This window comes from Aminobacter sp. J41 (assembly GCF_000526635.1).
In the GTDB taxonomy this organism is placed as follows: domain Bacteria; phylum Pseudomonadota; class Alphaproteobacteria; order Rhizobiales; family Rhizobiaceae; genus Aerobium.
In genome coordinates, this window is sequence record NZ_JAGL01000002.1 from 229,411 (window position 1) to 284,281 (window position 54,871).

The 54,871-nt window shown below is 63.0% G+C and carries 55 protein-coding genes and 2 tRNA genes (1 of these 57 cut by a window edge); 20 read left to right on the forward strand and 37 right to left on the reverse strand.

The window, feature by feature from the left end; all coding sequences use genetic code 11:
- From L630_RS0102555 to ehuB, 12 genes are all read right to left on the reverse strand, one after another.
- Window positions 1-740, reverse strand: the 5' portion of a protein-coding gene (locus tag L630_RS0102555) for an aspartate aminotransferase family protein (protein ID WP_024846722.1). Its footprint begins 586 nt before the window's first position; the window shows 740 of its 1,326 coding nt (coding positions 1-740); its start codon is at window positions 738-740; its stop codon lies beyond the left edge, outside the window.
- Window positions 737-1,636, reverse strand: coding sequence for a MurR/RpiR family transcriptional regulator (locus L630_RS0102560; RefSeq protein WP_024846723.1), 900 nt, complete (start codon window positions 1,634-1,636; stop codon window positions 737-739). The genes L630_RS0102555 and L630_RS0102560 overlap by 4 nt, the downstream gene beginning before the upstream one ends.
- Before the next feature lie 122 nt (window positions 1,637-1,758).
- The gene (gene nhaA / locus L630_RS0102565) at window positions 1,759-2,958 is read right to left on the reverse strand and encodes a Na+/H+ antiporter NhaA (RefSeq protein ID WP_024846724.1); all 1,200 of its coding nucleotides are present in this window, start codon (window positions 2,956-2,958) and stop codon (window positions 1,759-1,761) included.
- Between the two features lie 292 nt (window positions 2,959-3,250).
- Window positions 3,251-4,621, reverse strand: a complete 1,371-nt coding sequence (locus tag L630_RS0102570) for an aspartate aminotransferase family protein (RefSeq protein WP_024846725.1) — start codon at window positions 4,619-4,621, stop codon at window positions 3,251-3,253.
- A gap of 23 nt (window positions 4,622-4,644) precedes the next feature.
- A complete protein-coding gene (locus L630_RS0102575) occupies window positions 4,645-6,129 on the reverse strand; it encodes an NAD-dependent succinate-semialdehyde dehydrogenase (protein WP_024846726.1) in 1,485 nt (494 codons plus the stop codon).
- Window positions 6,130-6,242: 113 nt separating this feature from the next.
- Complete coding sequence (locus tag L630_RS0102580) at window positions 6,243-6,731, reverse strand: Lrp/AsnC family transcriptional regulator (RefSeq protein ID WP_024846727.1); 489 nt, start codon at window positions 6,729-6,731, stop codon at window positions 6,243-6,245.
- A gap of 7 nt (window positions 6,732-6,738) precedes the next feature.
- Window positions 6,739-7,731: a cyclodeaminase gene (locus tag L630_RS0102585; protein ID WP_024846728.1), complete on the reverse strand. Its 993-nt coding sequence runs from the start codon at window positions 7,729-7,731 to the stop codon at window positions 6,739-6,741.
- Window positions 7,721-8,728 (reverse strand): hydroxyectoine utilization dehydratase EutB, encoded by a 1,008-nt coding sequence (gene eutB / locus L630_RS0102590; RefSeq protein WP_024846729.1) that lies wholly within the window; start codon window positions 8,726-8,728, stop codon window positions 7,721-7,723. Before eutB ends, L630_RS0102585 begins: the two co-directional genes overlap by 11 nt.
- Window positions 8,725-9,546: an ectoine/hydroxyectoine ABC transporter ATP-binding protein EhuA gene (gene ehuA, locus L630_RS0102595; protein WP_024846730.1), complete on the reverse strand. Its 822-nt coding sequence runs from the start codon at window positions 9,544-9,546 to the stop codon at window positions 8,725-8,727. Before ehuA ends, eutB begins: the two co-directional genes overlap by 4 nt.
- Window positions 9,546-10,214 carry an ectoine/hydroxyectoine ABC transporter permease subunit EhuD gene (gene ehuD / locus L630_RS0102600; RefSeq protein WP_024846731.1) on the reverse strand — a complete coding sequence of 223 codons (669 nt, stop codon included), beginning with the start codon at window positions 10,212-10,214 and terminating at the stop codon, window positions 9,546-9,548. Before ehuD ends, ehuA begins: the two co-directional genes overlap by 1 nt.
- Before the next feature lies 1 nt (window position 10,215).
- Complete coding sequence (gene ehuC, locus L630_RS0102605; RefSeq protein WP_024846732.1) at window positions 10,216-10,881, reverse strand: ectoine/hydroxyectoine ABC transporter permease subunit EhuC; 666 nt, start codon at window positions 10,879-10,881, stop codon at window positions 10,216-10,218.
- A 105-nt stretch (window positions 10,882-10,986) separates the two neighbouring features.
- Window positions 10,987-11,841: an ectoine/hydroxyectoine ABC transporter substrate-binding protein EhuB gene (gene ehuB, locus L630_RS0102610; RefSeq protein ID WP_024846733.1), complete on the reverse strand. Its 855-nt coding sequence runs from the start codon at window positions 11,839-11,841 to the stop codon at window positions 10,987-10,989.
- A gap of 183 nt (window positions 11,842-12,024) precedes the next feature.
- Here ehuB and doeA point away from each other — a divergent pair, with 183 nt between their 5' ends.
- Genes doeA through L630_RS0102625 form a run of 3 tightly spaced genes read left to right on the forward strand, consistent with a single transcriptional unit; the run spans window position 12,025 to window position 15,131 of the window.
- Entirely contained in the window at window positions 12,025-13,209 is a 1,185-nt protein-coding gene (doeA, locus tag L630_RS0102615; RefSeq protein WP_024846734.1) for an ectoine hydrolase DoeA, read from the forward strand.
- 6 nt (window positions 13,210-13,215) lie between these two features.
- Window positions 13,216-14,391, forward strand: a complete 1,176-nt coding sequence (gene argE / locus L630_RS0102620) for an acetylornithine deacetylase (RefSeq protein ID WP_024846735.1) — start codon at window positions 13,216-13,218, stop codon at window positions 14,389-14,391.
- On the forward strand, window positions 14,388-15,131 hold the full coding sequence (locus L630_RS0102625; RefSeq protein ID WP_024846736.1) for a GntR family transcriptional regulator: 744 nt from the start codon (window positions 14,388-14,390) through the stop codon (window positions 15,129-15,131). Before argE ends, L630_RS0102625 begins: the two co-directional genes overlap by 4 nt.
- A 27-nt stretch (window positions 15,132-15,158) precedes the next feature.
- Here L630_RS0102625 and L630_RS0102630 read toward each other — a convergent pair whose 3' ends face one another.
- The 7 genes from L630_RS0102630 to L630_RS0102660 all read right to left on the reverse strand — a co-directional run bounded on the left by L630_RS0102630 (window position 15,159) and on the right by L630_RS0102660 (window position 21,178).
- The gene (locus L630_RS0102630) at window positions 15,159-15,770 is read right to left on the reverse strand and encodes a glutathione S-transferase family protein (RefSeq protein ID WP_024846737.1); all 612 of its coding nucleotides are present in this window, start codon (window positions 15,768-15,770) and stop codon (window positions 15,159-15,161) included.
- Window positions 15,771-15,797: 27 nt separating this feature from the next.
- Window positions 15,798-16,217 (reverse strand): carboxymuconolactone decarboxylase family protein, encoded by a 420-nt coding sequence (locus L630_RS0102635; RefSeq protein WP_024846738.1) that lies wholly within the window; start codon window positions 16,215-16,217, stop codon window positions 15,798-15,800.
- A 117-nt stretch (window positions 16,218-16,334) separates the two neighbouring features.
- Complete coding sequence (locus tag L630_RS22745; RefSeq protein ID WP_156941749.1) at window positions 16,335-16,508, reverse strand: hypothetical protein; 174 nt, start codon at window positions 16,506-16,508, stop codon at window positions 16,335-16,337.
- Window positions 16,505-17,860, reverse strand: coding sequence for an amidase (locus tag L630_RS0102645; protein ID WP_024846739.1), 1,356 nt, complete (start codon window positions 17,858-17,860; stop codon window positions 16,505-16,507). The genes L630_RS22745 and L630_RS0102645 overlap by 4 nt, the downstream gene beginning before the upstream one ends.
- Window positions 17,850-19,271 (reverse strand): TRAP transporter large permease subunit, encoded by a 1,422-nt coding sequence (locus L630_RS0102650; RefSeq protein ID WP_024846740.1) that lies wholly within the window; start codon window positions 19,269-19,271, stop codon window positions 17,850-17,852. Before L630_RS0102650 ends, L630_RS0102645 begins: the two co-directional genes overlap by 11 nt.
- Window positions 19,271-19,882 (reverse strand): TRAP transporter small permease subunit, encoded by a 612-nt coding sequence (locus L630_RS0102655; RefSeq protein WP_024846741.1) that lies wholly within the window; start codon window positions 19,880-19,882, stop codon window positions 19,271-19,273. The genes L630_RS0102650 and L630_RS0102655 overlap by 1 nt, the downstream gene beginning before the upstream one ends.
- A 150-nt stretch (window positions 19,883-20,032) precedes the next feature.
- A complete protein-coding gene (locus L630_RS0102660) occupies window positions 20,033-21,178 on the reverse strand; it encodes a twin-arginine translocation signal domain-containing protein (protein WP_024846742.1) in 1,146 nt (381 codons plus the stop codon).
- A gap of 475 nt (window positions 21,179-21,653) precedes the next feature.
- On the opposite strand from L630_RS0102660, the gene L630_RS0102665 reads away from it, so the two are divergent.
- The 6 genes from L630_RS0102665 to L630_RS0102690 all read left to right on the forward strand — a co-directional run bounded on the left by L630_RS0102665 (window position 21,654) and on the right by L630_RS0102690 (window position 27,687).
- On the forward strand, window positions 21,654-22,655 hold the full coding sequence (locus L630_RS0102665) for a Tim44 domain-containing protein (protein WP_024846743.1): 1,002 nt from the start codon (window positions 21,654-21,656) through the stop codon (window positions 22,653-22,655).
- Between the two features lie 520 nt (window positions 22,656-23,175).
- The gene (locus tag L630_RS0102670) at window positions 23,176-24,003 is read left to right on the forward strand and encodes a cytochrome c oxidase subunit II (RefSeq protein WP_024846744.1); all 828 of its coding nucleotides are present in this window, start codon (window positions 23,176-23,178) and stop codon (window positions 24,001-24,003) included.
- An 85-nt stretch (window positions 24,004-24,088) separates the two neighbouring features.
- A complete protein-coding gene (gene ctaD / locus L630_RS0102675) occupies window positions 24,089-25,861 on the forward strand; it encodes a cytochrome c oxidase subunit I (protein WP_024846745.1) in 1,773 nt (590 codons plus the stop codon).
- Window positions 25,858-26,559 carry a cytochrome c oxidase subunit 3 gene (locus L630_RS0102680; RefSeq protein WP_024846746.1) on the forward strand — a complete coding sequence of 234 codons (702 nt, stop codon included), beginning with the start codon at window positions 25,858-25,860 and terminating at the stop codon, window positions 26,557-26,559. Before ctaD ends, L630_RS0102680 begins: the two co-directional genes overlap by 4 nt.
- Before the next feature lie 12 nt (window positions 26,560-26,571).
- On the forward strand, window positions 26,572-27,291 hold the full coding sequence (locus L630_RS0102685; protein WP_024846747.1) for a heme-copper oxidase subunit III family protein: 720 nt from the start codon (window positions 26,572-26,574) through the stop codon (window positions 27,289-27,291).
- Between the two features lie 33 nt (window positions 27,292-27,324).
- On the forward strand, window positions 27,325-27,687 hold the full coding sequence (locus tag L630_RS0102690; protein ID WP_034329150.1) for a cytochrome C oxidase subunit IV family protein: 363 nt from the start codon (window positions 27,325-27,327) through the stop codon (window positions 27,685-27,687).
- A gap of 74 nt (window positions 27,688-27,761) precedes the next feature.
- Here the strand turns inward: L630_RS0102690 and L630_RS0102695 are convergent, their stop codons facing one another.
- Window positions 27,762-28,568, reverse strand: coding sequence for a DUF2189 domain-containing protein (locus tag L630_RS0102695; RefSeq protein ID WP_024846749.1), 807 nt, complete (start codon window positions 28,566-28,568; stop codon window positions 27,762-27,764).
- Between the two features lie 286 nt (window positions 28,569-28,854).
- Here L630_RS0102695 and L630_RS0102700 point away from each other — a divergent pair, with 286 nt between their 5' ends.
- Window positions 28,855-29,253, forward strand: coding sequence for a cytochrome c family protein (locus L630_RS0102700; protein WP_024846750.1), 399 nt, complete (start codon window positions 28,855-28,857; stop codon window positions 29,251-29,253).
- A 67-nt stretch (window positions 29,254-29,320) separates the two neighbouring features.
- On the opposite strand, the gene L630_RS0102705 is transcribed toward L630_RS0102700, so the two are convergent.
- Entirely contained in the window at window positions 29,321-30,511 is a 1,191-nt protein-coding gene (locus tag L630_RS0102705) for a PLP-dependent aminotransferase family protein (protein ID WP_034329206.1), read from the reverse strand.
- A gap of 467 nt (window positions 30,512-30,978) precedes the next feature.
- Here L630_RS0102705 and L630_RS0102710 point away from each other — a divergent pair, with 467 nt between their 5' ends.
- The gene (locus tag L630_RS0102710) at window positions 30,979-31,905 is read left to right on the forward strand and encodes a manganese catalase family protein (protein ID WP_024846752.1); all 927 of its coding nucleotides are present in this window, start codon (window positions 30,979-30,981) and stop codon (window positions 31,903-31,905) included.
- Window positions 31,906-31,970: 65 nt separating this feature from the next.
- Here the strand turns inward: L630_RS0102710 and L630_RS0102715 are convergent, their stop codons facing one another.
- Together L630_RS0102715 and L630_RS0102720 are read right to left on the reverse strand one after the other, a co-directional pair.
- The gene (locus tag L630_RS0102715) at window positions 31,971-32,168 is read right to left on the reverse strand and encodes a hypothetical protein (protein WP_024846753.1); all 198 of its coding nucleotides are present in this window, start codon (window positions 32,166-32,168) and stop codon (window positions 31,971-31,973) included.
- A 74-nt stretch (window positions 32,169-32,242) separates the two neighbouring features.
- On the reverse strand, window positions 32,243-33,892 hold the full coding sequence (locus tag L630_RS0102720) for a thiamine pyrophosphate-binding protein (RefSeq protein ID WP_034329152.1): 1,650 nt from the start codon (window positions 33,890-33,892) through the stop codon (window positions 32,243-32,245).
- A 221-nt stretch (window positions 33,893-34,113) separates the two neighbouring features.
- On the opposite strand from L630_RS0102720, the gene L630_RS0102725 reads away from it, so the two are divergent.
- The 3 genes from L630_RS0102725 to L630_RS0102735 all read left to right on the forward strand — a co-directional run bounded on the left by L630_RS0102725 (window position 34,114) and on the right by L630_RS0102735 (window position 36,508).
- The gene (locus L630_RS0102725; RefSeq protein WP_024846755.1) at window positions 34,114-34,995 is read left to right on the forward strand and encodes an MBL fold metallo-hydrolase; all 882 of its coding nucleotides are present in this window, start codon (window positions 34,114-34,116) and stop codon (window positions 34,993-34,995) included.
- Window positions 34,996-34,997: 2 nt separating this feature from the next.
- Window positions 34,998-35,309 carry a metalloregulator ArsR/SmtB family transcription factor gene (locus L630_RS20930; RefSeq protein ID WP_034329155.1) on the forward strand — a complete coding sequence of 104 codons (312 nt, stop codon included), beginning with the start codon at window positions 34,998-35,000 and terminating at the stop codon, window positions 35,307-35,309.
- Between the two features lie 68 nt (window positions 35,310-35,377).
- Window positions 35,378-36,508, forward strand: coding sequence for a DUF2793 domain-containing protein (locus tag L630_RS0102735; protein WP_024846756.1), 1,131 nt, complete (start codon window positions 35,378-35,380; stop codon window positions 36,506-36,508).
- Here L630_RS0102735 and L630_RS0102740 read toward each other — a convergent pair.
- From L630_RS0102740 to galE, 4 genes are all read right to left on the reverse strand, one after another.
- Entirely contained in the window at window positions 36,505-38,448 is a 1,944-nt protein-coding gene (locus tag L630_RS0102740; protein WP_245263639.1) for a nucleoside-diphosphate sugar epimerase/dehydratase, read from the reverse strand. The two genes, L630_RS0102735 and L630_RS0102740, sit on opposite strands and share 4 nt — an antisense overlap.
- 262 nt (window positions 38,449-38,710) lie before the next feature.
- Window positions 38,711-39,973 (reverse strand): multidrug effflux MFS transporter, encoded by a 1,263-nt coding sequence (locus L630_RS0102745; RefSeq protein WP_024846758.1) that lies wholly within the window; start codon window positions 39,971-39,973, stop codon window positions 38,711-38,713.
- Complete coding sequence (locus tag L630_RS0102750; protein ID WP_024846759.1) at window positions 39,970-40,440, reverse strand: MarR family winged helix-turn-helix transcriptional regulator; 471 nt, start codon at window positions 40,438-40,440, stop codon at window positions 39,970-39,972. The genes L630_RS0102745 and L630_RS0102750 overlap by 4 nt, the downstream gene beginning before the upstream one ends.
- A gap of 61 nt (window positions 40,441-40,501) precedes the next feature.
- The gene (galE, locus tag L630_RS0102755; RefSeq protein ID WP_024846760.1) at window positions 40,502-41,548 is read right to left on the reverse strand and encodes a UDP-glucose 4-epimerase GalE; all 1,047 of its coding nucleotides are present in this window, start codon (window positions 41,546-41,548) and stop codon (window positions 40,502-40,504) included.
- Window positions 41,549-41,716: 168 nt separating this feature from the next.
- Between galE and L630_RS0102760 the strand changes: the two genes are divergently transcribed.
- Together L630_RS0102760 and L630_RS0102765 are read left to right on the forward strand one after the other, a co-directional pair.
- Window positions 41,717-43,264: a VOC family protein gene (locus L630_RS0102760; RefSeq protein ID WP_024846761.1), complete on the forward strand. Its 1,548-nt coding sequence runs from the start codon at window positions 41,717-41,719 to the stop codon at window positions 43,262-43,264.
- A 168-nt stretch (window positions 43,265-43,432) separates the two neighbouring features.
- Window positions 43,433-44,734 carry an NCS2 family permease gene (locus tag L630_RS0102765; RefSeq protein ID WP_024846762.1) on the forward strand — a complete coding sequence of 434 codons (1,302 nt, stop codon included), beginning with the start codon at window positions 43,433-43,435 and terminating at the stop codon, window positions 44,732-44,734.
- 126 nt (window positions 44,735-44,860) lie between these two features.
- On the opposite strand, the gene L630_RS0102770 is transcribed toward L630_RS0102765, so the two are convergent.
- Window positions 44,861-44,934 (reverse strand) — tRNA-Gly (locus tag L630_RS0102770).
- 267 nt (window positions 44,935-45,201) lie between these two features.
- Here L630_RS0102770 and L630_RS20935 point away from each other — a divergent pair.
- Window positions 45,202-45,651 carry a TIGR00645 family protein gene (locus L630_RS20935; RefSeq protein WP_245263642.1) on the forward strand — a complete coding sequence of 150 codons (450 nt, stop codon included), beginning with the start codon at window positions 45,202-45,204 and terminating at the stop codon, window positions 45,649-45,651.
- A gap of 179 nt (window positions 45,652-45,830) precedes the next feature.
- Here L630_RS20935 and L630_RS0102780 read toward each other — a convergent pair.
- Window positions 45,831-45,915 (reverse strand) — tRNA-Tyr (locus L630_RS0102780).
- A 170-nt stretch (window positions 45,916-46,085) separates the two neighbouring features.
- On the opposite strand from L630_RS0102780, the gene L630_RS0102785 reads away from it, so the two are divergent.
- Window positions 46,086-46,898: an RNA methyltransferase gene (locus L630_RS0102785; protein WP_024846763.1), complete on the forward strand. Its 813-nt coding sequence runs from the start codon at window positions 46,086-46,088 to the stop codon at window positions 46,896-46,898.
- A 293-nt stretch (window positions 46,899-47,191) separates the two neighbouring features.
- On the opposite strand, the gene L630_RS22750 is transcribed toward L630_RS0102785, so the two are convergent.
- The 8 genes from L630_RS22750 to modA all read right to left on the reverse strand — a co-directional run bounded on the left by L630_RS22750 (window position 47,192) and on the right by modA (window position 52,942).
- A complete protein-coding gene (locus tag L630_RS22750; protein ID WP_024846764.1) occupies window positions 47,192-47,371 on the reverse strand; it encodes a hypothetical protein in 180 nt (59 codons plus the stop codon).
- Between the two features lie 60 nt (window positions 47,372-47,431).
- Window positions 47,432-48,085, reverse strand: a complete 654-nt coding sequence (gene mobA / locus L630_RS0102795; protein WP_051473074.1) for a molybdenum cofactor guanylyltransferase MobA — start codon at window positions 48,083-48,085, stop codon at window positions 47,432-47,434.
- 143 nt (window positions 48,086-48,228) lie between these two features.
- Window positions 48,229-48,744, reverse strand: coding sequence for a hypothetical protein (locus tag L630_RS0102800; protein ID WP_024846766.1), 516 nt, complete (start codon window positions 48,742-48,744; stop codon window positions 48,229-48,231).
- 11 nt (window positions 48,745-48,755) lie between these two features.
- A complete protein-coding gene (locus L630_RS0102805) occupies window positions 48,756-49,190 on the reverse strand; it encodes a hypothetical protein (RefSeq protein WP_034329157.1) in 435 nt (144 codons plus the stop codon).
- A gap of 256 nt (window positions 49,191-49,446) precedes the next feature.
- Complete coding sequence (locus L630_RS0102810; RefSeq protein ID WP_024846768.1) at window positions 49,447-50,379, reverse strand: DUF5996 family protein; 933 nt, start codon at window positions 50,377-50,379, stop codon at window positions 49,447-49,449.
- Window positions 50,380-50,421: 42 nt separating this feature from the next.
- Window positions 50,422-51,516 carry a molybdenum ABC transporter ATP-binding protein gene (gene modC, locus L630_RS0102815; RefSeq protein WP_024846769.1) on the reverse strand — a complete coding sequence of 365 codons (1,095 nt, stop codon included), beginning with the start codon at window positions 51,514-51,516 and terminating at the stop codon, window positions 50,422-50,424.
- Window positions 51,513-52,190 carry a molybdate ABC transporter permease subunit gene (modB, locus tag L630_RS0102820; protein ID WP_024846770.1) on the reverse strand — a complete coding sequence of 226 codons (678 nt, stop codon included), beginning with the start codon at window positions 52,188-52,190 and terminating at the stop codon, window positions 51,513-51,515. Before modB ends, modC begins: the two co-directional genes overlap by 4 nt.
- A gap of 32 nt (window positions 52,191-52,222) precedes the next feature.
- Window positions 52,223-52,942, reverse strand: a complete 720-nt coding sequence (gene modA / locus L630_RS0102825) for a molybdate ABC transporter substrate-binding protein (RefSeq protein WP_034329216.1) — start codon at window positions 52,940-52,942, stop codon at window positions 52,223-52,225.
- Between the two features lie 438 nt (window positions 52,943-53,380).
- Between modA and L630_RS22355 the strand changes: the two genes are divergently transcribed.
- Window positions 53,381-54,562, forward strand: a complete 1,182-nt coding sequence (locus L630_RS22355; protein ID WP_084465715.1) for a metallophosphoesterase — start codon at window positions 53,381-53,383, stop codon at window positions 54,560-54,562.
- Between the two features lie 114 nt (window positions 54,563-54,676).
- On the forward strand, window positions 54,677-54,871 hold a 195-nt coding region (locus L630_RS0102835), incomplete at its 3' end, for a transposase (protein ID WP_024846773.1).

Here is a 54,871-nt window from a genome sequence, read left to right on the forward strand (position 1 = left end):
CCCATGCCGCACATCACCTCGTCGAGGATCAGCAGCACGCCGTAGCGGTCGCAGATCTCGCGAATGCGGCGGAAGTAGTCGGCCACCGGCGGCACGGCGCCGGCGGTTGCGCCCACAACGGTTTCGGCGACGAACGCGATCACCGTATCCGGGCCGAGCTCAAGCAGCTTTTCCTCAAGCGCTGCGGCCGCACGCGCTGCGTACTCCTGATCGCTCTCGCCCTCGCGCTGGAAGCGGTAGGCAAAGCAGGGATCGATATGGTGGGTTTCGATCAGCAGCGGACGAAACTGGCGGCGGCGCCATTCGTTGCCGCCGGTGGCCAGTGCGCCCAGCGTATTGCCGTGATAGCTCTGGCGGCGGGCGATGATGTGGCGGCGCTGCGGCTGGCCGGTTTCAACGAAATACTGGCGCGCCATCTTCAGCGCGGCCTCTACTGCCTCTGATCCCCCGGAGACGAGGTAGACGTGTTCGATCCCTTCCGGGGCATCCTCGATCAGCCGCTCGCCAAGACGCTCGGCTGCCTCGGTCGTGAAGAAGCCGGTATGGGCGTAAGCGATCCGGTCGAGCTGTGCATGCAGCGCCTCCAGGACGGCAGGATGGCCATGTCCGAGGCACGAGACAGCGGCACCGCCAGACGCATCGATGTAAGCCTTGCCGTCGGCATCGAAAATCTCGATTCCGCGCGCGGCGACGGCCACTGGCGGCTTGGCGAGGAGGGAGCGATGCATAAGGCGGGTCATGACTTTGCTGGCTTTCGTTTGCGGGACGATTGAAGGTGGATGCCCAGCTCTTCGGCCTGGGCGTCGAAACGCCGGAGTGACGCGAGCGCGCCCTCTCCGAGATGGCCCGCGATGAGTGTTCCAAGGATCTCGGCGACAGCAAAAGCGGGCGCCATCGTGTGCATGAAGGATGCGGTATCCGTTGGCACCAGCACAACATCGCGCGCGATGCGGGCAAGCGGCGACACTTCGCTGTCGGTGACCGCGACAATGACGGCTCTGCGAGCTGCCGCGAGACGGGCAAGTTCGACCGTCGCCTTGGTGTACGGTGCAACGCTCACCGCAAGCAAAACGTCGCCCGCCGCGATCCGCCCCATCGCGTCGGTTCCGGTTCCTCCGGGCCCATCCACCAGGACCGAGCGATCGCCCAGCATCGTGAGGATGTAGTGAAACTGCCACGCAATCGCGTGGCTCGAGCGCATGCCGACGCAATAGATCCGCCGCGCGGAGCTCAGCGTGAGGGCGGCCCTCTCCAGGCGCTCGAGGCCTTCCGGGCTGCTAAGTTCCGCCATCTGCAGGGACAGTCGCTGCAGCATGGCTTGCGCCAGCGCTCGATCGCCGTCCATCTTCTGGCGGCGCACCTGCGCGCCAGCCTTGTCCGTGAATGTTTGCGGTTCGGCTTCGCGCAGCGCGGTCGCATAGAGGTCGCGGATGGCGTCATAGCCTTCGAAGCCGATCCGCTTCGCCAGCCGGGTCATCGTAGCTGGCTGAACGCCTGCCTCGCGCGCCTGCTTGCGCATGGAAAGCAGGGCAACATCGCGCGGGTGGTCGAGCACGTAGCGGGCAGCCTGCCGCAGCTGCTTCGGCAGCGCTTCGAAATCGGCAACCAGTCTTTCCCTGAGGATGCCCTGCTCCATATGCGGAGGTTAGCGTTGCTCTCCAGTCACTGCAACAGTTGAATCATTGGTACACAGGATGCACCAATTGGATCATCGCGAAGCCGGGCGACGAGTCCCGTGCCGAGGGAACAACCCGCGACCTAGAAGGCGCGGGCTTCCTCGCCGCCTGGTCGGGGGCTGAGCACCAGGATGATGGAACCGAGGATCGCGGCGATGCCTGAACCCAGCAGGATGCCGATCTTGACGCCGTCCTGCAGCGACTGGTTCTCCGGAAACGCGAGGAGACCGATAAAGAGGCTCATGGTGAAGCCGATGCCGCAGAGCACCGCGACGCCCAGCACGTGCAGCGGCGCAGCGTTTCTCGGCGCATCCGCCCAACCGAGCTTGATCACCAGCAGAGCGGTGCCGTAGACGCCGATCACCTTGCCTGCGACCAGCCCCCCGGCAACGCCGAGCGTCAGTGGCTCGATGAGCGCGGATGCATCAAAGCCGGCAAGCGAGACGCCTGCATTCGCGAAGCCGAATACCGGAATGATGACGAAGGGAACGACCTTCGACAGCGCATGCTCCAGACGATGCAGCGGAGATTCGACGGTGTGTTCGCTCTCGCCGCCCTTCGGCCGCACGATCGGAATGGTCATGGCAAGCGCGACGCCCGCAACAGTCGCGTGCACGCCGGAAAGCAGCACCAGCACCCACAGCCCCGCTCCCAGCACGAGGTACGGTAGAAGCGTCCGCACACCCGCCCGGTTGAGGCCAAAGAGAACAGCGAGGATCGCCGCCGCCCCGCCGAGCGCCCAGACCTGCAGATCGCCGGTATAGAAGATCGCGATGATGAGGACGGCGCCGAGATCATCGATGATCGCGAGCGCCGTCAGGAACACCTTCATCGACGCCGGGATGCGGTTGCCGAACAACGAAAGGACGCCGAGGGCAAAAGCGATGTCTGTGGCGGTCGGGATCGCCCAGCCGCGGATGACGGCGCCATTACTCCAGTTGATCGAGGCAAAGATCAGCGCGGGAACCGCCATGCCGCCGGCTGCGCACACACCCGGCAATATCCGGCGTGACCAGGTCGACAGCTGGCCGTCGACGAACTCGCGCTTGATCTCGAGCCCTACCAGCAGAAAGAACACCGCCATCAGCGCGTCGTTGATCCAGTGGCTGACGCTGAGCGGACCGAGATAGCTGTGAAGTGCCGCGAAATAGGTCTCAGCCAGAGGCGAGTTTGCGACGATCAGCGCAAGTGCCGCGGCGGCCATCAGGACGATGCCACCGGAGGATTCGCTGTCGATGAAGCGGCGGAACGCGGAAGGACGTGCGTGCAGATTTCGGGCCATCGGGTGCCTTTACAGGTTCGGGCGCGCTGGCGGCCCGACCAGCGCTACAACCTGCCCGTGCCTCTTCGCACGAACACCCGACGTGCTGAATGCAAAATTAATCGCGAGATATCAACCCGCAACCCGGCATAAACACCAATTCTAGACAATGGGTTCACTCCGGATTCGCCAGCGGGTGAGGAAGACCGCTGGTGGTGAGGCAGTATCGCGATTAAATTCTGCGCTTCCCATCCTCCAAATGACAAGGCGCGGCCAAGAAGCACGAGAGCCAATTGGCCACGCCCATACTGCCCTACCCCAGCACCTCTCGTACCGCTTCTACCGTCTTGCCCACGACCTCATCGACCTCGGCCCGGGTGAGGCAGAGTGGCGGGGCGAAGCCGAGGATGTCGCCCTGCGGCATCGCCCGGCCGATCACGCCCCGCTTGAGAAGAGCGGCTACGACGGACGGTCCGACCTTGCGCGACGGGTCGAAAAAACGGCGCTGGTCGCGATCCTCAACGAACTCGACGGCGCAGAGCATGCCCTCGCCGCGTACGTCGCCGACATGCGGGTGATCCGCCAGCGCCTTCTTCATTTCGGTGTTGAAGTAGGCGCCCGTCTCTGCCGCGTTTTTCACGAGGCCGAGTGAATCGACGAGCTTCAGATTGGCGATGCCGGCGGCGGCACCAATCGGGTGCGCCGAATAGGTCCAGCCGTGACCGATCGCGCCGTTCTCGTCGGTGCCGCGTTCGAGCACGCTCCACACGCGTTTCGAGATGATGGAGCCGGAGAGCGGCGCATAGGCGGACGTAAGGCCCTTGGCGATGGTGATGATGTCCGGCTCGATACCGTAGTGGTCGGAGCCGAACATCGAACCCAGCCGGCCGAAGCCCGTCACGACCTCATCAGCGATCAGGAGGATATCGTGCTTCTTCAGGACCTCCTGGATCGCCGCCCAGTAGCCGGCAGGCGGCGGGACGATGCCGCCGGTGCCGAGCACCGGTTCACCGATGAAGGCGGCAATGGTGTCGGCGCCTTCGCGCGCGATCAGCTTTTCGAGTTCACTGACACAATGGGCGACGAAATCCGCCTCGCTCATCGCCGGGTCGGGGCGGCGGAAGTAGTAAGGCGCTTCCGTGTGGAGGATCCGGTCGAGTGGCAAGTCGAACTTGTCGTGGAACAGCTTCAGACCCGTCAGCGAGCCGGTGACCAGGCCCGAGCCGTGATAGCCGCGCCAGCGGGAGATGATCTTTTTCTTCTGCGGCCGGCCGAGAATATTGTTGTAGTACCAGACCAGCTTGATGTTGGTCTCATTGGCGTCCGAGCCGCCGAGGCCGAAATAGACCTTCGACATGTTCTTCGGCGCTCGCTCGAGAACCATCTTCGCGAGCGTGATCGAGGCTTCGGTGCCGTGGCCGACATAGGCGTGATAGTAGGCAAGCTCCTTCGCCTGCGCGGCGATAGCCTCGGCGATCTCCTCGCGGCCATAGCCGACGTTGACGCAGTAGAGACCGGCAAAGGCATCAAGCAGCCGGTTGCCGTCGCGGTCCTCGATGTAGACGCCTTTGCCGCCGCTGACGATGCGCGAGGGACTTTCGCCCCGCGCATGCTGGGCAAGGTGGGTCGAAGGATGGAAGAAGTTTTCGCGATCCCACTGGTCGAGAACGTCGTTGGTCAGCATTGGCAGTCCTCCTGAATTTGGTCTCACGCGCTCTCGCGGCAGACATATTTGAGATCGGTATAGGCCTCGATGCCGTGTCGCGAGCCTTCACGGCCAAGCCCGGCCTGTTTGACGCCGCCGAACGGCACCGGTGCGCCGGTGATCTTCGTGCGATTGACAGCAACCATTCCAAATTCGAGGCGGCGTGTCATGCGGGCAATCCGCGCAGCATCAGCGGTGTGCAGATAGGCGACAAGGCCGGTTTCGGTGCGGTTGGCGCTGGCGAGCACGGCCTGTTCGTCATCGAAGGGTGCGAAAGCGGCAATCGGGCCAAAGGTTTCTTCCCGGAAGATGAGCGCATCCTCGGGCACGTCCGCCAGCACGGTCGGCTCGAAGAAGAGCGGGCCGGCAGGATTAACGTTGCCCCCGCAGACGAGGTGCGCACCACGTCCAAGCGCGTCGTCCACGTGCTGCTTCTGCTTCTCGACCGCGCGGGCGTTGATCAGCGGGCCGATGTCCGGGTCAGTGAGGCCGGGACCGACGCGCATCGCGCGCGCGCGTTCCGCAAAGGCTTCGACGAAGCGCTCGTAAATCGGCCGCTCGATATAGAAGCGGTTGGCGGCGAGACAGTCCTGGCCGGAGGTCGCGAACTTCGCGGCAATGGCATGATCGACGGTGCGCTGGAAATCACAGTCGGCGAACGCGATGAACGGCGCGTGTCCGCCCAGCTCCATGACGAGGCGCTTGATCGTCGGTGCAGACTGACCATAGAGCAGCCGGCCTATTTCGGTCGAGCCGGTGAACGAGAGTATCCGTATTTCGGGTGCCGCGGTCATGGCGCCGACGACCTCGGCGGCGTTTCCCGTCACGACATTGAAGACGCCGGCCGGAAGGCCCGCCCGTTCGGCAAGTTCCGCGACTGCCAGTGCCGAGAACGGCGTTTCCGACGACGGATGTGCAACGACCGTGCAGCCGGCGGCAAGCGCAGCCGCGGCCTTGCGGGTTAGCATGGCCGACGGGAAATTCCATGGCGTCACCAGCCCGGCAACGCCCACCGGCTCGCGGATGAGCTGCATCTCGGCGTCCGGAAGATGCGAGGTGATGCTCTCGACGTTGAGGCGTTTGGCTTCCTCCGAGTAGAACTCGACGAAGGAAGCGGCGTAGTCGATCTCGCCGAGCGCTTCCGATATCGGCTTTCCCTGTTCCTGCACCATGAGGCGAGCAAGATCGTCTCGCGCGACAATGATGAGCTCGTACCAGCGGCGCAGCAGGCGTGACCGCGTCAGGGGACTTTCCTGCGACCAGCAGGCAAAAGCGCGATGGGCAATTTCGACCGCTTCGGCCGTATCAGCTGCGGTCAGCGCCGGAACGGAGCCGACGCGGGAGCCGTCAGCCGGATCGGTGACGTCGATCGTCCGCCCGCCGCTTCCGCGCGTCCAGGCCCCGCCGACATAGGCGAACTCGCGAAAAAGGCGCGGATCCCGAAGGGTCGAAAGGTCGGCTTTCTGAAAAATGGCCAGCGATGTCATGGCAGGTTCTCCCGGGAATGCTCTGCCTGCATCTTCGCCTGATCGGCGCCAAAGATGGCCCTGTTTGCTGCCTGTTGCGCCGAAGCTTCGTTCGAAATTCGTGCCAGCGGCCACTATTCCTTCTCCGCGCTGGAGAGGAGCTTGTCGAGCGGCAGCGGCGCCATCTTGACCGGCTTGGTGACCACATAGGTGAAGTAGCGCGCAAGGCCGACACGCGCTTCAAGGAGATGGTCGACAAGGCGCTGGTAGGAATCGATGTCGCGGGTGACGATCTGCAGGATGTAGTCGAATCCGCCGCCGACGGCCCAGCAGGCAACGACCTCATCCAGAGGTGCGATGGCGCGCTCGAACGTCTGAAAATCCTGCACGCGGTGGCTTTCGAGTTCGGCGGCCATGAACACTGTCACATGCGCGGAAATTGTCCGCAGCTGGATTTCGGCGCGGTAGCCGGCGATGACACCGGCGTCTTCCAACCTCTTCAGACGCTCCCATGCGGGTGCTGCGGAGAGGTTGACGCGCTTGGCCAGTTCCGCCTTCGAAATCCGGCCCTCGCGGCTGAGAATGGACAGGATCTTGAGGTCGCGATCGTCGAGTTTCAGCATTCCCGCCTCAAGTCATGAAGGCGGCGCCAGTTCCGCGCTGCCGCGCCCGCTCCATGGCGAAGGTGGCGATGGCGGTGTCCTGCGCGCCGGTGCCGGTCAGGTCACAGATTGTGATCTGGGCGTCGGACGTGCGGCCGGGATGCCGCCCGCAGAGAAGGTCGCCGAGTTCAGGCGGCGGGCCCTTTTTCCAGACGCCAGCCCCGATCGCGCTGCGCAATTCGCCGAGCTTCTCGCACTGGCTGAGACGGTCGCAGACATAGAGGTCTGCCGCTGACAGCGCGGCCGGGTCAATCTCGTTCTTGCCGGCTTGGTCCGCCCCCATGGCAGTGATGTGGAGCCCCGGATGGAGCCAACGTGCCTGAAGAAGAGGTTCTTCTGCCGGAGTCGTGGTCACGACAAGCTGGCTCTGCGCGACAACGTCGCGCGCATCCGCGACGGCCTCGGCCGTTACGCCGAGGCGTTCGGCGAGATCGGCGGCGCATTTTTCAGCCTTTTCGCCGTCGCGGCCCCATACGACCACATTTGTGAAAGGCCGCACGAGATGCGCCGCTTCGATCTGCAGCCGTGCCTGCCCGCCGGTGCCGATCACGCCCGCAGTCTGGACGTCGCCCGGCGCGAGGTGCTTCGCCGCGACTGCCCCTGCAGCGGCTGTGCGGACATCGGTAAGATATCCGTTGTCGAGAAGCAGAGCTTCGACTAGCCCCGTTCGCGCTGAAAACAGGATCATCAGCCCGTTGAGGCTCGGCAGGCCGATCTTGGGATTGTCGAAGAAGCCGGGGCTGACCTTGATGGCGAAGCTGTCGAAGCCGGGAATGTAGGCGGTCTTGACGTCCACCTCCCCATTCGCCTGCGGGATCGCCATCGACATGATCGGCGGCATGATCACCTTGCCGGTGCCAAGCGCGAGGAAGGCGCGTTCGACCACGTCGACGGCTTCAAAGTCGAGCTTTACCAGGCCGCGCAGATCGGACTCGGTCAGGATCTTCACCTCATGCGGCATAGGCGCGTCCTTCGATTGTCTTGTCACCGAGCGTCACGCTGCGACCCGAAACAACCTCGGTGAACATGGCCATGTCGAGGTTGCGGCCGGTCAGGATGGTGGCGATTGGGCCTCGCACCGGGCCGATCTTACCTGCCTTGGTGGCAGCGATGCCGACGACGCTCGCACCTTCCGCGACCATGCGATCCTCATAGTAGAGCGTCTGCATGGCGTCGTAGATATCTTCTTCGCTGACGAGCACGCAGTCATCAAGAAGATCACGGCACATGGCGAAGGTGAGCTGGTTCTCTGTGCCGATCCCTCCGCCGAGCGAGTCCGCGAGGCTGGGCACCTCCTCGACCTCCACGGGTACGCGCGCCTTGAGGGACTGGTACATCGCCGCGCCCCGGTCCATCGTCACGCCGATCACCCTGATCCAGGGCTTGATCTCCTTTGCCGCGCGGGCAACGCCGGCTGCTAGCCCGCCACCCGAGAGCGGTACGAGGATGGTGGAAAGGTCTGGACAGTCCTCGAGAAGTTCAAGCCCGATCGTGCCCTGCCCTGCAATGACCAGGGGATGATCGAAAGGCGGAACCTCGACGAGACCTTCTTCAAGCGCGAGCCTGCTGCTCTCGGCCTGTGCATCGTCCTGGCTCGCACCGACGATCCGCACGTCGGCGCCGAGTGCCCTGATGCCATCCACCTTCGCCTGCGGGACCAGTGACGACATGCAGATCACTGCCCGCAGGCCCAGAGCCTTTGCTGCGTAGGCAATGGCGCGGCCGTGGTTGCCGGTGGAACAGCAGGTGACGCCAGTGGTCCCCTCCGGAAGGTTGATGAGCGCGTTGGTCGCGCCGCGTATCTTGAAGGCGCCCGTCGGCTGGGTCATTTCCAGCTTCAGCAGGAAGTCGTGGCCGACAAGGCGGCTCATGTAGGGCGAAGGCACCAGTGGCGTGCGGGCTGCGCCTTTGGTGATGTTGGAGCGAGCCGCCCAGATGTCGGAAATGGCGACAGTCACACCGCCTCCTTCACGGCTCGCAGGAACTGCTGGGTCCGTTCCTTCTGCGGATGGTTGAACAGTTCGTCCGGAGTGCCCTGTTCCTCGATCCGGCCGCCGTAGAAGAAACAGATGCGGTCGGAGATATCACGGGCAAAGCCCATCTGGTGGGTCACCATCAGCATGGTGAGGTTGTGTTCGGAAACGAGCTTGCGAATGACATTGGTCACCTCGCCGATGACTTCCGGATCAAGCGCGGACGTGACCTCGTCGAACAGCATCACCTTGGGCCGCATCGCCAGCGCGCGAGCAATCGCTACGCGCTGCTGCTGTCCGCCCGACAGGCGCGAGGGGTGCTGGTCGCGCTTGTCGGCCATTCCGACCATGGCAAGCAGCTCTTCGGCGCGTTCCTGCGCATCCTTCTTCGGCATGCCGAGGACGTGCACCGGTCCTTCCATGCAGTTCTCCAGCGCCGTCATGTGCGGGAACAGGTTGAACTGCTGGAAGCACATGCCGATTTTCGAGCGGATCTGCCGGACATGCCGCCGGTTTGCCGGCACCAGCCGGTCGCCCTGCGGCATGTGCGTGAGGGGATCACCGTCGACGTAGATGACGCCGCCATTGATGGTCTCAAGCGTCATCAGCATGCGCAGCACGGTCGTCTTGCCGGAGCCCGACGGGCCGATGATGGTAACCATCTCCCCCTCTGCAACATCGAGATCGAGCGAATCCAGCACCGTCAGGCTGCCATAGCTCTTTGTGACATTCGCGAACCGCACCATCGGGCGGTCAGGGCCTTCGAGCTTGGGTGGGTAGCCGGTCAGGTCGTTCTCGCGCATCAGATCATTCCCAGTTTCCGGCGCAGCCACGCCTCGAAGAGACGTATGGCGGCGGCGGTTGGCAGCGACAGGGCCAGGAAGATGACCCCGACCATCGTATATGGTTCAAGGAATCGGTAGGTTTCAGAGCCAATCGCATTGGCGGTGTGCATCAGCTCGGCAACGCCGATGACCGAGAGCATGGGCGTGTCCTTGAGGATGCCGACAAGGTAGTTTCCCATGCCGGCCAGCGACGGCGGCATCGCCTGTGGGATGATGACGCGAAAATAGGTGCGCGCCGTCGAAAGGTTGAGCGATGTCGCAGCTTCCCACTGCCCCTTCGGCACGCTGTCGAGCCCACCGCGATAAACCTCCGACAGATACGCCGCATAGTGCAGGCCGATGGCGATCATGCCGGCGGTCCAGGGCGACAGCCGGATGCCGAACTGCGGCGCGACGTAGAAGACGAAGAAGATCTGCAGCACCAGCGGCGTCGAGCGGATGAATTCGACCATCTCGCGCACGATCATTGTGAAGGCCCGCGAAGGCGTGCGCTGTGCGAGCGCAAGGACGAGGCCGAGTACTATGGCGATCGCATAGCCGAGGCCCGCGGCCAGCAACGTGTTCCCAGTCGCCACCAACAGGCGGGGCAGGATGTCGAGGGTAAAATCCCAGCGCCAGTCGAGCATTTCACGCCCTCCCGAGCTTGCGCTGCATGAACCGTTCAAGCCAGCGCATGAATGGCGTGATCATGAAGCGCGCGAGGATGTAGTAGATGACCAGCGCCGTGCCAAAGGACTCGGCCGACATGAAGGTCGTGCCGTTGATCTGCTTGACCTGGAACATCAGGTCGGCAACGGCGATGAGCGCAACGAGCGCCGTCCCCTTCAGTAGCTCGATCAGCAGGTTGCCCCACGATGGCAGCATGATCAGCAGCGCCTGCGGCAGGATGATCCGCAGCATGCGCTTCGTGGGCGTCATGTTGATCGCCTGTGCGGCCTCCCACTGGCCTTTTGGTACAGACAGGATCGCGCCGCGCACGAGCTCCGCGCCGTACGCGCCGAGGTTCATGCCAACAGCGACGAAGCCAGCGGTGAACTTCTCGAGCGTGATGCCGAAGAGCGGCAGGACGAAGAAGATCCAGTAGAGCTGTACGAGAAGCGAGGTTCCGCGGAATATCTCGATGTAGACGGTAGCACCCGCACGGACGAAAAAATTTCTCGACATCCGCATCAACCCAGCCGCCAGGGCGATCGCCATGGCGAGCAAAGCAGAGAGGATGGTGAGGACGATCGTGACAAGCGTTCCGCTGAGGATGCGGTCGCCGTACTGGCTGAGAAATTCGAGGTAGGACATCCGCTCGGCCTTTCCCGTCAGCGCCTTGAAGGCGGGAGGCTGTAACCGTCCGGCAGGGCGCCGGAGGAGCAGCGGGCCGGTGATCCGGCCCGCGCAGCTACGAGATCAGCGGTTTGCGCACACCCATTCCGTGGTCTGGTCGCCCGGCAACGAGGCCTCGCCGTAGCCGTATTCGGCTACGGCCGACATCATTGCCTCGGAGCCAATGTACTCCTTCAGCGCAGCGTTGAACTTGTCGAGGAAGTCCTGGTCGGCCTTGCGGAAGCCGATGCCTGCCCAGTTGAACGACTCTTCCGGCATTGCTGTGGGATCGCTCGCTTCCACTGCCCCGTTCGAGCTGTCAGCAAGCTGCTTCATCGTGAAGTAGGTGCCTGCACCTGCATCGGCTCGGCCAGCCCGCACGGCAGCCAGAATTTCCGTCGGACCCGGAACCTGCATGATATTCGCTTCCGGCACCCCCGCGGCCTTGGCTGCCTCGATGTTCGAGTAACCGGCGCCCGTCACCATGATGGCTTCGGCGCTCTTCAGGCTCTCATAGTTTGAGATGTTCTTCGGGTTGCCCGGCGCGAGGATGAAGCCGTCGCCAACGGTGGCTATTGGCTCGGAAAAGGCGATGTTTTCGCAGCGGCTGGCAAGGATGTTCATGCCGCCGGTTACGATGTCGAACCGGTTGGCGTTGAGGCCGGGGATCAGCCCGCCCCATTCGGTTTGCACCGGCTCGATCTTCTCGTAGCCCATGTTCTTGAGCACGGCGATCGTCATCACGTTGACGAAGCCCTTGGGGCTGCCGTCGTCGCCCGGATAGGCGAAGGGAATTTCGTTGGCGAAGCCGATGCGGATCGGCTCGCCGCTTTCGGCGCGTTCGAGCAGCGACTGTGCGATGGCCGAGCCGGCGAATGATCCGACGGCAAGGGCAGCCATGCCCAGAGCGGCGATATGCCTGAGAAGCGTGCCTTTCATTGGTTGTCTCTCCTGTGTTCCACCGGCTTCATTTTCTATTGTTGTGCACAACATCTCGCAGGGTGCAGGATGTGTCAACGGTTTTTCTGGTTCAAACGCTGCGGCAACTCTGGGCTTATTGCTTTCCATCTTCATAGATGTACACATTCGTCAGCCGACGCACCCAGAGCTACGGGAGGGGCCATGCCCGCCGCACACCTGCCATTCTCAAGAAATGAATATTCCCGCCGCCTGACGAAAGTGCGCCGCTCTATGGAAGAACGTGGAGTAGACGTGCTGTTTGTCGAGGACCCGTCAAACATGGCGTGGCTTACAGGCTACGACGGCTGGTCGTTCTACGTGCACCAGGGTGTGATCGTCTTCCACGACGCAGACCCTATCTGGTGGGGTCGTGGCCAGGATGCGAACGGCGCGATCCGCACCGTCTGGATGAGCGATGACCGGGTCATCGGCTATGCCGATAATTTCGTGCAGTCGACGGTGCGCCACCCGATGCAGGACCTCGCCTCGATCCTGCGCGAAAAGGGATATGCGAACAAGCGCATCGGGCTGGAGCTTGAGAACTACTACTTCTCCGCGAAAGCCTATCTCGTCCTCAAGGAAGAGCTTCCCCAGGCTGAGTTCATCGATGCCACGGCGCTTGTGAACTGGCAGCGCGGCGTGAAGTCGGACGAGGAAATCGCCTTCATGCGCAAGGCGGCGCGCATCGTGGAGAACATGATCGACGGCGTCATGGAGCGCGTCGAGCCTGGCCGGCCGAAGAACGAGGTCGTCGCGGAAATTTATGGAGATGCAATACGGGGCGTTGATGGCGCGTGGGGGGATTACGCGGCGATCGTGCCGCTGCTTCCATCTGGCACGGATGCTGCCGCGCCGCATCTGACCTGGGACGGACGCCCGTTCCAAAAGGGTGAAGCAACCTTTTTCGAAATCGCAGGCTGCTACCGGCGCTACCACGTCCCCTTCTGCCGCACGCTCTATCTCGGCAAGCCGCCGCAGGAGATGCTCGATGCGGAGAAGGCGCTGGTCGAGGGTCTGGAGGCAGGCCTTGAGGCGGCGCGGCCGGGCCGGCCCGCGGGCGAGGTCGCGAAAGCGCTGTTTGGCGCGCTCGAACGCGCCGGCATCAAGAAGGACAGTCGCTGCGGCTATCCGATCGGAATTTCCTATCCGCCCGACTGGGGCGAGCGCACGATCTCGTTCCGCAAGGAGGAGGAGACGATCCTCGAAGCCGGCATGACCTTCCACTTCATGCCTGGACTGTGGATGGAGAACTGGGGTCTCGAAATCACTGAAAGCATCCTGATCCGCGAGAGCGGCCCCGCCGAGTGCCTCTGCGACCGCCCGCGCAAGCTTTACGTCAAGGATTGACGCAGCATGGACGTGCTTCAGCGCACCCGGGAGGTGCTGGCCGATCTCGTTGCCTTTCCGACCGTCTCATCAGAGAGCAACCTTGAGCTGATCACCTATGCGGCGGAGCTTCTGTCGGACACAGGAGCGTCGATCTCGTTGTCGCGCGATGAGACGGGCACCAAGGCAAACCTCTTCGCGACATTGGGGCCAGAAGGCGACGGTGGGATCGTTCTGTCTGGTCATACCGATGTCGTACCGGTCGATCCCGAAGAATGGACAAGCGATCCGTTCAGGCTCGCCGCGCGCGGTGACCGTCTCTATGGCCGCGGCACCTGTGACATGAAGGGATTCATCGCCGCCGCAATCGCGATGGCGCCGCGCTTTGCCGCGGCCCCGCTCAAGCGTCCGCTGCATTTCGCCTTCACCTATGACGAGGAGGTCGGCTGCTTCGGCGCCCGTGCGTTGGTGCAGGAACTCGAACGCGCCGGCATTCGTCCGGCCGTCGCCATCATCGGCGAGCCGACGTCGATGGGTGTCATCGAGGGCCACAAGGGCTGCTACGAATACACGACCGAGTTCACCGGCCTCGAGGGCCATGGCTCCCAGCCGGACAGGGGCGTCAACGCGGTTGAATATGCGGCCCGCTACATCTCGCGGATGCTCGACCTTGGTGAGGAGATGAAGGCGCGCGCGCCGTCCGCCAGCCGTTTCGACCCACCCTGGACGACACTGCAGGTCGGCCGCATTGAGGGCGGCAAGGCGCGCAACGTCATTGCCGGCAGTTGTGCGATCGAATGGGAGATGCGTCCCATCAGCAGTGCCGACGCCACCTACGTCAAAGGCCAGCTTTCCGACTATGTCGGCAGCGTCCTCCTGCCGTCGATGCGTACCGTCTGTCCCCATTGCGACATCGTCACCCGCACCATCGGCGAGGTCGAGGGGCTGCAGGTCGTTGAGGATTCGGAAGCGCGCCGGATCGTCATGGAACTGACCGGGGCGGAGCACGCCGAGGTGGTCCCCTTCGGCACCGAGGCTGGCCTGTTCCAGTCCGCCGGTATCTCCTCGATCATTTGCGGGCCGGGCTCGATCGAACAAGCTCATAAACCTGACGAGTTCATATCAATCGACCAGCTTGCCGCCTGCCTCGAAATGCTCGACAAGCTTTCGCTAAAGCTGTCGAACCAGGGGGCGGACGGTTGAACCAGGATACGATCGTTTTGGAAGCACCAGCCGACGATCACGGAATACCAGAGGAAGGCGCGAGGGCGCGGTTCGCACGCATCTATGAGACGCTGCGAACGCGCATCTGCCTGCTCGACTATCGGCCAGGCAGCCGGCTACGCGAGGAGGATCTTGCCGAGGAATTCGGTGTCTCGCGCACCCCGGTACGCCGGGTTCTCGTCAAGCTCGAGGCCGAAGGTCTGCTGCGCTCGGTCCATGGCGTCGGCACCATCGTCACCGACATCGACGTCGATGCGCTCGCGCAGGTTTACGAGATGCGGGTCGAGCTTGCCGAGCTGATTGGCAAGCTGTCTCCGGTCAGGGTTGACGATGCACTGGTGACACGCTTCCGCGACATCCGGGAGCGCTGCGACCGGTTGGTGCGCGCCGGCGACATCCGGGAGTTCTCCCGGCTCAACATGGAATTCTTCCATCTCTTCACGAGCCTGACCCGCAATGAGCCGCTGCGCGAGATCAGCGAGCGGCTCTACTACCAGACCGCGCGCATCTGGATGAAGACGGCGCTGCAGTTGCGCAGCTCGAAGGAACTGCTCGAAAACGAGTTCCTGACCTTCCAGCGCGAGGTGGCGGACATTACCGAGGCCGTGGAACACGGCGACCTCGCCGCCGCCGGTCACGTCCGCCGCGTCCATATCGCCCTTTCGTACGCCCGCATCAAGAAAGCGGCCCGGGAAAACTCGGGAGGGGGATCGACTTAGTCCCTCAGGCGAAAGCGCCGCAACCCCTCAGGGCAACCACTCCATCGGAACGTGGCCGTTGTCGGTGGCGACGCGTTCGAGCCAGGTCGTTACCTGCGGGAAGCGGGTAATCTCGTAGCCCGCGAAGGCAGCGTCCTGGGTGTAGGCGTAGAGCGCGATGTCGGCGACGGTGTAGTCGTCGCCGGCGATGAATCGCGTCTTGGACAGCTGCGTCTCCATCACCGCAAGTGCCTTGTGTCCGCCATCCAGCAATTGCGCGACGCGTTCAGGCGTCGCCTGATGCGCGCGTTCCGGATATTTTTTCAGCGCCCGCAGCACGGCGATGTAAGGTTCGTGGCTGTACTGCTCGAAGAACAGCCACTGGTAGACCAAGGCCCGCTCAAACCCTGCGTCCGGCAGATAGGATGTGCCCTCCGCAAGATAGAGCAGCATGGCATTCGATTCCGCCAGGATCCGTCCATCCTCGAGTTGCAGCAGCGGCACCTTGCCGTTCGGGTTGAGCGCCAGAAACTCGGTCGAGTGCGTCGACCCGTCCATCGCGTTGACTTCGACATGACGGAACGGCCGCCCGAGCTTGGCCAGAAGCAGCCGCGGCTTGTAGCAATTGCCACTGGAACTCATTCCATAAAGCGTCAGCATCGGCCCCTCCCTGAATCCGTAGCGCGGTTACCGGTCTTGTCTGACGAGATCGAACTCGGGATCGACCGGAATTTGCATGGCATTTGCCAGATGATTGGTCTGGGCGGCGAGGCCGATCACCGCCAGCAACTCGCCATATTGCTGGTCGGTCATACCCTTGGCGCGGGCCGCGGCTGTGTGCGAATGGACGCAATAGGAACAGCCGTTGGCGGTCGAGACGGCGATGTACAGCATCTCCTTCGTCAGCGGGTCGAGCGAACCTTCCGCGACCATCACCTCCTTGAGCTGTTGCCATATCGCCTTCAGTCTGACCGGGTCATTTGCGAGCCCGCGCCAGAAATTGTTGACGAAATCGGACTTCCGCGTCTTTCGGATGTCGTCAAAGACCTCCCTGACCGCGGGAATGGTCTCGGCTTCCTCGTCGCTGATCAATCGGACGGTAGACATCAGATCTCCTAAACTCTCTCCCTGCGGACAGCAGCAGGGTGCCGGCTGCGTCCGCCGGCAACGAATAAGGCATTGCTGGCGCCCGAAAGGCAATCGTGTCTTGAGAGGGTGCGCCGACTACCTCCCGCCACCGCCCGCCCGGAACAGCTCGCGCCAGAAGTCGAAGGCGGCTAGCAGGAAGCACAAGACGGCGAGCACGATCAGGTCGGGGCTCGGCACCCAGATCGGCACCACGCAGAGGAACAGCGCGAGGCCAATCAGCGAAATCAGCGCGAGAAGCCTGTCGGTCATGCGGGAACCTCCTCGTTTAGCAGGCGCACCAGCCAGCGGGCTGTGCGCAACAGCCGTGCATCCTGGCCGGGAGCGCCGACGAGCTGTACTCCGAGCGGCAGGCCGTTCGGCCCGGTGAGCAGCGGCAGGCTGAGCGCCGGGAGCCCCAGATAGGTCCAAAGCGTGCAGAAGACCGGATCGCCCGTCGACTCCAGCCCTTCCGGCGCTTCACCCGGCGCGGCCGGTGTGACGATCGCGTCAAAGCGGTCGAAAAGTGCTTCAAGCGATGAGCGCAGGACAGGCGCCATATCACGCGCCCCCAGATAGTCGGGGGCGGAAACGCCGCGGCCCTCGGCCACCAGATCGCGGATCTTGTCGGAACATTGCTCGGGCGCGCGGTCGACATAGTGCCCGAGATTGCGGGCCATCTCGGCCGCCATGATCGCGCGATGCCAGCCATAGGCACGGGCGAAGGGCTCCGGCAGCTCCACGTCCTCAAGCCGGTCTCCCAGCGCCGCGACCAGTTCGGCAAAGGCGGCCACTGTCCCCTCCTCGGCGCGGCTCCACGCCGGCGTCCGGATAAAGGCGAGCGCGGGAGCCACGGGCGGTTCCGAGAGAGCCGTTGCCATGAGCGGTCCCGGGCTAGCCCCTGCCCCGGTATCGCGGCCGTCCGGCCCCATGAGGGCTTCGGCCAGCGCCATGTCCTCAAGGTTCCGAGCGAACAGGCCGACATGGTCGAGGCTTTGAGAGGCAGTGAGCATGCCCGTGCGCGGGATCGCGCCGAAGGACGGCTTGAAGCCGACTGTGCCGCAGAAGGAAGCCGGCCTGATCACCGACCCATTGGTTTGGCTGCCGAAAGCAAGCGGCACCATCCCGCACGCCACCGCCGCTGCCGAGCCGCTCGATGAGCCGCCCGGTGTGCGGGAGGGATCGTGCGGGTTGCGTGTCTTGCCGGGATGGAAGTAGGCGAATTCGGTCGTGACTGTCTTGCCAAGGATGATGGCACCTGCCGCATGCAGGCGCCGGATCAGCGCTGCGTCCTCCAGCGGCATCCTTCCCGCGTCGATCGGCGAGCCGTTACCGGTGGGCATGCCCTTCACGTCGATGATGTCCTTGATGCCGACCGGCACGCCGTGGAGCGGCCCAAGTGGCATGCCCAGCTTCCGGCGGCGGTCCCTATCCTCGGCTTCGGCCATCGCCATGTCGCGGTCGAGGAACACCCACGCCTGCACCCGCTCCTCCTCGGCATCAATGCGTGCGAGGCAGGCGGCAACCAGTTCCGCGGATGACATCGCGCCCTCGGCAATGCGCCATGCCGCCTCGCGGGCACCGAGCGCTGCGGGATCGGCAGCAGGAATGCGCTTAGCGGCCATAGACCAGCTCCGGCAGAGCGAAGACGATGGACGGGAACAGGTAGATCAGCAACATCGAGAGGAACACCATGGCGAGATAAGGCATGCATCCGGCAAAAATCTGCGTCAGCCGCACATGCGGTGGCGCGATGCCCTTGAGGTAATAGGCTGACATCGCCATCGGCGGGGTCAGGAACGACGTCTGCAGATTCAGCGCCACGAGGACGCCGAAGAACAGCGGATCCACGCCGAAGTGCGACAGGAGCGGCAGGAAGATCGGCACGAAGATGATGATGATCTCCGACCACTCCAGCGGCCAGCCCAGCAGGAAGATGATGAGCTGGGCCATGATCAGGAACGTGATCGGCGAGATGTCGAGGCCGGTCACGAACTCGCTGATCAGCCGCTCGCCGCCGAGATAGGAGAAGACCGAGGCGAACACCCACGAGCCGACGAACAGCCAGCACACCATCGCCGTCGTTTTCAGCGTCAGATAAACGGACTCGCGCAGCCGCTGCCAGGTGAGCGCGCGATAGAGCACCGCAAGCAGCAGGCCGCCGATCGCTCCGGCAGACGCGGCCTCCGAGGGTGTGGCAAGTCCGAACAGGATCGAGCCCAGAACGGCGAGGATCAGGAAGGCCAGCGGAACGAACGATGTCAGGATCATGAGGATCAGCTGGCCGAGCGGCGTGTCTCCGACGTCCTCGTCGCGCGGCTTCGGTGCGATGTTCGGCTGCAAGATCGCGCGGATGATCACATAGACGAGGTAGAGCCCCGCCAGCAGGAACCCCGGCAGCAGCGCACCGGCATAGAGGCGCACGATCGAGACGCCGGATGCAGCGGCATAGACGATCAGCATGATCGACGGCGGGATCAGGATGCCGAGCGTGCCGCCGGCGCAGATGACGCCGGAGGCAAAGCTCGTATCGTAGCGCGCCTTAAGCATCGCCGGAAATGCGAGGAGGCCCATCAGCGTCACCACCGCGCCGACGATGCCGGTTGCCGTCGCAAACAGCGCGCAGGTGATCAGCGCCGCCACGGCCATGGAACCCGGCACGCGGCGCGCTGCGACGTATAGGGTCGAAAACAGCCGGTCAACGATATTGGCGCGCTCGACGATATAGCCCATGAACAGGAAGAGCGGCACGGCCGTCAGCACCTCGTTCGCCATCACCGAATAGGTCTGGTTCACGAAGAGGTCGAAGATCCGGTTGTTGAAGAACCCCTCGATCCAGCTTTGCCACTGCGTCCAGGTATCGGCGCCATCCGCGACCGCGCGTTCGTAGGCGCGCCACATCCGGCGACCGTCGAAATAGGCGTAGTAGCCGAAGCCCACCCCCAGCGCCATGAGCGTGAAGGCGATCGGAAAGCCGAGGAAAATGACGAGGATGAAGATCCCCAGCATCATGATCGCAATTTGCGGGTCGGTCATCATTCCCCCCTTATCCGCCCGGCCATCAGGGCGGCGTCTTCGCCGTGACCGGCGGCAACCTGCTTGACCAGTTGATCTTCGAGTTCCTCGACGTCCTCCTCATGCGGCAGCCAGGCACCGTTGCGGATGCACAGGATGCAGCGGCAGACCTGGGCAATTCCCTGCATGAACAGGAGAACCCCGGCCGCGACGAGAACCGTCTTGAAATGGAAGATCGGGATGCCGGCCGGCGAGTTCGTGCTGACTTCGAGATAGCGCCAGCTGCGCCCGGCATATTTCCAGCCCGCGAAGATGAGGGCGAGGATTCCGGGAAAGAAGAACAGGAAGTAGAGAACCAGCTCGATCGATGCCTGCGCCCTCGGCGACCACAGCCGATAGAGGAAGTCGCCTCGCACGTGCCCGTTGCGCGAGAGCGTGTAGGCGCCGCCCATCATGAAGAGCGTGCCGTAGAGAATGTAGGACATGTCGAAGGCCCAGCTTGTGGGCGCAAGGAAGAGGTAACGTACCATTACCTCGTAGCCCATCCCGAAGGCCATCATCAGGATCAGCCAGGCGAAAGCCCGGCCGACCCAGCCCGAGATGCGGTCGATGAAGAAGATGAGGCGCGTCATCGCAGCGGTTCACCTGGCGAAGGAGACGGGGAAGCACCGCCGGCCGAAAAGACGGCGGCGCTGACGTGACGCGAAGGCGGGGGCAAGCCCCACCCTCGCCCGCGGCGGGAGCCGGCGGAACGCGACCTGCGCTCCCGACTCCGAACATTGTCAGGTCTTGAGCTTGCCCGGGAAGTAGTGCTCGTAGGCAAGGGCGTAGTCGGGCGCGTTCATCAGCTCATAGAAGACCGTGCGCTCGACCCACTGGCGCTGGCTTTCCATGCATCGCTTCATGAACTCGTCCTCCTCGAGCTCCTTGATAAGCTCGTCCCAGGCCTTGAGCTGGGCATCGAGGATTTCCTGCGAGGTCCGGTGCACGGTGACGCCGTGCTCATCCTGCAAGGTCTGCAGATCCTTGGAGTAGAAGTCGAGGGCAAGCGCCGTGTTCGCCATGGTGATCGCCTCGACGCCGTACTTCAGGATAGCCTGCAGGTCCGGCTCCAGATCGTCGAAGAAGTCCTTGTTGAACAGGAACTCGAACGATTCCGATGCCTGGTGATAGGACGCCAGGAAGTAGTTCTTGGCGACGTCCTGCGCACCGAAGCGAAGGTCTGAAGATGGATTGTTGAACTCGAAGGCGTCGATCACGCCGCGTTCCATGGCCGGCACGATTTCGCCGCCCGGGATCTGGGCGATGCTCATGCCGAGCTTCTGCAGAAGGTCGGCGGCGAGACCCACGGTGCGGTATTTGTAGCCCTGCAGATCCTGGATCGTCGCGACCGGGTTCTTGAACCAGCCGAACGGCTGTGCAGGCATCGGGAAGCCGTAGAAGCCGTAGAGGTTCAGGCCCATGATCTCCTGGGTAAGCTCGGCATACAGCTCCTTGCCGCCACCCTGGTAGAACCAGCCGAGCATGTTGAGCGCGGTGCCGCCCCAAACCGGGCCGGTGCCGAAAAGAGAGGCAGCCTTGTGCTTGCCGTACCAGTAGACAGGCACTGTATGCGCGGCGTCGAGCACGCCGTCATTGACGGCGTCGAGCACCTGGAAGGCGCCGACCACCGCCCCAGCGGGCAGAAGATCGATCTGGATACGGCCGCCCGACATTTCCTGTACGCGCTCGACATACTGGCGGGCAAAATCCATCCAGATGTCGCCCGACGGCCAGGACGTCTGCATTTTCACGACGACGGGACTTTGGGCCAGTACGGCCGGAGCGGCGAGACTGCTTGCTGCGGTACCACCAGCGGCCAGCAAGCTTCCCTTCAAAAATTGCCTGCGAGACGCTGGAGCGGATGCGTGTTTAACTGCTACCGACATTCTATCCTCCCGTTTCATGTCGACAGTTTCAGTCCGGGGCCGGCTCCCCTTGGTATTTATGCCCGGTGATTCCTCCAATTCCGTCACATAACCTTCGCATCAACTGCGATGGATCACCAGCCGTAAATCATTGCAGCTGACGAAGTCTAGTACAAAAGGATGAGAAAGGATGAGAATGGGGAGAGATACTGCCTCATCCTTTCCACCCATTGTACGCTTTCGCACCTAGTGGACCTCGAAGCGGCTGGTGCTGGCTCAGGGCGATGGTCGAATGAGCAGATCACAGCCAATAGCTTGCATCGACATATTGTCCGAAGCCTTGATCCATCGCCTGCCTGTCCTTGCAACCACGGCAGCAGATTGCCATATCCGGCGCAGCGGATCGGCCGATCGGGCGCGCGTGGCAAGAGCGCCTTCGGCCCGTCCTGAACGACGCATGCCGTCTTCGCGGCGACCACGGGGAGAATACGTTTCAATGATGCGTTTCGGGCGCTTTCGAATTCTTGCACTTTTGGCGGCGGTCTTTGCCGGGGTGATGCTTGTCTCGACCGACTTCGCCGAGGCGCGACGCGGTGGCAGCTTTGGCAGTCGCGGCTTCCGCACCCAGCAGGTCGTTCCGCCCACCCGGACAGCCCCGAACGCGACCGCGCCGGTCGAGCGCAGCATGACGCCTGCGCCCAGCGCAACGAGCCGCCAGCAGCAGACTCTGGGCCAGCAGCGCCCGGGCCTGTTCGGCGGTCTCGGCGGCGGGCTGATGCGGGGCATTCTGATCGGCGGCCTGCTCGGCATGCTGTTCGGCTACGGCTTTGGCGGCATGGCGGGCGCCGTCGGCTTCCTCGTCCAACTGCTGCTGATCGGTGGCCTCATCTGGTTGGCCATGGCCTTTTTCCGCTCGCGCAGCCAGCCGGCAACCGCCGGCGGCCCGCGCGCTTCTGCCAATGTGCATGAATCAGACTTTGGGCAGTCCTACCGGCGCGATGCGGCACCTCAGTCCGGCCGCACCCCGTCCGGCTTCACCTTGCCACGCATCGGCGGTGGCGCTGCCCTGGCTTCCGCACCGCAGATGACCGACATTTCGCTCGATCAGTCCGATCTCGACACGTTCGAGAAGAGGCTCGCCGAGGTGCAGCAGGCCTTCGCCGATGAGGACCACGCAGCGCTTCGCCGCCTCTCAACTCCCGAGATGGTGTCGTTCTTCTCGGAGGAACTGGCGGATAACGCCAAGCGCGGGGTGCGCAACGAGGTCACCGGCGTAAAGCTCCTGCAGGCGGACATTGCTGAAGCGTGGAACGAAGGAGCGGACGATTATGCCACCGCCGCCTTCTGCTACGAGTCGATCGACGTCCTGCGCGATCGCGCCACCGGCGCGCTGGTCAGCGGTGTTGAGGAGCCGACCGAGACGGTGGAACTCTGGACCTTCGTGCGCAGGAACGGCGGCGATTGGAAGCTGTCGGCGATCCAGGAGGCAACGGCCTGAACGGGACAAGTCCGGCCGCTGGCACACTTCGTCCGCGGCCGGTCGGTCTTTTTCGGCCGCGAACTTGGTTCGAACACAATGGTCTCCTATATGTCGATCATCAGCCGATGCAGGCATGAACGTCCCGCGAGATGCGCGGTGAGGTTCTTGAAGCAAAAGGCTGAATTTGATCCGATTGACCCGCGCTGACCATGAATGTACCGGCAGCGTGACGAATGTCTCGGAGACCAGAGGAAAGCGGGACCCAGCCCGCTTTTTTTGTGCCTGTAGCGGAGCACACCAGCAGGTCCGCCGACGCCTCCACCGAAGGCAGACCCCGCGACCGAGCATCACCGTCGGTGGTGCCGCTCGGTAACCGTGCGTTCGGCGCTAATCACTTTGGGTCCTTTCAGTCAGTCATTTAGCGCCTGCTTATGCAAGCTTGCTACCGACACTAGAATTTCGGGCGCAAATCGCGCACAATGAGCGAGACATTTGGGCGGGGAGGAATTCAGACGTCCCGAATGTCGGTGAACAGAGTATGGCTATTGCAATCGTACTCGTCCTTGTTGTCGCGGGCTCCGTGCTCTTTCACGTATTGAGCCCGTGGTGGTTCACACCGATTGCCTCCAACTGGAGCTACATCGACAACACTCTCGTCATCACCTTCTGGATTACCGGCATCGTCTTCGCCGCTGTCGTCCTGTTCATGGCCTATTGCATCTGGCGCTTCCGCCATCGCGAAGGGTCGAAGGCCGATTATGAACCCGAAAGCGGCCGGCTCGAGGGCTGGCTAACGGTCGTTACCGCCATCGGTGTCGCGGCGCTGCTTGCGCCCGGTCTCTATGTCTGGTCGCAGTTCGTATCGGTTCCGGACGATGCCACCGAGGTCGAGGTCGTCGCCCAGCAATGGCAGTGGAGCTACCGGCTGCCGGGCGCTGACGGCAAGCTCGGCACCTCCGAGGCCCGGCTGATCAGCCCGGAAAATCCGCTCGGCGTCAATCCGGAGGATCCCGCAGGGCAAGACGACGTGATCATCGAGGCTGCCGACCTCCACCTTCCAGTCGACAAGCCGGTCAAAATGCTGCTGCGCTCGATCGACGTGCTGCACGATTTTTACGTGCCTGAATTCCGCGCCAAGATGGACATGGTGCCGGGTTCCGTCACCTATTTCTGGTTCACGCCAATTCGCACCGGCACCTTCGAGGTGCTCTGTGCAGAGCTCTGCGGCATCGGCCACGGCTTCATGCGCGGCATCGTGATGGTCGACACGGAGGAAGACTACCAGGCGTGGCTTCAGGAGCAGTCCACCTTCGCGCAGCTGAGCGGCACCGAAGTCGGTATGGCCGATGGAGGGACGAAGAAATGATGAGGGAGGAGGCGGCATAACACGGCAATAGACGTGACGGGGTTCGGGCCGCCTCGGGCCCCGCCGGAGTGCTGGAGGTGACATCATGGTCGAATTTACGCCTCGTACGACCGATGCGATCCCGCCTGCTGAAGTTCCGGATGTTGAGCTCTACCATCCGCACAGCTGGTGGACGACCTATGTGTTCTCGCAGGACGCCAAGGTCATCGCCATCCAGTATTCGAGCACCGCGATGGCAATCGGGCTCGTCGCGCTGGTGCTGTCCTGGCTGATGCGGCTGCAGCTCGCCTTCCCCGGCACCTTCGACTTCATCACCCCCGAGGCTTACTACCAGTTCGTGACCATGCACGGCATGATTATGGTCGTGTACCTGCTGACCGCCCTCTTCCTTGGCGGCTTCGGCAACTACCTGATCCCGTTGATGGTGGGAGCGCGCGACATGGCGTTCCCCTATCTCAACATGCTGTCCTACTGGATCTATCTAGCCGCCGTGCTGGTGCTGGTGGCGAGCTTCTTCGCGCCCGGCGGTCCGACGGGGGCTGGCTGGACGCTCTATCCGCCGCAGGCGATCCTCGGCGGCACGCCGGGCGGCCAGCAGGCCGGCATCCTCATCATGCTGTTCTCGCTGATCCTGTTCATCATCGGCTTCACGATGGGCGGCCTGAACTATGTGGTCACCGTGCTGCAGGGACGCGCCCGCGGCATGACCCTGATGCGCATGCCGCTCACCGTCTGGGGCATCTTCACCGCGACGGTGATGGCGCTGCTCGCCTTCCCGGCACTGTTCGTTGCAGCGGTCATGATGCTGTTCGACCGGCTGCTCGGCACCAGCTTCTTCATGCCGGCGCTGGTCGAGATGGGCGAGCAGCTAAGCTATGGGGGCGGCAGCCCTATCCTGTTCCAGCACCTGTTCTGGTTCTTCGGCCATCCGGAGGTCTACATCGTCGCCCTCCCAGCCTTCGGCATCGTCTCCGACCTCATCAGCACCCATGCGCGCAAGAACATCTTTGGCTACCGCATGATGGTGTGGGCGATCGTGGCGATCGGCGCGCTGTCGTTCATCGTCTGGGCGCACCACATGTATGTCAGCGGCATGCACCCCTATTTCGGCTTCTTCTTCGCGACGACGACGCTGATCATCGCGGTGCCGACGGCCATCAAGGTCTACAACTGGGTACTGACGCTCTGGCGCGGTGACATTCACCTCACCATTCCGATGCTGTTCGCCCTCGCCTTCATCGTCACCTTCGTGAATGGCGGGCTCACGGGCCTCTTCCTCGGCAACGTCGTGGTCGACGTCCCGCTCTCGGACACGATGTTCGTGGTGGCCCACTTCCACATGGTGATGGGCGTGGCGCCAATTCTCGTCATCTTCGGCGCGATCTACCACTGGTACCCGAAGATCACCGGGCGGATGCTCAATGAGGTAATGGGTCACTTCCATTTCTGGGTGACCTTCATCGGCGCCTACCTGATCTTCTTTCCGATGCACTATGTCGGGCTGGTCGGCGTCCCGCGCCGCTATCCGGAACTTGGCGAAACCGCCTTCATCCCGGAGTCGGTGCACACGCTCAACGAGTTCATCACCATCGCCGCGCTCGTCGTTGGTTTCGCGCAGCTGGTTTTCCTGTTCAACCTGTTCTGGAGCCTGAAGAACGGCCGCGAGGCCGGCGGCAATCCGTGGCGCGCGACCACCCTTGAGTGGCAGACGCCGACTACTCCGCCACCTCACGGCAACTGGGGCGACAGGCTGCCGGTGGTCTATCGCTGGGCCTATGACTACAGCGTGCCCGGCGCGCCGCAGGACTTCATTGCGCAAAACGATCCGTGGCCGAACAAGCCGGTGGTGCACAGATGAGCGTCGTCATCGTTTTCATCCTGGTGATTGCCGGCATCTCCCTCTGGTGGCTGAGCCACCAGCGGCTCCTGTCGAAGCCTTGGCTCGAACTAGGTGTCGATGTCATCGACGGTACCCCGCCGAGCCTGATGCCGACCGAGAAGATCGGCCTCGGCGTATTCCTTGCCGTCGTCGGCTGCCTGTTTGCGCTGTTCGCCAGTGCCTACTTCATGCGCATGGAGCTCTCCGACTGGCAGGCGATGCCGCTGCCGGGGATCCTCTGGTTCAACACCCTCGTCCTGGTGCTGAGTTCGGTCGCGCTGCAGATTGCCGTTGCGGCCTCGCGCCGCGAGCAGATCCAAACGGTGCGGCTGGCGTTGGTCACCGGCGGGCTGACATCGCTCGTGTTTCTGGCCGGCCAGCTTGTCGCCTGGCGGCAGCTCAACGCCACCGGCTACCTGCTCAACGCCAACCCGGCGAACAGCTTCTTCTATCTGCTGACTGCCCTGCACGGGCTGCACATCATCGGAGGTATCATCGGGCTTGGCCGCACCATGGCGAAGGCCTGGGCGCCCGCACCTCGCCCGCGCCTGCCGCTCAGCGTCGAGCTCTGCGCCATGTACTGGCACTTCCTGCTGTTCATCTGGCTTGCAATCCTTGTGCTGTTTGCCGGATGGGCTGCCGGGTTCGTCGAAATCTGCCGTCAGTTGCTGACCTGAAGGAGGAAGCGAATGGCCGAGACGACGCTTTCCCACGTACCGCCGCAGATGAGGCCCAGTGGCCTCCGGGGTGTCGCCGCGGACTGGTCGTCGGACCAGCGGGCGTTCAAGAACGTCTCCTGGGGCAAGGCGATGATGTGGGTGTTCCTGCTCAGCGACACCTTCGTCTTCGGCTGCTTCCTCATCGCCTACATGACGGCGCGCATGTCGACCGTCGAACCGTGGCCGAATGCGAGCGAGGTCTTCGCCTTGCACCTGTTCGGGCGTGACCTCCCCCTCATCCTGATCGCCATCATGACCTTCGTGCTGATCTCGTCGTCCGGGACGATGGCGATGGCGGTCAACTTCGCCTACCGGCGCGATCGCAAGCGCACGGCGATCCTGATGCTGCTGACGGCCGTGCTTGGCGCGACCTTTGTCGGCATGCAGGCGTTCGAATGGTCGAAGCTGATCATGGAAGGCGTGCGCCCGTGGGGAAATCCCTGGGGTGCAGCACAATTTGGCTCGGCCTTCTTCATGATCACCGGCTTCCACGGAACCCACGTGACGATCGGCGTGATTTTCCTGCTCATCGTGGCCCGCAAGGTCGCACGCGGTGACTACGACACGGACGCGCGCGGCTTCTTCACGAGCCGCAGAGGCAATTACGAGAGCGTCGAGATCATGGGCCTCTACTGGCACTTCGTTGATCTCGTCTGGGTCTTCATTTTCGCGTTCTTCTATTTGTGGTGAGGAAGAGAGATGGTTGAGGCAACCGGACACAGGATGGGCTCGTCCCACGGTCAGGAGCAGCCTGCGGCGGTGGCTCACACCGACAGCCATCAGGAGCATCCGATCAAGCTCTACCTGGTCGTCTGGGTGTGGCTGTTCATCCTCAGCGCGTGCTCCTATCTCGTCGACTACTTCCAGCTCCAGGGCATGCTGCGCTGGTCGCTGATCATCATCTTCATGCTGCTCAAGGCAGGCCTGATCGTCGCCATCTTCATGCACATGGCGTGGGAGCGGCTGTCGCTCGTCTATGCGATCCTCGTGCCACCGCTCGTCGTGCTGGTGTTCGTCTGGATCATGACGGTGGAGTCCAACTACACGCTCTGGACCCGCATGACCTTCTTCGGCGCCGCGCCCTGATAGGGAGGCCCAATAAAAGGAAAATGCTGGCTTTGCTCCGACCGGGCTTGCCCGACCGGAGCAACAAGAAAGCCTCAGCGCCTCGGCGCGGGCTCCGTCACCTTCCGGTAAAGATGCCATGTTGCATGGCCGAGGATCGGCAGGACGACGGCAAGGCCGGCAAACGCCAGCGCCGAGCCAATCATCAGGCCGATCGCCACCATCAGGCCCCAGACTGCCATCGGGATCGGGTTCGTCAGCACGGCGCGCATTGAGGCGCGAACGGCTTCCAGCGCGCCAACGTCGCGGTCGAGCAGCAACGGGAAGGCAATGACCGTGGTCGACAGCACCACCAGCGCGAACATGAAGCCGATCGCGTGGCCGACGATGATGAGCGTCCAGCCCCGGTCGGTGGAGTAGATCTCACGCAGGAACGCGCCGATCGATTCAGGAGGGGTACGGCCGAACAGGTTCTCGTAGAAAGCCTGCGCGGTGAGCAGCCAGGCGAGGAAGATAACGAGGAGCATGCCGCCCACGGCGGCGATCGCCGGCAATGCTGGTGAATTGCGTACCTCGAACGCGTGCCACCAGGAGGCGTCCAGCCCGAGCTCGCGCCTGCGGCTGATCTCATAAAGACCGATGGCGGCGAACGGGCCGATCAGCGCAAAGCCCGAGATCAGCGGGAACAGCAGCGGCAGGGCGTTCGCACCCGAAGTCCACGTCGCCAGGAAGACGCCGACGATCGGGTAGATCATGCAGAGAAAGACGATGTGGGACGGCTTTACCATGAAATCGTCGATGCCCTTGCGAAGGGCATCCGTGAGATCAGAGATGCTGATCTTCCGGACACGAACGTGTTCCTGAATTTCAGTGGCGCCTGCAATCACATGAAAGCTTGCCATGACCGGTGTCCTCCTAGACATGGTCTTCGATCGCGGCTCGCTCAAATGCAGGTTCGGGTCACGCTCCAGCCGCGACCATCCGTTCGGACAGGATACTCCTGTTTGGCACCTTCTGCTATAAAGCAGTTCTCGTGCGGGATCGGCCTTCGGGGAGGAACCTTGGAAGAGCCGCGACGTTGGGTGACTGGCACCGACCTTGAGACGGCTTTTGCAAACATTGTTTGGCCGTCAAACCGAAGTGAAGAGACGCGGTCGCACACCGCGGCCGTCTCTGGGAGGAACCGCAATGAAACTCACCACTGTAGTTGGCGCGACGCTTCTGGCCACCGCGGCGCTGGCGGCCGTTCCGGCCCTGGCCGAAGGGGATCCGGTCGCCGGGAAGAAGGTTTTCAGCAAGTGCATGGCCTGTCATGATGCGACGGCCGGCAAGGACAAGGTCGGGCCGACGCTCGTCGGCGTCGTTGGCCGCACCGCCGGCACGCTGGAGAGCTACAAGTCCAAGTACTCCGCAAACATGAAGGAAGCCGGTGAGAAGGGCCTCGTCTGGGACGATGCTAACCTCACCGAATATCTCCGCGATCCCAAGGCCGTCATTCCGAAGGGCAAGATGGCGTTCCCTGGCCTCAAGGATGACGAAGACCTTGCCAACGTCATCGCTTATCTGAAGGCCGATCCGAAACCGTAGTCGAGACCAGGCGCCGATAGCGATGCGGCGTTACCGCCGCCCGCCCCCAGTTAGATCGCCCGCCAGATCAGGCGATTTCCTCGCGCACGAGGTCGCAGAACGCCTTGATGCCCTGGTCGATCACGTCCTCCGGCAGGAGCGAGTAGCTCATGCGCAGGTGGTTGCGGCCGGAGCCGTCGGGATAGAAGGCTGCACCCGGAACGAAAGCGAAGTTGCGCGCGACCGCCTTCTCGAGGAGCTTGGCGCTGTCGATCTGCTCCGGCAGCGTGATCCAGACGAACAGGCCGCCGGCCGGGCTGGTCCAGCTGAGGCCTTCCGGCGCGTAGGCACCAAGGGCGCTCAGCATCGCGTCGCGGCGCTTGCGGTAGACGACCTTCGCCTTCTCGACCGCGATTTCGAAATTGTCGGCAGCCACGCGGAAGGTCACCTGCTGGTTGATGGTCGCCGTGTGCAGGTCGGACGCCTGCTTGATCAGGGTAAGCTTCTGCAGCAGCGCGGTCGGGCCGCAGATCCAGCCGATGCGCAGGCCCGGCGCCAGCGTCTTCGAGAAAGTGCCGCAGAACAGCGTGCAGCTGTCGTCGATCGAGCCGGTCTCCTGGATGTCGAGGGCCGCGATCGGCGGCACGTTCTCGCCCTCGAAGCGCAGCTCCGTATAGGCGGCATCCTCGACGACGATCGCACCCGCGCGACGGGCAAGCGCGAGGGCTGCCTTGCGGTCTTCAACGGAAAGCGTCTCGCCGGTCGGGTTGGCGAAGTCAGGGACAAGGTAGAGGACGCGCGCCGCGGTAACATTCGTCTCGGCAACGCCGTTCTGGAAGCGGACGGCGCGATACTCCGGCTCATAGGCCGAGAAGGATTGCAGCGCACCGAGATAGGTCGGCGCCAGCGTCACCACCGTGCTGCCAGGATCGATCATCAGCTTGCCAATGAGATCCAGCGCCTGCTGCGAGCCGTGCGTGATCAGGATGTGGCTCTCGTCGCAAGTGACGCCCTTGCGGCACATGTAGTCCGCGATCCAGCGTCGCAGCGGCTGATAGCCCTCAGTGGTCGAGTACTGCAGAGAGCGGTCGCCGTCGCTCAGCGCCTCGGAATAGGCCGAGCGGTAGGCCTCGATGTCGAACAGGTCCGGATCCGGGATGCCGCCAGCGAAGGATACCATCCCCGGACGATCAAGCAGCTTCAGCAGCTCGCGGATCTCCGAAGCGCGCATGCGGGCCGCGCGCCGGGAAATGGTCTGGTCGTTCAGTTTGCTAGTCATTTGGTCACCCAGTTCGGAGCCGAGCTGCACCTAAAACGCGCATCCCGGAGAAATGATTTCGTTGCCCGCCCATACGCCTGTGACGGCTGGTTTGCCAGCGGTCAAATGCAACTCAATTGATGTGCGGATAATTTTTTCCCGGCGCGACGGCCGGGATGATGAGGCATGCTTCGTTTCGAGTGCGGCCCTTGTTGGATTATTGCGCAGGCTTATGGGACAGCGTTGCTGTCCAAAATACTCGCTTCCGTAAAACGATCAAGTAGTTTGCCTGTTTGGTGGCCTGTGGCCGCGGTTACAGCCCATTTCTCAGGCAGCAAGGCGAAGCGCGTTGGGAAGCGGCAGATTGCCCTTGCCAGAAGTTCAGGCAGTAGATCGGCGGCAGAGGCAGATGAAGCACCGGCGCCGGCAAGGAACTATTGACGGTCTTCGGGGTTCTGCGGCGGGGGCGTCAATGGAGGATCCCTCTCATGTTCTTGCGTGTCGACAAGCTGCAGATCGAGCTGCCGCCCCCTGCGCGGCAGGACCAGAATGCCGCCGCTGCCCTCCAGGAACTGCTGGGTGGTAAATACGGCGAGATGTCCACGCTCGGAAACTACCTGTTCCAGAGCTTCAACTTCAGGTCCAAAAGCAAGCTGAGGCCGTTCTACAGCCTTGTGGCCGCAATCACTGCCGAGGAACTCGGCCATGTCGAACTCGTCAGCAACGGCGTCGCCATGCTGGCGAACGGCCCGGATGAGCCCGACCGCGATGCAGCCGGTCCGGCCGATATTTCGGATGCACCGTTCGAGATGATGAAGGACGCGCGGCTGGCGGCGGGCTTCTTCTCGCACGGCGGCGGCTCGGTGCCGATCGATTCGAACGGCCTGAGCTGGAACAAGGACTTCGTGACCACGACCGGCAACGTGATCTTCGACCTCCTGCACAATTTTCACCTCGAATGCGGCGCGCGCCTGCACAAGCTGCGCGTTTATGAATCGCTGACCGACCCGACCGGCCGCGAGGTCTGCGGCTACCTGCTGGTCCGCGGTTCGGTACATGCTCACGCCTATGCTCTGGCGCTGAAGAAGATCACCGGTGTCGAAATCGAGAAGATGCTGCCGACGCCGAACATCCCACTCGGCAACATTCCCGAATGCCAGAAATACCTCGCTGAAGGCTCGCACCGCCGGCTCTACACCTTTAGCCCCGACGACTATCGCGAGATCGCCGGCATCTGGGGCAATGGCGAAGTGGCGCTGCCGGATGATCCCCCCGGCGAGCTCGAGGTTGTCGAGGGGATGCCGGACGGCGGTAAGATCCAGGAACTCGTTGGAGAACCGTCGGCTTTCACGCCGGACTACGCGCCGGAGGAAATGTTCGAGATCGCGGAGAAGCTTTACAAGAAGTCGCGATAGGTAAATGAGGTGCCGCCGGTGCACTGTCGCCGGCGGCAGAGAGATGGAAATGGCGCGCCCGGCACCTATTCCAGGTCCTGGGCGCGCCATTTTTCGAGGAGGACTCCCTTGGCATCCCGCACTTCATCCAGTGCATGGCGGATGCAACGGCGGGCCTCGTCGAGTTCTTCATCGTTGAGGCGGAAAACCAGGCCCTGCGCGGTGATGAGCAGCCCCTCGATGTCTTCCAGCCGTGCCAGGTTGTCTGCGTGATAGTTGGACATGAGCGACTCCGTTTCCCCGAACGCCGCCTCCTGCCCTTGGTTCCTGAAATTACGTACCTCTCTTTGGGGTCTGTTCAGAGCGTGATCGCCGAGAGGCTCTCCGGATCGAGCTTGAGATCGATCAGCAGCGGCCCACGGCGCGAGCGGACCGCCTCGACCGCCTGATCGAGATCCCCTTCCCCGCGCACGGTTACCCCCTGTCCGCCCAGCGCGACTGCTACCGGTGCAAGGTCAGGCCAGTGGAGCAGCGACAGCGACGGGTCCATCTGCTTGCGGCGGAACTGCACGTATTCGGCGCCATAGCCGTTGTCGTTGCAGACGATAACGATCAGGTCGAGCTTTTCCCGCACCGCCGTGACGAAATCGACGAGACCGCCGTTCATGAAGCCGCCGTCGCCAACGACCAGCACGGTTGGCCGGCCCTTTGCGGCAACTGCCGCGCCAATCGCCTGCCCCATGCCGAGGCCGATGCAGGCGGAGTTGACGGTATGAACGTAGGAGCGGGGGCCGGGTGCGTGCATCGTTTTCCAGCCCTCGACCATGAAACGGCCACCGTCCTGCACCACGACGCGGTCTTCCGGGATGGCCTCGGCGATGCGCAGCAACGCGGTCCGCACGTCGACGGTGCCCGGCGCGTTCTCCTTCGACAGGTATGGCTGGATGCGGCCCTCGGCGATCTTTTCGCGCAGGTCATCGGAGCGGAAGCCGGACGCTGGAATCTCGGCAAGATCCAGCAGCTCGACGAAGCGGTCGGCCGTCAGCGCCGGATCGCCGACGACAGCAGCATCGACGTCGCGGTTGCGGGCAACCTCGCCGCGCTCGAGATTGACCTGGATGACGCGCTTGCCCTCGAGGTAGGCGCCATGCGCGGCGGTGTATTTGTTGAGGCCCGCGCCGAAGGCGATGATGCAGTCGGCCTTGCCGATCGTCTCGGCAGCGACGTCGGTCGCAAGCGTGCCAAATACGCCGAGATTGAACGGCTCGCCGCGGAACAGGCCGCGTGCCTTTAGCGTCGTAGCCAGCGGCGCGCCGATGCGCTCGGCAAGCCGGATGAGGGCTGCGCGCGAACGCTCGTCGCCAGCGCCGCGACCTGCGAGCACGATCGGCGCGCGGGCCGAGGCGATGATGCCGACGGCGTTATCGAGGTCTTCGCTCTCTGGCACCACACCGCGATATTCCGGCAGATGCAGCGAGATGCGCCGGTACTCGACCTCCTGCCACTGGAAGTCGGCCGGCATGTTGAGAACGATCGGGCGGCGTTCGATCTGCGCGCGGCGGAAGGCGACAATCATGTCCTCCGCCAGCGTCTGCGGCGAGCGCTGCTGTTCGAAGCCCGCGCCGGTAGCGAGCACATGCTCGCGCTGCGGCACGTTCTGGAAATTGTCCTTGTCCGTGACCGGGGTATCACCCGCCAGCAGCACCATCGGCGTGTTCGCCTTTACGCCCTCAACGAGCGCAGTAATGGTATTGGTGAGGCCCGGACCGTGCGTGACCGTGGCAACGCCGACCTTACCGGTGACCTGCGCGTAGCCCAGTGCCATCAGGACCGCGCCGCACTCATGGCTTGCCGAGACATAGTGGCCGCCGCAGTCGCGAACGAAGGAATCAGCCATGAAGAGATTTGCATCGCCGATCAGACCGAACATCGTGTCGACGCCAAGGTCTGCAAGGTACCTTGCGGTCGCCGCCCAGACGGTCACTGTCGTGCTGCGCATCTCGTGCATGAAAATTCCCCTCCGCGTGCAATGCCCTTGCGGCAACTCCTCCGCCGCATCCTTCGCTTAGCTGAGCGGGCAAGTCTGTGCAAACCGGTATTCCTTGATTGAAACCGCAGCGCCGCCCTTCGAATGAGGACCCACACAACCAAATGGATGCACGTTATCGATTGCAATTATTTGCAACTATCCTAGTGTGCCTGCAGACTACCAGTTGAAGGGGATCTTCCATGTCCGCCAAACCCGACGTGACCGGCATCTACGACTCGCGCACAGGCTCGATCCAATATGTCGTCGCCTGCCCGGAAACGCGGAAGTGCGCCATCATTGATCCCGTGCTCGACTTCGACGAGAAGTCCGCATCGACCGCCACGCTGAACGCGGACAAGATCCTCGCTCTGGTCGTCGAGCGTGGCTACGAGGTTGAGTGGATCCTCGATACCCATCCGCACGCCGACCATTTTTCGGCAGCAACCTATCTGAAGGTAAAGACTGGCGCGCCAATCGCCATCGGCGAGAAGGTGCGTGACGTCCAGAAGATCTGGAACGGCTTTTACAATCGACCGAACGCACCGACCGATGGCTCCCAGTGGGACCGGCTCTTCGCAGATGGCGACGAGTTCAGCGTCGGCAACATCCCGGCGCGGGTGATGTTTTCGCCGGGACACACGCTCGCCTCCATTACCTACGTCATTGGCGATGCCGCTTTCGTCCACGACACGCTGTTCATGCCGGACAGCGGCACGGCACGCGCGGACTTCCCCGGCGGCTGCGCGCGTCAGCTCTGGAACTCGATCCAGGACATTCTTGCCCTGCCGGACGAGACCCGCATCTTCACCGGCCACGACTACCAGCCCGGCGGGCGCGAGCCGCGGTGGGAATCGACGGTCGCCGAACAGAAGGCGAAGAACATTCACATCTCGGTCCACAAGACCGAGGAGGCCTATGTCGCAGCCCGCGAGGCGCGCGACAGGACCCTGCCGATGCCGAAGCTCATCCTCTACGCGCTGCAGATCAACACCAATGCCGGCCGCCTGCCGGAGCCGGAAGACAATGGCGTGCGTTATCTGAAAGTGCCGATGAACCTGTTCCCGAACGCGAAGTGGGATTGAAGATGGCGGAGCGGCTTTCCTGCGAGACTGCCAACTTGCAGGCGCGGATCGACGAGGCTTCGGCGTTCCTCAAGAAGCTGTCGAACCCGGACCGCTTGCTGATCTGCTGCGCGCTGTGCGATGGCGAGCGTTCGGTGCGCGAGCTGGAGGACCTGCTGGGCATTCGCCAGCCGGGCCTGTCGCAGCAGCTCGCCGAGCTGCGCGAGGCGGGGCTCGTCTCCGCCCGCAAGGCGGGAAAGCAGGTCTTTTATCAACTGGCAGACCCGCGCGTGAGCCGCTTTATCTCCACGATGCACGACCTGTTCTGCAGCTAAGCGGCCCAACTTATCCACCACCATGGGCGCCGGCCTAGGCTTTTGCCGGTCAACAGGAACGGCGCACCATGGAAGAAACCTCCAACCTCAACCTCCCCTACATCATGCCGTCACAAGCGCAGAAGCATGTGACGCATAACGAAGCTCTCGTGCTGCTCGATGCAATCGTGCAGCTGGCGGTGAAAGCACGTGATCTGACGGACCCGCCCGAAAGTCCGGCTGACGGCGAGCGCTACCTGGTCCCCTCCTCCGCGACCGGTGCCTGGGCGAGCTGGGAAAACGCCATCGCTCTTCGCCTCGACGGTGGCTGGCGGCGGATAGATCCGTGCACCGGCTGGATCGCCTGGGTCAGAGATGAGGACACGTTCGTCGTCTTCGACGGCGAAGAATGGGTCGATCTCGGCGAGACACTGGGAAGCATCCAGTATCTGGAAAAGCTTGGCCTCGGCACCGCAGCGGACAACGGAAATCCCTTCGCGGCGAAGCTCAACAAGGCATTGTGGACCGCCCTCGCCTCGAGCGAAGGCGGCGACGGCGACCTGCGCTACACGCTGAACAAGGAAGCCTCAGGCAACGTCCTGTCGCTGCTGATGCAGTCTGGCTGGACCGGCCTTGCGGAATTCGGCCTCGTCGGTGACGACGACCTTTCGTGCAGAGTTTCCGACGATGGCGAGGCCTGGCGCGAGGGCTTTCGCGTCGACCATGTGACCGGGCAAATGAGCTTTCCGAACACGCCGGCAGTCGATGCGCTGAGTTCGCTGACGGGCGCGGCCGGCTCATTCGCGCGATATGACGGTGCGGGTGAAGCGACAATGCAGCCGATCGTCGGCACTGTATCGCAAAGTGGCGGCGTGCCCACGGGCGCAATCGTCGAACGCGGCTCGAACGGGAATGGCACCTACATCCGCTTCGCCGACGGCACCCAGATCTGCCACCACCGTGCAGCGCCCACCATCGCCATCGATATCGCCTTCGGCGGCGGCTACCGCTCAGCGCCGCAGACGTGGACGTTCCCGGCAACGTTCGCGACCGGCAGCACGAATGAGATCATTGTACAGGGCAGCGCGGCAGCGGTATCGCATTCGGTTCAGGCCGTTGCGAGCAGCGAAACCGCGGCCGTCTGGTACCACATGCAGCCCGCATCTGCTTCGGCCGAGGAACGGCCTGCAACACTGTTGGCGATCGGCCGCTGGTTCTAGGCCTGCGCGACGGCTTCCGCGGCGGACAGGTCCTGCTTCTGGCCGTCGCGGTCGTATTCGGGGACGATGTGCTGCAGCAGCTCGAGCGCGCGGGTTGCATCCTCGCTGCCAGCACATGCGCTGATCTCGACCAGCGTCCGCTCGAGCAGTTCACGGTCGATCACGCGCGGCGAGGCAATGACATACCCCTCTTCCGTCCGCTCATCCGGCACCTCCGACGGGTCGAACAGCTCCTCGTAGAGCTTCTCGCCCGGGCGCAGGCCCGTATAGACGATGTCGATGTCGACGCGCGGGCGGAAGCCGGCCAGCCGGATCATGCGCTCGGCGAGGTCAGCGATTCGCACCGGCTTGCCCATGTCGAGCACCATGATCTTGCCGCGGCCGTTGCCGATCGACATCGCGTGCGCCGAGGCGTGCAGGACGAGACGCACCGCCTCAGGGATCGTCATGAAGTAGCGGACGATATCCGGATGCGTGACCGTCACCGGGCCGCCGGTAGCGATTTGTTCGCGGAATCGCGGCACAACGGAGCCGTTGGAGCCGAGCACGTTGCCGAAGCGCACGGTGCGGAAGCGTGTGCCGTTCGACTGGATGTCCAGTGCCTGGCAATAGGTCTCGGCCGCACGCTTGGTCGCGCCCATAACGCTCGTGGGATTTACGACCTTGTCGGTCGAAATCATCACGAAAGTCGAAACGCTTGCGTCGAGCGCCGCATCCGCGACATTCTTGGTGCCGAGGACGTTCGTCTTGATCGCCTCGAGCGGATTGTCCTCCATCATCGGCACGTGCTTCAGCGCCGCCGCGTGGAAGATGACGTCCGGCTTCAGCTCATCGACCAGCCGGAAGACGCGGGTGCGGTCACGCACATCGAGGTAGCGCGCGAGGAGGTCAAGGTCAGGACAGCTATCCCGAAGCTCGGTGTCGAGCGTGAAAAGCAGGAACTCGGAGCTGTCGGTGATGATCAGCTTGCTCGGCTGGATCGCGGCGATCTGGCGGCTGAGCTCGGAGCCGATCGAGCCGCCGGCGCCGGTCACCAGCACCACGCGGTCCTTGATGAGTCCGGCGACCCGTTCGAGGTCAGCCTTCACTTCTGGCCGCTCCAGAAGGTCCTCGATCTCAATCGGCTTCGGCTCGAGGAGGAAGTCACTGGTGACTTCGGAAATCGCCGTGACGTCCGGAATGCGCGAGACCTTGAGGCCGTTGTCGTTGGCAACCTCGAGAATCTGGGCAAGGCGCTGGCGCGACGGATTGGTCTCGGTGACGACCAGTTCGTGGATCGTAACGCCGGGCCGGTTGATCTTCTCCAGCACAGCCGGCAGGTCGGCGAGGCTCCCGAGCACAGGAACGCCGCGCATGGTGCGTCCGTGCGTGCGCTGCGTATCGTCGACTATGCCGACAACGGCGAAATTGCCGGTGCGGCGGGCGGCGCGCAGAAAATTCTCGGCCTTGTCGGTGTATCCGCACAGGAGAACGGTTCGCTGGTTGGGTGAGGCATGCGAGAGGATGCCAGGCAGCTGCAGCGATCCCTCGACCATCAGGCGGTAGGCAAGCCGCGAGCTGCAGAACAGCACGACGATGTAGATGAAGGTGAGGATCGGCACTGAGCGCGGCAAATATTCGCCACGCGTCAGCAGGAACGCGCCGATGGTGAAGATGACCACAGACAATGCCGCGGCCTTGGCGATCGTGATGAGGTCGGGGATGGAAACGTAGCGCCACGAGCCGCGATACGGCTTGAAGATGATGAACGCAATCGAAGCCGCGGCGGCAAAGCCGAGGAACTTTTCCGGCTGGCCCGGAATGTAGGAGACGCGCGGGTAGCCGTAGGCTGTAAGATACGCCGCGCAGACCGAGAAGAGCGCAACACAAAGATCAAACGCAAAGCTCGCCGCATCGCGAAATATTGGGTGTGACCTTAGGGCTACAAAGAATCGCTTCACGGCCAACGTTCAATCCCGAGGAACTGGAACCTGCGAACGCACCGTCTGGACTGGCAACGGCTCGTCCGCACAATATGATCTGCACCCCCAAAGTCATGCGGCCATGCACTGTACTGCATTTGGCCGCATCTTGTTACCACGCGAAGGGGGTAGCCCACAGACGTCGGCATTCCTTCGGCGCGGGTGCAGATCGCTCTTCATAGCGATCCGCGTGACTGAAACAAGGCAGAAGCTCCCGACGCGGCGCCACTTTCAGCGAAAGCTAGGCGGCTGGCGGCGCAGGCGGAGTGGTCTCTCGCGGCAGGACCTTGGCGAATACTGGTTCCGGCAGGCGGCGCCAGATCAGCCAGCTGATGATCGCAACCAGCCCCATGCCCGGGATCACCGATGCCAGCGCCATCACAGGATCGCCGATCAGTACGGCGGCAACGCCACCGGCAAGCCCGCCCCCAATCTGCAGGAACCCGGCCAGCGCGCTTGCGGCGCCCGCCATATGCGGGAACGCGGCGAGCGATGCCGTCGACATTGCCGGCATGATGAAGGCTGCACCAAAGACGAAGAAGGCGATGGGACCCATCACCGAGATGTAGGTCGGCGGCGCTAGGCGAAGGCCAATCGCCAGGAGCACGCAGCCGAGCGCGATCGAGGCCAGACCGACAGGAACGAGCGAAGAGGCGCTGAAACGCTTCAGCGCTGAGCGCACGACGATCGTGCCCGTAAAGAAGCTGAGCGAATGAGCAAGCATGCCGATGCCGAACTGGGTCGGGGACAGCCCTACGCGGTTCATCAGCACGAACGGCAGGATGGTTGTCAGGGTGAAAAACGCGCCCATGCTGCCGGCCATCACCATGGACGCAGACATGAAGTAACTGTGCTTCAGCAGAGTTGCGTAGGAATGGACCAGCGCCTTCGGCCGGATGCGGGAGAGATCGCGCCCGACCGTTTCCACCAGAAACAGTTTGACCGCAACGGCAACCACGACGCCGAGCACCAGCATCACCGCAAACACCGCCTGCCAGCCGAACAACTCGAGGATGAAGCCGCCAAAGGTCGGCGCAAGCGCCGGCGCGATGCCCATGATCATGCCGATCGTGTTCATGATCCGGGCCGAGGTCTCGCCCGTGAACAGATCTCGGACGATCGCGCGGGAAATGGCGATGCCGGCAGATGCGCCGATGCCCTGCAGGAAGCGCGCGGCAACCAGCAACTCGATCGACGGCGCAAACAGCGAGGCGAGCGAGCCCAGCCCATAGACGGTGACGAAGAACAGGATCACCGGCTTGCGCCCAAGCCCGTCCGAGACCGGACCGCAGATCAGCTGCGTGATCGCGAAACCGATGAAATAGGAGATCAGCGTCATCTTCACCGCCGACTCCGAAACACCGAATACGACAGCGAGCTCCGGCATGGCGGGCGTAAACAGCACCAGCGACGACGGACCAAGGACGACGATCAGCGCGCAGATCAGGCTGACACGACGCTCGCTCATCAGCTGTGCGGGCGGCTTGGGAGACTGGATGTTCATGCAGATGCTCCCTTGCCGCAGTCCTGCCGCATGTCGAGGAGCGCGCGCTGGATGCGCTTCAGCCCCGCACGGAACTGGGCAAGCTCTTCGGTGGAAAAGCTCGCGGTCATGTCGCTGCGCATCTCGACGCTGACGCGCATAATCTCGTTGAGCACGGGCTCCGCAGCGTCGGTGACTCGCACGATCTTGGCGCGGCGGTCGCGCGGATCGGGTTCACGACGGATCAGCCCGCGCGCTTCCAGGCGGTCGAGATTACCGGAAAGCGTCATGGGATCGACTCCCATCCGCTCGGCGATCACGGTCTGGCGGCTGGCTTCTCCGTGCGCCGCGTGCAGCAGCGTGCGCGCCTCTGCAGGCGTCAGCTCGAGCCCCGTCGCGACGATGCGGCGTTCGAGTTCCCCGCGCAGCAGGCGGGAAACATCCGTCAGCAGAAAACCAAGCGCGTCGGGGTCCGGTTTCGTCAACATAGTAAGCAAGCCTTATTATCTGGCCTGCTTACTGATGCGTTACCCGTACGTCAAGCGCGCCTCAGGATGCTTTGCGCCGGACAGGACTCTGCTCTGGGCCACGCCGATGAGCGATCGACTTGCGCAAGTCGTGGCGGGCAAGCCGCGCTTCCCACGCTAGTGCGTCCGACACGATCCGGTCGAGATCGTCATGCTGCGGGTTCCAGCCCAGTTCGCGGATGGCAAGCGACGGGTCGGCAATGACTGAAGGCATGTCGCCTTCGCGCCGGCCCCTATGGACGACAGGGAAATCCATGCCGGACATGCGGCGGACGGAATCGATGAGTTCGAGCACCGAAAAGCCGCGGCCGTAGCCGCAATTGGCGACCAGGTTGGAGCCGCCTGCGCGCAGACGCTTCAGCGCCAGCAGGTGTGCCTCCACCAGATCGGCGACATGGATGAAATCGCGGATGCAGGTGCCATCCCGGGTCGGATAATCGGTTCCGAACACCGAGATCGCCGGTCGCTTCCCCAACGCCGTCTCGCAGGCAACCTTGAGCAGGTGCGTCGCGCCCGGCGTCGACTGGCCGGTCCGGCCCAACGGATCAGCGCCCGACACGTTGAAGTAGCGCAGGCACGTATAGGTGAAGCCATGCGCGGCGGCGGCATCGCGCAGCATCATCTCGCTCATCAGCTTCGACATGCCGTAGGGCGTCTCGGGGCGCAGCGGCGCATCCTCACGTACTGGATCCGACCCAGTCGCTCCATAGACGGCAGCGGTCGACGAGAAGATGAAGTGGCGCACGCCGCCCCGTACCGCCGCCTCGATCAGCGTGCGCGTGTTGGCCGTATTGTTGAGGTAGTAGCCGAGGGGATCGCTGACAGACTCCGGCACCACCACCGACCCCGCGAAGTGGAAGACCGTCTCGATCTCGTGCTGGTCGATGATCGCCGCAACGAGGTCGAGATCGCCGACGTCGCCGACAATCAGCTTCGCAGCCGGCGCGACCGCCCAATCAAAGCCAGTGGACAGCCGGTCGAGCACGACGACGCGTTCGCCCGCGTCGAGCAATGCCCACACCATGTGGCTGCCGATGTAGCCCGCCCCGCCAGTAACGAGAACCGTCATTGTTGCCTGACCTGCCCTGCGACTTGTTATTGACGGCGATGTTACGGGCGTGAGGGTTATCAACGTGGAAAGCCGGTAGAACTACCTGTTGGCAGGGTAAAACGCTGGATTCCGGCACCGATAAAATGCGAACTATCCTGTAAAGAACTGCATGCCGGAGGCCCTTGAATGACGATCAACAGCGGAAGCGGCATCCATCATGTCACTCTGATTACCCGTGACGTGCAGGCGAATGTCGACTTCTATGCCGGCTTCCTGGGACTGCGTCTGATCAAGCAGACCGGTGGCTACGAGGACAGCCTGCAGCTGCACCTGTTCTACGGTGGCCGGCTCGGTTCGCCCGGAACCGTCGTCACCTTCTTCGTCTGGCAGGATGGTGCGCCGGGCCGGATCGGCACCGGTCAGGTGTCGGAGATCGCCTTTGCTGTTCCCGCCACCTCGATCGGCGAATGGATGACGCGCGCGCTGACCGCGGGCGTCTCCATGGAGCGTCCTTCGCGCGAATTCGGAGAGCCGGTGCTGCGCCTGAAAGATCCCGACGGCATCATCGTCAAGCTGGTTGGAACCGACCTGCCCTCACCCGCGCCGTGGGGCGATGCCGCGACGGCGATCCGCCGCATCCGCTCGGTCACGATCCTCACCGAGACCGGTGAGGAGACCGCGGCCTTCGTCTCGCGCTTCGGCTACCGCAAGGCGGCAACGGAAGGCGCGATCACCCACCTGGTCTCCGACACCGATGCCGTGGATGTCCGCGATGTCGCGGGCTATGTACCCGGCATCCCCGGAACCGGAACCGCAGACCACGTCGCCTTTCGCGCAGCGGATGTAGATGCAGTGAGAAAAGCGGAAGCGGAGTTCGCGAAGCTGAACTCCTCGCCGACCAACTTCCACGACCGCAAGTACTTTACCTCGCTCTACGTTCGCGAGCCCGGCGGCACGCTGATCGAGCTGGCGACAGACGCGCCGGGCTTCACCGTCGATGAAGCCCCCGAGCACCTGGGCAAGACGTTGCTGGTGCCGCCTCACGACGAGGAGCGGGCCGAGGACATCCGGGTAATGCTCCCGCAGTTCGGTATGCCTGGCGAGCCCCGCCCTCCCCGGCGCGACCTGCCCTTCGTGCATCGATTCTACACGCCCGAAGGCCCGAACGACGACACGATCATTGTCCTGCATGGCTCGGGGGGCAACGAGGCCGACCTGATGCCCCTCGCCCACCGTATCTCGCCGCGCGCGACGATCCTGGGCGTGCGCGGCCGCGCAACGGAGGAAGGCTCGGCGCGCTGGTTCCGCCGCTTCTCGATGACGAGCTTCGACCAGGCGGATATCCGCTCGGAGGCAGAAGCCTTCGCTGCCTTCATCGAAGGCGCCATCTCCGGCTACCGGCTCGACCCGGACCGTATCACCGTTGTCGGCCTCTCGAACGGCGCCAACTTCGCCGCTGCCATCATGGCGCTGCACCCCGGCCTCATCCGCAGGGCGATTCTCCTGCGCGCCATTCCGGTGCTTGAGGAACTACCCGAAACGGATCTCTCTGGCACCAGTGTCCTGATACTCAATGGCAGAGACGATCCCTTCGCCCGCAGCACCCCGCAGCTGGCCGACTGGTTCCGCCGCTCCGGCGCATTGCTGGACGTGAAGGAAGTTGCGGGCGGCCATAGCCTTACGGAAGCCGACTCAGCCGTAGCAAGGGCGTGGTTTGACGCTACGACATCTTGAGGAATTCTCAACGCATGGTCAGTTGAGGGACCAATTTCAAGCTTGAAGTTGTGGATTATCCAACCGCCGGCGATTCCCCGCTAGCGAATGGCTTCCCGCGTGCAATGCTATGTGTTCGGGCAATGCGCCTGATTGACACGTGGGTAATCAACACCCGGGGGATACGGCATGTTGGAAAAGTTTTTTGACCTGAAGGGCCACGGTACGACCGTGCGCACCGAGGTCGTCGCAGGGTTAACGACCTTCCTGACGATGGCCTATATCATCTTTGTGAACCCGAATATTCTGTCGGCCGCTGGCATGGACCAGGGCGCGGTATTCGTGGCGACCTGTGTGGCCGCGGCGATCGGCTGCCTGATCATGGCACTGCTGGCGAACTGGCCCGTGGCCATGGCCCCCGGCATGGGCCTCAATGCCTTCTTCGCCTTCACCGTCGTCGGCGCAATGGGCTTCACCTGGCAGCAGGCGCTTGGCGCGGTCTTCATCTCGGGCATCATCTTCCTGATCCTGACCGTCACCGGCATTCGCCGCTGGCTGATCGAAGGCATCCCGACCTCCATGCGCAGCGCCATCGCTGCCGGTATCGGCCTCTTCCTCGGCATCATCGCCCTGCAGGGCTCAGGCATTGTGGTAGACAATCCGGCGACGCTCGTCGGCCTCGGTGACCTGACCCAGACCTCGACGCTGCTTGCGATCCTCGGCTTCTTCATCATCGCCGGCCTCGACGCCCTCAAGGTGCGCGGCGCGATCCTGATCGGCATTCTTGCCATCACCATCATCTCGATGCTTCTCGGCGTAAACAGCTTTGGCGGCCTCGTCTCCGCCCCGCCGAGCCTGATGCCGACGCTGTTCCAGCTGGACATCGCCGGCGCCCTTGGGTACGGCCTCCTCCAGGTCGTGCTCGTCTTCGTCCTCGTCGAGGTGTTTGACGCGACCGGCACCCTGATCGGCGTTGCCAAGCGCGCAGGCCTGCTGAAGGACGGCCCGACCCACGAGGACAAGCGCCTCGGCCGCGCCTTGTTCGCCGACAGCCTCGCCATCACCGGCGGCTCGCTCCTCGGCACCTCGTCGACCACCGCCTATGTCGAAAGCGCCTCGGGCGTGCAGGCAGGCGGCCGCACCGGTCTCACCGCTCTCGTCGTCGGTATCCTGTTCCTGCTGGCACTGTTCTTCGCGCCGCTGGCAGGCTCCGTCCCGGCTTACGCGACCGCCCCGGCGCTGCTCTACGTCGCCGTGCTGATGGCGCGCGAGCTGGTCGACATCGACTGGAATGACGTGACCGAGACCGCTCCGGCGGTTCTGACGGCCATCATCATGCCGTTCACCTACTCGATCGCCAACGGCCTCGCGGTCGGCTTCATCAGCTACGCTGTCCTGAAGACCATCAGCGGCCGCTTCCGCGAAGTGCACCTCGCGACGTGGCTGGTCGCCATCCTGTTCGTCATCCGCTTCGCTTTCCTGAGCGAATAGGCGGACGACACACCGCGAACGAAAACCCCTGGCACACGCGTGCCGGGGGTTTTTCTTTGCGCCCGTAAGCGCACAGACGCGTGGCAGCACGCGCTATCAAACCTATGAAAAATTGAGAGAAAGAGATGGAGCGGGTAGCGGGAATCGAACCCGCGTATTCAGCTTGGAAGGCTGCTGCTCTACCATTGAGCTATACCCGCGACAGCACTGTCATCTATTGAACTGAACGAGAGTCGTCAAGACGATCAAGGCGCTGAACCGTCAAGGAAATGCCAGCCCCATCGCCGGTTCCGTTGCGGCACCTGCAGCAAGCTCCCCAGCAATTGTCAGCGTTGCTGGTGCTCGCGTAAATGCACCGTCCTTTTCGAATCGTGCGCCGGCGCAGTCCCGCCGTCCGCACCCCAAGAGTCAATTGCATGAAAGCGCTGGAACTTCTGATTGAGCGGATCATTCTTTCCGCCCGCTAGCTGCTGGTCGTCTTCTATATCGGCCTCGCAGTCGCCCTTGGCCTTTACGCCATCTCGTTTCTCTACAAGCTGTCCAAGGTCGCCACGAACCTCTTCACCTTCGACGAATCCGGGATGATTCTCGCCATGCTCGGCCTGATCGACGCGGCACTCGTCGCAAGCCTGATCGTGATGGTGATGATCTCGAGCTACGAGAATTTTGTTAGCCGTTTCGATGTGGTCGACAATGACAGCATCTCCTGGCTGGGCAAGCTCGACTCGGGCAGCCTGAAGATCAAGGTCGCCTCGTCCATCGTCGCGATCTCGTCGATCCACCTTCTGCAGATCTTCCTCAACGGGCAGAACTACGAGGAGACGCAGCTCTACTGGGCGACGGTCATCCACATCGCCTTCGTCGTGTCCGCCGTGATGCTCGGCGTCCTTGAGAAGATCAGCAAGGGCAAGCACTGATTCGGCAGAATCACCTCAAGCGGCGTCGGGAAACCGGCGCCGCTTTTTTTCCGTGCCAGTTGCACAAACAGGCTCAAACTGCTGAGCGCGTTGCAAAAACCAGATTATGGGGGATAGATTATGGGGGATCTGACGAGACGGCCACCTGGCCGTCGTCTTCGCGGGCATCCGGATCGTAGTGGTGGAGGGAGTTGGATTTGAACCAACGTAGGCATAGCCAACGGATTTACAGTCCGTCCCCTTTAACCACTCGGGCATCCCTCCGTACTACGTCGGAGCCATGCGAAGAGGCTTCAGGCGACTTCGGCGGCGAAGCGAAGCGCTTCGTTCGAAGTTGCGTGGGCCTTATGGCGTCAGCGGGCGCGCCTGTCAACAGGGGCCTGAAGCATTTTTCAACAGTATCCAACGGACCCTTGCGGGGCTATAGAACGCGCATGACAAAGGACGCCAAAACCCCCTCGCCCAAGGATAGCCACTACGCCCGCCTGCGTCGCGAATTTCGCGACCGCAACAAGGAATCGACGAAGGCCGACGACCGGACGGTGCGCCTCTACGGCCTGCACACGGTCCGCGCGGCGCTCGACAATCCGCGCCGTAAGATCAGCCGCATGCTGGTCACCCGCAACGCGCTGGCGCGGCTGGAGCTCAGCGAGCCGCTATCCTTCCCCTTCCCGGTGGAAATCGTCGAGCCGCGCGCGATCGACAAGCTCGTGGGCGAAGACGCGGTCCATCAGGGCGTGATGATCGAAGCCGAACCGCTGACGCCCAAGCGCCTCACCGCGCTTGGCGACACGCAGCTGGTGCTGGTGCTTGATCAGGTGACCGACCCGCATAATGTCGGCGCGATCATGCGCTCGGCAGTCGCTTTTGGCGCCGGCGCGCTGATCACCACGGCCCGCCACAGCCCGGCCGAGACCGGCGTGCTGGCCAAGTCGGCTTCCGGTGCGCTCGAGCACATCGACCATATCGAGGTGCGCAACCTTGCCGACGCGCTGGGCGAGCTGCACGAGGCAGGCTTCGAGACGATCGGGCTTGATTCGGAAGGCCCAGCGGAGCTCGAAAAGACGTTCTCCGGCAGCAAGATCGCGCTGGTTCTTGGCGCCGAGGGCAAGGGCCTGCGCCAGAAGACCCGCGAGACGGTCACGGCTCTCGCTCGTCTCGACATGCCCGGCGCCATTCGCTCGCTCAACGTCTCCAACGCGGCTGCCGTGGCGCTCTACGCGGCCAGACGGCATCTGGTCGGGTAGCCGCTGGGGCGCGTGCCAAATGGCCGGCGCTCTTCGTCACCGCCCGGGCTTCGTAACCGTTCAGGCCTCGATGCCACGGTCAAGCCGTGGCATGACGATGGGAAAGGCTTGGACGCTCCCTCTACAACCTGATCGTTCCATGAACACGGGGATGGAAAGCACAGACGGTCGAGGATGAGCCCTAACGTTAGCCATTCGTCATCCTCGGGCCAGACCCGAGGATCCATTCCGGAACGCTTCAGGACTGCCAATGTCAGTGCCACCTCTGTGCCTGACGGCGCGGCGCACCGGCCCTACCCTGCCACGCCTCCTATCCCCGCCACCTGGCTCAGATAAACTGCCAGCGCGACGAACGCCGCGGCGACGCCGATGCCGCGCCAGTCTATCTCCGTGCCGCGCAAATTGCGCGTAAGGCGAAACGCGACATAGGCCACGGCAAGCACAAGCAGGGCGATGAGCAAAAGTCTCGGCACGGCACTCCTCCGGCGCAGGAAACATCCTCACGCCAGATCTAGGAACGCTGCCGGGGGATTTTAAGCCCGCTGGCCGCGCAGGCGCTGTTCGGCCAGCTGCAAGTCGTCAGGGGTGTTGATGTTGAAGAACGGGTCGCCGCTGTCGTCGGAGAACAATGCGCAGGCGGCGCCGTGGCGGTCGGCAAAGGCGCCGACGCGGCGCTGGCCGGCCTCGAGCTGCGCCCGCAGGTCATCCCGGACACGCACCGGCCAGAGCCCGAAGGTGGGATGGCGGCGCAGCGAACCGTTCTCGTCGCGCGAGGCCGCAAGCGCGATCGGCACCATCTGGCTGGTCGCCTCCTCCGCCAGGCGTTCCACGAGATCGTGCGGGACGAAAGGCGTGTCGGCGGCCACAGTGATGATCTGCTCGTAGCCGCGCGCTGCCGCCCAGTCGAGCCCGGCCAGCACGCCCGCGAGCGGCCCCGGCCAGTCCTCAATCGTATCCGGAACGACTTCGAGGCTGAAATGGGCAAAGCGCGCAGCATCGCCGTTGGCGTTGAGGAGGATGACGTTCGTCTGCGGGCGAAGGCGTTCGATGATGCGATCAAGCAGCGTACCCTGGCCGAGCTGCATCAACGCCTTGTCGCCGCCGCCCATGCGCGTTGCGAGGCCGCCCGCAAGGATCAGCACCGGGATGTCCGGGCGTTTCAGCGTCTTCTGCTCTATGGTGGCCATCTGCTCCTCGGGTGCGGACGTAAGATGATCCTTCTGCCAGCACTTGGTTAAAATCTAGGCAGCCCGGGGCCGAACTTGAAGGGGCAAAAATAAAGCCCGGCGGAAGAACCGCCGGGCTTTAGGTGTTTGACGTGCAGAAGCAATCAGTCTTCGGTCTTGGCCGCTTCGATCAGCTTCTTGAAGTCGCCGAGGCCACCCATCTTCGCCTTCCAGGTCAGGAGCGGCGCGTAGAAGCGCAGGTAGGCGAGCATCAGGATGATCGACAGGTAGAAGCACATCACACCCATGTAGGTCGGGCTGAACAGGCGGTCATAACGGCCGTTCAGGATGATGGCGTTGTACCAGACGACGGCCGAGATCGGCATTGCGATCACGAGGCCGAGCGGAACGAAGCGGTTGAAGACCAGCATCAGGCCGCAGACGATTTCGAGCGTCTTGACGATATCGAACAGGCCGACCTCGATCATGGTGACGAGCATCTGCGAGGAGAGCGGCGTGTTGCCGACCGGCTGCGGGAAGATCGTCGGCAGGCCGAGCTGAGTCAGCCAGTAGGACGTGCCCGACATGATCATCCAGCCGCCGAGGTAGAGACGGCCACCCGTCAGCAGGATCTTGACGATGGTGCTAAGGTTCCAGTCGTAGGAAATCTGTTTCGACATGGGGCTAGCTCCTACTGCGCGATATAGCGCTGGATGTTGTCGATGCGGCCGCCGCGCGGGCCGATGTGGTAGACGTCGACGACCGTCTGCTCGGAACCGTTCACGGTGAGCTTGTGGACCGCGACGACCGTGCGGCCATCACCGATCAGCGGCTGCACGAGTTCGGAATTGGCGTTGACGCCATCGGCGAACTCGGGGAACAGGTCCTTGTTGTACTCGGCATCCGAGGCGATGTACTCGCCGGCCGCGTAACCGCCCTTGCCGTTCTCGTAGACCTCGGCGCGGAAGTCGGTCAGCATGTGCTTCGGCATCTTGTCGAGTGCCGGACCCCACTGCCAGTTCGGGGCAATGTGCAGCTGGTAATAAATATTGCAGAGGAAGAGCGCAGCCACGACCAGCGAAATCGCGTAGAGCGTGCGCTCGGAAATTGTACGGGACCCAGACAAGTCCAACTCCTATTCTTGGGCGACGGCGAGCGTCTTGGGAGGACCTGCTCGCGGCTGCCAGTGCGAACGCCCGGCACGATGGCCGGGGCGAACTCATGAAAAAGTGTCGCTTGATAAGCCGCGCACATTTGTCGCGGACGGGCGCTCTTTAAGGCAGAAAACGGGCGCGCCCAACCAAAAAGCGGCGTTTCAGTGATGACGATACGTAAGGCGCTTGTGAATCGCACCCCCCCTGTTTTGCGGCGGTCGTGACGCTTCAGAGCCGGCGCGGAACCCTTGGAATTCCCGGCTCGCAGTCGAGCGCGGCGCGATCCCAGCCGCCGGTATCGGCAGCCACTTCGTAGGTGGTCTGCAGGAACCGCATCAGCGTTTGCTCTGGTTCAAGGCTGCGCCGCACCGCGTTGTAAGGCAGCAGAAACTCACCGAGTCGCTCGTCAAACCGCGCTTCCGCCGGCTCAACCCTGCGGGCGCTGAAGCCCTCAGGCGCGGGATACGCATAGGAATAAAACATCGCCTCGTCGACGCCGGAACCGCCTGGCCAGAAGCCGGCCGACGAAACCTCGTGGCTGTAGGCTTCCTGCGAGACGCTGTCCGGAAGTCCAGGAATTCCTCCCGGATGCAGCGGCGCGGATCGCCCGGAAAAGCGCGTGACGGCAAGGTCGAACGAGCCCCAGAACAGATGCACGGGTGAGACCTTGCCGAGGAAACCGGTGCGGAACTGCTCGAACACGCGCGCGACCAGCACCAGCGCTTGGTGAAACCGCTGGACTGCCTCGCCATCGTAAGGACGCTCTGCGTGATCCTCCGCAAAGGGAACCGGGTCCGGAAACTCGTTGGGCTTGCCATGCATCAGCGGCCGCCCGCCGACGGCGCGTATCGCATCGGCTGTCTCGGAATAGAACCGCGCCACGCTCATCGGCCGCAGCGGGAAGGTCTCGCGCGCACCGCCCTCCGCCTCGGCAACAAAGAGGTGGTCGCAGAAATCGAGGCTGATGGTGACGAAAACGTCGGCGTCAGGGATCGGGCCGGTCGTCAGACCGCGCGGGGTTACATAGAGCGTCGCATGCCAGGAGTGATTGACCCAGGGCGTATGCGCGAAGCGGTACTTTCCCATGATCTGCGCCCACAGGTGCAGCGCAGTGCAGGTCTCTCGCCATTGAACATAGGCAATCTCAGGCCAGCGCTCCATTGCCTCTTATAGCAGTTTCGCGACCAAAGCGCGATCAGCCCCTCACCTGCTCTTGCGGCGGACAAGCGCGACGCTTTTCGCCTGCGCGTGAACCAGCTGTCCTTCGCGGAAGCCAAGGCTCTCCCACGACTTGCGGGTCACACGCGAGAGGATGCGACTGCCCGCACCATCATCGCCGAGCCCAAGCACGGCAATGACCTCGTTTCCAGCTATCGTCGCTGAGAGAACGCGAGCCGGCAGGCTGTTCAGCAGCGTCGAGCCTTGCGGCGCCTGAGTCGCGAGGCTGACATCGCCGGCAGCGATCGTCAGGCGTTGGTGGCTGCCCCTCGCGGCTTGCTCCATCGGCACGAGGAACTCGCCTCCGGACACCTTCAGTGTCGCGAGGCCGTAGTCCGAGTCATACTGGTCGAGCACGGCATCGAGCGTCACCGCCGCTTGCCGGCCCGCAGCGAGCGGCAGCGAAGGATCAACCTGCATGGCGCTGAGCGGCCCGGAGGCAAGCACCCGGCCATCGCGCATCAGCACGACATGATCGGCAAGCCTTTCGACCTCGGAAATATCGTGCGTGACGAGGATGATCGGGATCTTCAGGTTTGCATGCAGCGCCTCGAAATAGGGCAGCACTTCGTCCTTCGCCATGCGGTCGAGCGCCGACAACGGCTCGTCCATCAAGAGCAGCCGCGGCTGCGCCAGCAGCGCCCGGCCGATCGCCACCCGCTGCCGCTCCCCGCCGGAGAGATTGTCCGGCATCCGGTCGACGAGATGGCCGATACCGAGCAGCTCGACAATCTCGTCAAACTGCGTGTGCCCGGGCGCGCCCTTCGCGCGGGCTTCGCCGTAGGTCAGGTTCCGGCGCACAGACAAGTGCGGAAAAAGGCTTGCCTCCTGGAACACATAGCCCAGAGCACGCCGGTGCGTCGGCACGAAAGTTTGTTCGTCCTGCCAGATTTCGCGGCCGACAACGATGCGACCTGGGATCCGGTTGAGGCCGGCAACGGCCCGCAACACCGATGTCTTGCCGCAACCCGAAGGCCCGAACAGCGCCGATATGCCGTACATCGGCAGCCCCGCCTCGAAATTTAGCCGGAACGAGCCGAGCTGGCCGTCGAGCGAAATGTCGATCGTCGCACCCGTCAAGACGTGCGCCTCCCCGACCGGCGCGCGAGCAGCGAGACCGTGAAGATCACGAGGAACGAGAAGACGAGCATGCCGAGCGACAGGATATGCGCCTCGCGCCAGCGCAGTGTCTCGACGAAGTCATAGATCGCGATCGACAGCACCTTGGTTTCGCCAGGAATGTTGCCGCCGACCATCAGGATGACGCCAAACTCGCCGACCGTATGGGCAAAGGCCAGCACCGCGCCGGTCAAAATGCCGGGCAGTGCCAGCGGCAGCGCCACGCTCCAAAACGCGTCCCAGGGCGAAGCGCGCAGCGTTGCCGCGACCTCGAGCGGCCGGCGCCCCATCGCCTCAAACGAATTGCGCACCGGCTGAACCATGAAGGGCAGCGAGGCGATCACCGAGCCGGCGACCAACCCCTCGAAGCTGAAGGCGAAGGTGCGCAGGCCCACCAGCGGCCCAAGCCAGCCGCCAAGCCCCTGCGGGCCAAGCGCGACGAGAATGTAGAAACCGAGCACCGTCGGCGGCAGGACGAGCGGCAGCGCGACGATCGTGGCGATCACCTCGCGCCAGCGCGACGGCGTCCATGCGAGCCACCAGGCGATCGGGATACCGATGATGAGCAGTGCGAGCGTCGTGACGCCGGCGAGCTGGATCGTCAGCCAGATCGGCGACCACAGGTCCTGCGTCACGTCGTGCCTCCCGGATTTGCGCGGCGTCCTCGTCAGCGCGCGCGTGCGTAGCCGTACTTTTCGATGATTTCGGCCGCCTTGTCTCCCTTCAGGAACTCGATGAAGGCTGTTGCCGCTGGGTTATCCTCACCCTGCTTCAAAAGCACCGCATCTTGCCGGATCGGCGTGAAAAGCTCCTGTGGTACGACCCAGCGCGAGCCGCCGTCGCGCCGCGCCACCTGCCCCAGCGCAACGAAGCCGAGCTCGGCATTTCCGGTCTCGATGAACTGGAACGTCTGGGCGATGTTTTGGCCCTGCACCATTTTGGGCTGCAATGCCTCATAGACACCGAGCGACTGCATCGTCTCGACCGCAGCCTTGCCATACGGCGCAGCCTCCGGATTAGCGAGGGCTATCTGCTGGAAGTTCCCCTCCTTCAGGACCTCCGGTCCCGTCACGACGGCTGCATCCGGCGAATAGAGCACCAGCTGACCGGTCGCATAGGTAAAGACGCTTCCCTCGACGCCGTAGCCTTCGGCAACCGCCATTGCCGGGCGCACATTATCCGCCGACAGAAACACCTCGAACGGCGCTCCCTGCGTGATCTGGGCGTAAAGCTGGCCGGTGGCACCGAACGACAGCACCGCCTGATGCCCGGTCTCTGCGGCGAAGGCCCGGGCGATCTCATTCGCCGCATCGGTGAAGTTTGCCGCGATGGCGACATGGGTCCGATCAGCCCGGGCGAGACCGCCGCAGGCCAGGACGAACAGGATTGCAGAGAAGAAGATTCGCGACGTCACCCTCGCCTCGAACACCGTGAGAACTCGGGCAGACTACAGCCGAGATCGTCGCCTTTGTCAGCCGGGAATTGAAGCGAATGCAGCAGCAGAGTGAGGGTGAGTGCTGCGAAAGGGTTGACCAACCGCCTCTATAAGAGAAACCGGAAAATCTCAATGAAATCCACGATTTGTGAGGGGACAAACCGTCCGCGATTCAGCTAAGTGTCTGACTGATCAGCGTTGGGCAAGCTGCCACGATTCAAATTTGGCAATCCTCCGTGACTCATCATCGCTAGCACCTGCCGCAGCGTGCTGCGGCTAGTCAATTAGAGGCAGCCGCAGCCCAGGACCACCCGTCTCGTCCGGGCCTAAGAACTTAACTCCTAACCGTTCAAAGGTTTGCTGCAGTTTTCGAACTGTCTCCACCTTCACATGGTCGTTTCGCTCGATCTTCAAGATGGTCCGGGCGCTGATGCCGGACAACTCAGCCAATTGGGTTTGGCTGAGGTCCAATGCGCTTCGTGCCGCGCGCAGGAGTGGGACGGGAGCATCCATAAGGCGGTATTAGTTGGGACCCCACCGACGTGCCATATCTCCCGAAATATTTCACTTTTTGCGCATCTTTTTACTATTATTTCGCACATATTTGCGGTCTTTCCGCAAACGCGGGACCTTCAGGAACCTGTTGCCTGCCCGACCTGCGAATCACCATCCGCAGCTGCAAGTGAGCGGCAAGGCGTAAAAAGAAGACCAAGGCGTATTATGAGAGCATGGATATTTTCTGACTTACATGTCGAACAGGAACCCAATTTCAGGTTTTCTGCAATTCCCGATGCAGACGTGTGCATTTGCGCAGGAGACATTACAGATCGAGGACCAAAGAGAGGCATTGAATGGTTGGGGGATCACATTGCTCCCCATATGCCGGTAATATTCGTACCCGGTGCTCATGATTTTTACGGCAGCTCCGTAACAGAGGGGCTTGCAGAGGCACATCGGACTGCCCACCGCTACGGAAACATATTTATACTGGACGGCGCATATGTGGCATTGGATGGCTACCAATTTATCGGCGCTACCGTCTGGACTGATTTCAAGCTACATTGGGATATGAAAATGGCAACTACGGTGGCCCAAAAGACATTGGACGAATACCACCGGATTAAGATTTCGAAGAGACCGAACCAACGATTCACCCCTCAAAACCGACTGGGGCTTCACGTCCAAGACCTGGCAAAAATAATGTGGGCAACTCAGGAAACTGAAAGCGAACACCGGATAATAATAAGTCATCATGCGCCGACTTTAATGTCGATTCCACACTCTCTTCTGCGGGATCCGTTGGCAGCATCGCTCGCATCACGCCTTGAACATTTAATTCTCGAGTACGATCCAATTTTGTGGGTGCACGGCCATATCCATAAGCCCAGCAATTACCTAATCGGCAATACTCGCGTGATCTGTAATCCGCGAGGGTTTCGAAGTGAACCTTCACTAGAATCGTTCGATCCTTATCTTGTGGTCGAGCTAGCGGAAATAGCTCAAGCTGCTGAACGAAACAGAAGAGAATCAGATGTTTTTCGCACCATCAGGGCCTCTGACCACGACGTCTGAGGGGCTCTGCAAGGTGACGTCCCCGGACGTGGTGTAGCTGGGTAGCGCGGCGGTCATCGGCGCTTTCCGGTAGGGTCTGGTTGCGAGACCAACCCCTTTCCGGAAGGAACACCGATGACCGACGACATGATGAACCTGCGCGCGCTGGTGGAGAAGNCCCCCGACGCCGATCTCCTGCGCGAGATGATCGGCTTTGCCGCCGAGCGGTTGATGGAGATGGAGGTGGGTGCGGCCACCGGCGCCGCTTATGGCGAGAAGAACCCGCTTCGTCTGGCCCAGCGCAACGGCTATCGCGACCGGGACTGGGAG

Bases quoted from the DNA above. Each gene is read 5' to 3' on its own strand.
- L630_RS0102560 (WP_024846723.1), bottom strand. From the start codon at position 1,636: ATGGAGCAGGGCATCCTCAGGGAAAGACTGGTTGCCGATTTCGAAGCG.
- nhaA (WP_024846724.1), bottom strand. From the start codon at position 2,958: ATGGCCCGAAATCTGCACGCACGTCCTTCCGCGTTCCGCCGCTTCATC.
- L630_RS0102570 (WP_024846725.1), bottom strand. From the start codon at position 4,621: ATGCTGACCAACGACGTTCTCGACCAGTGGGATCGCGAAAACTTCTTC.
- L630_RS0102575 (WP_024846726.1), bottom strand. From the start codon at position 6,129: ATGACATCGCTGGCCATTTTTCAGAAAGCCGACCTTTCGACCCTTCGG.
- L630_RS0102580 (WP_024846727.1), bottom strand. From the start codon at position 6,731: ATGCTGAAACTCGACGATCGCGACCTCAAGATCCTGTCCATTCTCAGC.
- L630_RS0102585 (WP_024846728.1), bottom strand. From the start codon at position 7,731: ATGCCGCATGAGGTGAAGATCCTGACCGAGTCCGATCTGCGCGGCCTG.
- ehuA (WP_024846730.1), bottom strand. From the start codon at position 9,546: ATGCGCGAGAACGACCTGACCGGCTACCCACCCAAGCTCGAAGGCCCT.
- ehuD (WP_024846731.1), bottom strand. From the start codon at position 10,214: ATGCTCGACTGGCGCTGGGATTTTACCCTCGACATCCTGCCCCGCCTG.
- ehuC (WP_024846732.1), bottom strand. From the start codon at position 10,881: ATGTCCTACCTCGAATTTCTCAGCCAGTACGGCGACCGCATCCTCAGC.
- ehuB (WP_024846733.1), bottom strand. From the start codon at position 11,841: ATGAAAGGCACGCTTCTCAGGCATATCGCCGCTCTGGGCATGGCTGCC.
- doeA (WP_024846734.1), top strand. From the start codon at position 12,025: ATGCCCGCCGCACACCTGCCATTCTCAAGAAATGAATATTCCCGCCGC.
- argE (WP_024846735.1), top strand. From the start codon at position 13,216: ATGGACGTGCTTCAGCGCACCCGGGAGGTGCTGGCCGATCTCGTTGCC.
- L630_RS0102630 (WP_024846737.1), bottom strand. From the start codon at position 15,770: ATGCTGACGCTTTATGGAATGAGTTCCAGTGGCAATTGCTACAAGCCG.
- L630_RS0102635 (WP_024846738.1), bottom strand. From the start codon at position 16,217: ATGTCTACCGTCCGATTGATCAGCGACGAGGAAGCCGAGACCATTCCC.
- L630_RS22745 (WP_156941749.1), bottom strand. From the start codon at position 16,508: ATGACCGACAGGCTTCTCGCGCTGATTTCGCTGATTGGCCTCGCGCTG.
- L630_RS0102645 (WP_024846739.1), bottom strand. From the start codon at position 17,860: ATGGCCGCTAAGCGCATTCCTGCTGCCGATCCCGCAGCGCTCGGTGCC.
- L630_RS0102650 (WP_024846740.1), bottom strand. From the start codon at position 19,271: ATGACCGACCCGCAAATTGCGATCATGATGCTGGGGATCTTCATCCTC.
- L630_RS0102655 (WP_024846741.1), bottom strand. From the start codon at position 19,882: ATGACGCGCCTCATCTTCTTCATCGACCGCATCTCGGGCTGGGTCGGC.
- L630_RS0102660 (WP_024846742.1), bottom strand. From the start codon at position 21,178: ATGTCGGTAGCAGTTAAACACGCATCCGCTCCAGCGTCTCGCAGGCAA.
- L630_RS0102665 (WP_024846743.1), top strand. From the start codon at position 21,654: ATGATGCGTTTCGGGCGCTTTCGAATTCTTGCACTTTTGGCGGCGGTC.
- L630_RS0102670 (WP_024846744.1), top strand. From the start codon at position 23,176: ATGGCTATTGCAATCGTACTCGTCCTTGTTGTCGCGGGCTCCGTGCTC.
- ctaD (WP_024846745.1), top strand. From the start codon at position 24,089: ATGGTCGAATTTACGCCTCGTACGACCGATGCGATCCCGCCTGCTGAA.
- L630_RS0102680 (WP_024846746.1), top strand. From the start codon at position 25,858: ATGAGCGTCGTCATCGTTTTCATCCTGGTGATTGCCGGCATCTCCCTC.
- L630_RS0102685 (WP_024846747.1), top strand. From the start codon at position 26,572: ATGGCCGAGACGACGCTTTCCCACGTACCGCCGCAGATGAGGCCCAGT.
- L630_RS0102690 (WP_034329150.1), top strand. From the start codon at position 27,325: ATGGGCTCGTCCCACGGTCAGGAGCAGCCTGCGGCGGTGGCTCACACC.
- L630_RS0102695 (WP_024846749.1), bottom strand. From the start codon at position 28,568: ATGGCAAGCTTTCATGTGATTGCAGGCGCCACTGAAATTCAGGAACAC.
- L630_RS0102700 (WP_024846750.1), top strand. From the start codon at position 28,855: ATGAAACTCACCACTGTAGTTGGCGCGACGCTTCTGGCCACCGCGGCG.
- L630_RS0102705 (WP_034329206.1), bottom strand. From the start codon at position 30,511: ATGACTAGCAAACTGAACGACCAGACCATTTCCCGGCGCGCGGCCCGC.
- L630_RS0102710 (WP_024846752.1), top strand. From the start codon at position 30,979: ATGTTCTTGCGTGTCGACAAGCTGCAGATCGAGCTGCCGCCCCCTGCG.
- L630_RS0102715 (WP_024846753.1), bottom strand. From the start codon at position 32,168: ATGTCCAACTATCACGCAGACAACCTGGCACGGCTGGAAGACATCGAG.
- L630_RS0102720 (WP_034329152.1), bottom strand. From the start codon at position 33,892: ATGCACGAGATGCGCAGCACGACAGTGACCGTCTGGGCGGCGACCGCA.
- L630_RS0102725 (WP_024846755.1), top strand. From the start codon at position 34,114: ATGTCCGCCAAACCCGACGTGACCGGCATCTACGACTCGCGCACAGGC.
- L630_RS20930 (WP_034329155.1), top strand. From the start codon at position 34,998: ATGGCGGAGCGGCTTTCCTGCGAGACTGCCAACTTGCAGGCGCGGATC.
- L630_RS0102735 (WP_024846756.1), top strand. From the start codon at position 35,378: ATGGAAGAAACCTCCAACCTCAACCTCCCCTACATCATGCCGTCACAA.
- L630_RS0102745 (WP_024846758.1), bottom strand. From the start codon at position 39,973: ATGAACATCCAGTCTCCCAAGCCGCCCGCACAGCTGATGAGCGAGCGT.
- L630_RS0102750 (WP_024846759.1), bottom strand. From the start codon at position 40,440: ATGTTGACGAAACCGGACCCCGACGCGCTTGGTTTTCTGCTGACGGAT.
- galE (WP_024846760.1), bottom strand. From the start codon at position 41,548: ATGACGGTTCTCGTTACTGGCGGGGCGGGCTACATCGGCAGCCACATG.
- L630_RS0102760 (WP_024846761.1), top strand. From the start codon at position 41,717: ATGACGATCAACAGCGGAAGCGGCATCCATCATGTCACTCTGATTACC.
- L630_RS0102765 (WP_024846762.1), top strand. From the start codon at position 43,433: ATGTTGGAAAAGTTTTTTGACCTGAAGGGCCACGGTACGACCGTGCGC.
- L630_RS0102785 (WP_024846763.1), top strand. From the start codon at position 46,086: ATGACAAAGGACGCCAAAACCCCCTCGCCCAAGGATAGCCACTACGCC.
- mobA (WP_051473074.1), bottom strand. From the start codon at position 48,085: ATGGCCACCATAGAGCAGAAGACGCTGAAACGCCCGGACATCCCGGTG.
- L630_RS0102800 (WP_024846766.1), bottom strand. From the start codon at position 48,744: ATGTCGAAACAGATTTCCTACGACTGGAACCTTAGCACCATCGTCAAG.
- L630_RS0102810 (WP_024846768.1), bottom strand. From the start codon at position 50,379: ATGGAGCGCTGGCCTGAGATTGCCTATGTTCAATGGCGAGAGACCTGC.
- L630_RS22355 (WP_084465715.1), top strand. From the start codon at position 53,381: ATGGTCGTTTCGCTCGATCTTCAAGATGGTCCGGGCGCTGATGCCGGA.